Origin of the sequence: Acholeplasma laidlawii, from assembly GCF_015709225.1 — a bacterium.
Classification (GTDB): domain Bacteria; phylum Bacillota_I; class Bacilli_A; order Acholeplasmatales; family Acholeplasmataceae; genus Acholeplasma; species Acholeplasma laidlawii_A.
Genome location: NZ_JADNRS010000053.1, coordinates 1 through 57,671, shown reverse-complemented (window position 1 = coordinate 57,671; position 57,671 = coordinate 1). Strand labels below are relative to the sequence as shown.

Genomic DNA, 57,671 nt, shown 5'->3' with positions numbered 1-57,671 from the left:
GATACAAAACCAGATATTGTAGATGATGTTGATGCAATAAACTTGAAGAAGTTCGATGGACAAATTGAATTTAAAAACGTTTGGTTTAGCTATATTGAAGGTGAATGGATCTTAAAAGATGTTTCCTTTAAGGTAAACCCAAATGAAACGGTTGCATTTGTTGGTGCCACAGGTAGTGGTAAAACAACAATTCTACAATTAATTGTTAGAAACTACGACATTCAAAAGGGACAAATCCTTATTGATGGTATTGATATTAAAACCATTAAACGTTCATCCTTACGTAAATTTGTAGGACAAATGCTACAGGATGTCTTCTTATTTAGTGGAACCATTAGAGATAACATCACACTAGGTAACCCAGATATTACAGATGAAGATATCAAACGTGCAAGTAATTATGTCGGTCTAGATTACATATTAAATAAACTACCAGATGGGCTAGATCACGTTGTTAAAGAACGTGGTAATAACTTTAGTAGTGGTGAGAGACAATTAATTAGTTTTGCTAGAGCGGTTGTTTATAATCCAAGTCTTATGATTTTGGATGAGGCAACAGCAAATATCGACTCTGAAACAGAAACAATTATTCAGGAGTCCTTAAATAAAATGATGAATATATCTACAATGCTTATCGTTGCACATAGACTATCAACGATTCAACATAGTGATAGAATTATTGTCATGAGTAAAGGTGAAATTGTAGAATCAGGTAAACATCAAGAACTTTTAAAACAAAATGGGTTATACTATAACCTATATCAATTGCAATATGATAAAAAGGAAGGTGAAACACATGTTTAGTAAAAAAGAATTAGAAACATTATTAGGTTTAGGTCTAGAAACAGGTGCAGATTTTTCTGAAATATTTTTAGAAGATACTTATAGTGGTAGAATTACTGTAAACAATGGTGATGTTATTTCTGCAGGTGGTGGAAATACATATGGCGTGGGTGTTCGTTTATTAAAGGGCATCGATGAGGTATATGGTTATTCAAATGATACAAGTTATCGTTCTATTGAAAAATTAATGACTACCTTAAGAGGATCATTTAATGATAAACCAAATAAGGTAAAACCATTAGGTGAAAAACAACCTTACATAAATAATATTAAAATCCCACTGAGTTCAGTGACGCCAACAGAGAAATCTAAAAAGTTAATTGAATTATCACATATCATTAAAGATCATGATGATAAAATTATTCAAGCTGGTGCCACACTAGTTGAATGGGAACAAAAAGTACTCATTGCTAATTCAAATGGCATTTATCAGGATGATGTAAGAACGTATACCCGTGTTGTATTATCAGCAGTTGCTCAAGATGGTGAACTTATGCAAGACGCATATGAGGCACCAGGTAGAAACATGGGCTTTGAAATATTTGATGAAATAGATTTAAAAGCACTAGCAAAAGATGTAGGACATTCTGTAATGACTTACCTTTATGCTGATAATATGGAACCACAAGAAATGCCTGTTGTCATCCATAACGGTTTTGGTGGTGTGATTTTCCATGAAGCTGTTGGACATCCACTTGAAACGTCTGCAGTATCTAAAGGTTTATCACCGTTTGCAGGTAAACTTGGCCAAAAAGTAGCTAGTGAAGTGGTTACTGCATATGATGATGGTGATGAAGAGGGTCAATGGGGTCGTACAACATTTGATGATGAGGGTAACAAGACACGTAAAAACCTATTGATTGAAAAAGGTATTTTAAAAGGTTACTTATCTGACTATAGAAGTGGTAAACGTATGAACTATGAATCTACTGGTTCTGGTAGAAGACAAAGTTATAAGTTCCCACCAACTGCTAGAATGAATACTACATATATTGAAAATGGTACTGAAGATTATGAGGATATCATCAAAGATACAAAATATGGATTGTTTGCTAAAAAGTTAGGTGGTGGAACAGTAAACCCTGCAACCGGAGAATATAACTTTGCTGTTATGGAGGGTTTTATGATTGAAGATGGAAAATTAACAAAACCTGTAAGAGGTGCAATGTTAATTGGTCATGGCGCAGAAACGATTCAATTAATTGACCGTGTAGCAAACAATAAAACTTATGGCCAAGGTATGTGTGGTGCTGCATCAGGATCTATTCCTACTGACGTAGGTCAACCGACAATTCGTGTATCAAAAATGCTTGTTGGTGGACAAGGAGGTAACAACTAATGTTTAAAAATTGGATTGAAATAGGATTAAATAAAGGATTTAGTGATGTCGAAATATTTTCAACCAGATCTAAGAGTTTATCGATTGAAGTTTACCAAGGTAAAGTTGAAAATCTAACAACAGCTGATGTTGAAAAAGCTAAAATTCGTGCAGTATATGATGAAAAACTAGTCAGTTTTGTTTTAGAAGACTTATCAGATGAAGCAGTTCATAAAGCATTTGATTTACTTAAATTAAATGCAGAAGCTCTAACTGTAAAAGAGCCTGCAATTATTTTTGAAGGTTCACCAAGTTATCCTGTAGTTAAAGAAAACACATTTGATTTTGACAGTGTTCCAGTAAAAGATAAAATTGATTACTTAATCGCACTAGAAAAAAATGTTTTAGCAAATGAATTTGTCAAACAAGTAGATACTACAAGCTACTCTGAAAGTTATGGTGAAACAACAATTATTAACTCTAAGGGTTTAAATCTAACTAGAAAACATAATTTCTCTTACGCATATGCAGTGGGTATATTTGAGAAAAATGGTGATATAAAATCTGGTTATGATATCACGCTAGCTAAGAAATTTAGCGATTTTGATGCACAAAAAGACGCTCAAAAGACAATTGATAATGGTCTATCCAAATTAGATGGTAAATCGATTAAAACTAAAAAGTATGACACAGTTTTCTCAGCGAAAAGATTTGGTGATATGTTAGGTGTATTCTCTGGACTATTCTCAGGGGAGGCAGCTTATCGTAAAATGACACCACTTAAAGATAAGAAGGGTCAGCAAATTGCAGTAGAAGGCTTTAATCTATGGGATGATCCGTTAAATGAACTAGCACCATTCCAAAACTCATTCGATGATGAAGGGGTTGCATCAAATCCTAAAAAGATTATTGATAATGGTGTTTTCACAGGGTTCTTACATTCATTAAAGACTGCTAAGTTATTTAATGAAACACCAACTGGTAACGCATTTGGAGGCGGCATTGGACCTGCCGGATTGTACTTAGAACCAGGTAAAAAAGACTTTAATGCATTAATTAAAGATATTAAAGAAGGTTTCTATGTCACTGATCTTGTTGGATTACATGCAGGTGTTAACCATTCTAATGGAAGCTTTAGTTTACAAGCTGGTGGCGTATTCATCAAAGATGGTAAACTAGATCATCCAGTTAAAATGGTTGTCTTATCGGGAAACTGGTTTGATGTATTAAAGAATATTCAAGGTATTGGTTCAGACCTTACATTTGATGTTTCAGGCACTGGTTCTCCAACGGTACACGTTGGTGAACTTATGGTCTCAGGTGAAGAAAAATAATACTAGATACACAGACATACTTATAAGGGTATATCTGTGTATTTTTTGTTATGTTTAATGGCTTACTATAACGCATTTAGTATCAATTTAAAGATTAATAACATATTAGACAAATTATTTTAGATTAGGGCTGTTTTATGTTATAATTTAAATAAGAAATAACTATTTTTTATAAATAAGACTTAAACAAGTGGTGATAACATGAGAAGAGCAACCAAAGTTTATGTGTTAATAACCCAGTTTATATTCAACATGATACTGGGGGGCATATTAGGTGCCATGCTTGGTAAATATCAAGATCCAGAAGGTACTAGTGAAGCATTATATTCAGGTATCGGCTTAATTCTAGGCTTATTTGTTAGCATGTTATTGTTGTATCAATTTTTTAGGAATGAAAGGTTAACCAAGGTAGATAATGAAGAAAACGGACAAAGCGATTAATTTAAAAAAAACGTATGTTTACGCAGGCATGTTACTACTTATAGGTACAATTATTTATAGTACCTTATTTTTAGATTTACTCCTTTATTTCTTAATCGCGGGTGTGATTACTATTGGTAATTACTTTTTATTAGAGCGTATAGAGCGTTATAAAGAGATTAATCAAATTACTGTATTTAGTACCTTATTTCTTAGATATATGATTTATGTAATTGTTGCATTTTTAGTTATTTGGCTAAATAAAGATAGTGCTAATCTAGAGTTTATAGGTATTAGTTTAGTTACAGGATTTTCTATTATACAGATTGCAACAATCATTAATGCATTAACAAGTAAAAGTGGGGTGAAAAAGTGATGGAACAAGTCATTAGATATTTATTAACTATTCCCTACTATATATGGTCAAGTTTTATTATTGTCTTTGTTGTAATGATATGTTCACTAATTATCAGGCATAAAGTCAATAAATTAAAGATTGGTGATAACCCGGGCAAAGTTATGACAGGTATTATTACATTTGTTCAGTTTATGAATAATTATGCTAAGAATAACATTGGTAAACACTGGAAGATGCTGGCACCGATTATACTAAGTCTTGCTATCTTTATCTTTTTATCCAATATATCCGGATTATTCTTGCTTGATACACCAACCAAATATGCAACAGTAACCTTAGCATTTGCAATTGTAAGTGTTATAACAATTCAATCAGTTGGATTAAGATCAAAAGGAATTAAACACTTTAAGACTTTAATGGGACCCATGTGGTGGTTTTCACCAGTTATGATTCCTTTAAATATATTAAGTGACTTAACCCCGTTAATCTCCATGACGATGCGTCTATTTGGGAATATCGCATCCGGAGCAGCAGTACTTATGCTCATATATGCAGTATCTGGACCAGCAACTGTGATTGCAGGACCAGTTGCTCACGCAATATTCGATATAGGATTTGGACTCATTCAAACCATCGTATTTGTATTACTTACAACTGTATTTTCATCAAATAAAATAGAAGAAAGTGATTTAGAAATCAAAGGAGGCATATGACATGAATACATTTTTTCAAATAATGACACAAACAGAATTCTTTGCTAACGGTTTAGCATACTTAGGTGCTGGTATTTCCATTTTAGCTGCTGGTTTAGCAGGTATTGGACAAGGGCTAGCTGCTGCACGTGCGGTTGAGGCTGTAGGTCGCCAACCAGAAGCAAGTGGTAAAATTACAGTGACCATGATCTTAGGTCAAGCGATGGTAGAAACTTCTGGTATTTATGCATTAATTATTGCATTTATATTATCAAGTAAGTAAAAGGATAAATTATGGATATTTTCAAAGAAATATCTGATGCGATCCAAGAAGGTTTAAATTCTATCTTCGAGCGATGGGATTTAGTCTTATGGCAAATAGCTGCAACTGTTATTCTAATTATTGTTGTACGTATCTTTCTATGGAAACCTATTACAAGATACTTAGAACAACGTCAAGAAGCGCTTTCTAAAGAACTTTATGAAGCAGCTCATGAACGTGAACGTGTCGCACAAATCAGATATGAACTACAAACTGAATATGAAGATATGAGAAAAGAAGCTCGTCAAATGAAAGATACATTAATGAGTGAGGCGCAACTTGAAAAAGAGCGCATCATTAGTGAAGCACGTAATGAAGCAAAAAGACGTATTCAACAAGTGGATAGAGATGTTCAACAAGAGTTACGCCTTCAGAGTGAAAAAATACGTGAAAATATTAAAAATATTGCATTTGATGTAGCAGAAAAGATTGTATCCCACCAAGTTACCGATGATAACATCGATGAAGTTATCGATGAAATGCTTGATGAGAAATTATGACATCAACTATTTATTCTGATGCACTCTTTAAGCTTGCGCTTAAGGAAGATGCCATCGAATCTATTATTGAACAGTTTGAAACATTTGTTGCAGTCGCAAGAGATTACCCGGACTGGATCGTTTTATTAGACTCTCCAATGATTAGAAATAGAGTCAAAAATAAAATGTTAACGGAACTTGGCATATTTGATGATTTATTCATGAATTTTTTAATGCTACTTGTTCGTCATCATCAAGTGCGACTATACGAAGACATATACGAACAATGGATAGCTAAATCCAGACTAAACCAAAAAATTGCTTATGTACAATTATATTCAGCTAAGCCACTTAGCAAAAAAAGATTAAAACAATTAAAAGAAGAAATTCAAGACTACCTACCTGGTCTAGAAATCGAATTCAACCAACATATTGATTCAACATTAATAGAAGGTGTAAAGATGACTTACCAAGGACGTAGTATTGAGCGCTCACTAAAGAAAGCTTTAGATGATATGCGCTCAAATATCTAGGAAAGGATGATCACATGGCTAAAATTGATATTGACCAAATTGGTGCACTCATACAAAAACAAATTGAAGACTATAAAGCTGACGTCCGACTAGAAAGTATTGGTAAAGTTTTAAGTGTAGCAGATGGTATTGCAACAGTTTATGGTTTAAGCCAAGCCATACTTGGTGAACTCGTAGAACTACCTCATGATGTAAAAGGACTCGTGTTTAACTTAGAACAGTTTCATGTAGGTATTATCTTATTTGGACGTACTGATCTCATTAAAGAAGGAGATAATGTTCGTGCCACTAAAAAGATATTTGAAGTACCAGTAGGAGACGATTTACTTGGAAGAGTTGTAGATCCACTAGGCAGTCCACTGGACCTTAAAGGAACTATTAATGCTGATAAATACTATCCGATTGAACGCCCTGCAAAAGACTTAATGCACCGTGGATTTATTAATGAACCACTTCATACAGGCATCAAAGTAATCGATGCACTTGTTCCAATTGGAAAAGGACAAAGAGAATTAATTATTGGGGATAGACAAACTGGGAAATCTACGATTGCTGTAGACACTATCATTAATCAACGTGGTAAAGACGTGATTTGTGTGTATGTTGCTATTGGACAAAAAGACTCAACGATTGCCAATCTAGTCAAATTATTACAAATTAAAGATGCTTTAGATTATACAGTGATTGTAAATGCTGGTGCTTCAAAAGAAGCAACATTACTCTACATTGCGCCATATACAGGTTCATCAATTGCTGAATACTTCATGGAACAAGGTAAAGATGTATTAATCATTTATGATGATTTATCAAAACATGCAGTAGCCTATAGAGAATTATCATTATTAATGAAACGTCCAAGTGGACGTGAGGCATATCCTGGCGATATTTTCTATCTACACTCTAGATTACTAGAACGTGCAGGAAAATTAAATAAAGAACATGGTGGTGGTTCAATTACTGCACTACCAATTGTTGAAACACAAGCAGGAGATATTAGTGCCTACATTCCAACCAATATTATTAGTATTACAGATGGTCAGTTATACTTAGAACAAAAACTTTTCTACCAAGGCGTAAGACCTGCAATTAATGCAGGACTATCTGTTTCTCGTGTGGGCGGGAGTGCACAGTGGAAAGCAATGAAACAAGTAGCTGGAACCTTGCGTATTTCGCTTGCTAACTTTAGAGAATTAGAAAGTTTTGCACAATTTGGTTCAGACTTAGACCCAAGTTCTAAACGTCGCTTAGACCGTGGACGTAAAACGGTTGAAATATTAAAGCAAGATGTACATGAACTTATTGATATGCCAAGTCAAATAGTAACATTCTATGCACTTGAAAATGGCTTTATGGATGATTTAAACCTAAAACAAATCAGGTCTTTAATGGCTGAAATTGAACAAGGCTTATCTTTAAATGAAACCGGTAAAAAACTCAAGAAAGAATTAATTGAACATAAAGCAATTAAAGATAAGGCATTAATTGAAACATTTATAGATCACGTAAGGAGATTTATCTAATGGCTAACTTGCAAGTCTTAAAATCTAGAATTGACTCTATTGAAAAGACAGCATCCATTACAAAAGCAATGTATCAAATTGCATCGTCTAAATTAATGTCAGCCCAAAATCTATATGAACAATACTATAAATTTAAAAATGCATTTGATGAGGTTTTAAATGATGTATTAAATGTTGAAGAAAATACTTATTTTCTACAAACCGAAAAAAGATCAGATAAGAAATTATTTATTTTAATTTCAGGAGATCGTGGTTTGGTAGGGGGCTATCACCAACAACTTTTCAAACAATTTTTAGAACATATTAAAGATATGGATAGAGCAAATGTATATGTCATCACAATCGGTAGACGTGCACATGCTTTTGCTAGTAAACAAGGACTTCAACGTATTAATGAAGAAGTCATCTTGAACCATGATGACATTGACGAATCTATTTTAGTTGACTATATGGATCATTTAGTCCAACTTTATACATCAAATCACTATGGTGAGATTTCTGTATTTTCAAATAAGTTTATAAATAGTATGTCCCAAGTACCTGAAAATGAGATATTACTACCCATCAAAGTTAAAACTGTTAAAAAGAAAAAAGCACATGATCCTTACTTTTATGAAGGATCTAAAGTAAGTACAATTAATGATTTAATTATGATTTACATACAAAGTAGGATTTATGGTTTAATTTGCGATGCCAAATTAAGTGAATATGCATCAAGAATTATGGCCATGAAAAATGCAACAGATAATGCTTCTGAAGCATTACAAAAATTAAACTTGAAATATCATCAAGCAAGACAACACAAGATTACTAATGAACTCTTAGATATTTCAAATTCAAAATTATAAGGAGGTAAACATGAAAGGAAAAATTGTAGCGATCGTAGGACCTGTTGTGGATGTTTCTTTTATGGATGAACTTCCGAATATCAACGATGCTCTTGAAGTTAGATTAAGTGAAACTGAAACTAGAACACTAGAAGTGGCTTCCCACTTGGGAAATCACATGGTTCGAACAATTTCACTTGAAGCAACCGATGGGCTAGCGCGTGGTATGGAAGTTATCGGCACACTATCTCCAATTAAAGTACCAGTAGGTAAAAAAGTATTAGGCCGCATGTTAAACGTATTAGGTAAACCAATGGATGGCAAAGAAGAAGTAGATACAAAAAGATATATGCCAATCCATAAGTTACCACCTGATTTCCATGATTTAGGCGGAGAAACTGAAATATTAGAAACCGGTATTAAAGTTATTGACTTAATTGCACCATATATTAAAGGTGGTAAAATTGGTCTATTTGGTGGTGCCGGTGTTGGTAAAACCGTATTAATTCAAGAAATGATACATAACGTTGCCAAAAACCATGGTGGTATTTCTGTATTTACAGGGGTTGGTGAACGTGTACGTGAAGGTCATGAACTCTATCATGAAATGAAAGACTCAGGTGTTTTAGATAAAACTGCACTGGTCTTTGGTCAAATGAATGAACCACCTGGTGCACGATTAAGAGTTGCTTTAACGGGACTCACCCTTGCAGAGTATTTTAGAGATGGTGAGAAACAAAATGTTTTACTATTTATTGATAATATTTATAGATACATTCAAGCAGGTTCTGAAATATCAGCGCTACTTGGAAGAATGCCATCCGCAGTTGGTTATCAACCAACACTAGCAACTGAAATGGGTAAACTTCAAGAACGTATCACATCAACGCGTTATGGTTCAATTACATCGATTCAAGCAGTCTATGTACCCGCAGATGACTACACAGACCCTGCACCAGCAACAGTATTCTCACACCTTGATGCAACAACAGCATTAAGTAGAAAATTAACTGAGGATGGTATATACCCAGCAATCGATCCACTTCAATCCACATCTAGAGCACTAACACCATCAGTGGTTGGTCAAGAGCACTATGATATAGCACGTGAGGTGCAACGTATGCTACAAAGATATCATGAACTACTAGATATTATTGCAATCCTAGGTATGGATGAATTAAGTGATGAAGATAAGTTAGTTGTACACCGTGCAAGGCGTATTCAAAACTTCTTAAGTCAAAACATGCATGTGGCTGAAAGATTTACAGGTCAAACTGGTAGTTTTGTTCCAATTAGAGAAACCATACGTGGTTTTAAAGAAATCTTAGAAGGTAAACATGATGACTTACCTGAAGAAGCATTCTTACTTGTTGGTACCATTGATGATGCGATCGCTAAGGCTAAAAAACTATGAAATTAGAAGTGATTGGACAACAAGGTATTAAATACCAAGAAACCATTGATTATGCTGTTATATTAAAAAAAGAAGGCGAGTTTGCTATTTTAGATAAACATATTCAAACGCTGACTACACTACATAATGAATTCATCAAACTCGTCCAAAATGATCTTGAATTCTACTTATACATTCAAAGTGGTGCAGTTGTTTATAAAGACAAATTACTTAGGGTGTTTGCAATGAGTGCAGAACTTGCAAAATCTAAAGAAGATGCAATCAAACTAGTAGAACGTATTGAAAAAGAAGCAAGTGAAAAAGCTAAAAAACAAAATGTAGATTACTCACAATTGGAAAAAGAATTAAGAGAGCAAATCACTAAAGCAAAAGCTGGTCATATATAATAACAAAATACCCATTAAATATTGATAAGAACATCAGTTTTAAGGGTATTTTTTGTCGTTAATTACCTAAAAATATGTTAAAATAGTTATAGTGTATAAATAGGTGATATGAAATATATGCACTTGTAGATAACGAATGCAATTCACACAATCAACTAGTCAAGATAAAAGGGAAATAACTAACTTTTTAACGGTGAACAAGGATATGTGTAAATTATATTTGATATTTATGTAATTGCATTATAAAGATCATTTTATTAAACAAGTGGTACAATAATCTAAGCATCAACAATTCCAAAAACTTCATCTATAAATATAAATCATATGAGGCAATTTTTTAATATGTTAATAGTGATTGATCATATGCTATTTATTAAGTGTATTTTGATAAAAATATTTAGTTAAAATATATGTTATATGGACTTAAATAAAATATCTAATTAGACTTACTTATCAAATTATACATAGAACAGGTTTAAGGATATACATTAGAACAAAATATCTGCAATAATAATGGATTAAAATTGATATTTGATTTATTGCAGACATTTGAAGTGATTTTAAAATAATTAAAAAGAGAAACATACATAAAGGAGGACGGCATTTGAGCAAGTTAGAAGCGATTATTGCATTAGAAAATCAAGTGGAACAAAACATTGAAAATGCAAAAAAAGAAAAAGAAGCTATGCTAGAAAAAGCTAGATTAGAAGTAAAACAAGTAATTGATACACTTAAACAAGCACAACTTGAAAAGATAAATCACTTACAAAAAGAAGCTGATTTAGAAGTGGAGGCAATTACTAAAGAAAATGATGTAGCTAAAGAGAAACTACGTCAAAAAATTGAAACCGACTATAAAGATGTAACATCTAAATATTTGGAATTACTTAAAAAAGAGGTAATATCAAAATGATTGTTTCAATGCAAAAAGTAAAATTAATTTTTCTAGAAAGTGATAAAGAGCAAATTTTGAATGAACTTCAAATGCATGCCCTGTTTATGCCTGATAAGAAGCATTTTAAATCAGTTACACCTTCAGAAGATTTAATTCGTGTAGGTAAAGCTATTGAAATTATCGAAAGATATCTAAAAAAATCTACTGGTAATAACGCGATTGTTACTAAGTCTGAATTTGAACTCTTGGATCAACATAGCCTAGAACTTACAGCAAATATTTTAGATTTGCAAAATACATATTATAAATTACAAGAAACTCAAAAATCCTTAAAAGAAAAATATGAGGAACTTTTACCATATAAGAATTTAAGTGTGAGTCAATCAAGAATAGAAACCTTAAGATTTACACAAGTAGTGTTAGGGTTTATCCAAAAAGAAAAATATGATGCATTTAAAGGTCATATGGATACTTTAGGGGCATTTTTAGATGTTTTGAGTAATGATGATAATTATTATTATGTTTCTATCCTAATCGATAAAGACCAAAGTGACAAATTAGAAGCTTTACTCGAATCTATGGATTTTAATATAGAGCCTAATAGAAACTATGATAAGACAAATATTGAAGTGATAACTGACTTAAATTCCGAATTAGAATCGATTGAAAAAGAAATGAAAGAAACCGAACAATTCTTTATCGATTCTAGTAAAGATTTAGGAGCACTAAAACTCTTACATGATCAACTTTTAAGTAAAGAATCAAAATTACAGATTGATCTACTAAGTACAGAAACTACAGTTTATGTAGAAGGTTGGGTGCGACGTGATCAAGTAGATGGTATTAGCGAAATACTCAACCGTAAAAATTTAGTGTTTGAATTGGAAGCTCGAGATGCTCTTCCAGAAGAATCAGTGCCTACAGCATTAAAGAATAATAGATTTGTTAAACCTTATGAATATATTACAAATCAATTTTCTACACCGTCTGCCTCAGAAGTAGACCCGAACCCATCTATGAGTTTCTGGTACTGGTTAATCTTTGGTATCATGATGGGTGATATTGGTTATGGACTGGTGATGATTGTTGCATTTAGTTTACTACTTAAGTTTGGAAAATTGAGAGGTGCAACTAAAGATTTAGTTAAAGTATTTTGTTATTCAGGTGTCACTGCAATTGGTGCAGGTATATTATTTGGTTCTTTCTTTGGAGCAACCATCTTCACTCCGTTACTAGATCCTATTAATGATCCGGTACCAATGCTCATCATTTCACTTATTTTAGGTGTTGTCCATATAGTACATGGTTTATTATTAAAACTTGTTAACAGTTATAGACAAAAGGATATTTTAGGTGGTCTCAATGATGCTGGTTCGTGGATATTCATCTTGGTAGGATTAAGTCTATTTATAACAGCAACGTTTATCCCGCTAGAGAGCTTAATTCAAAATATTTTACTTTACACATCTTATGTACTCATGGGATTAGGTGTACTGATTATCATTTTATTAAATGGTAGAGAGCAAAAATCTATTGCTGGAAAAATGGTTTCAGCATTTACAGGTCTTTATAACTCAACTAGTTACTTATCTGATATCTTAAGTTATTCTAGAATCTTAGCATTATCTTTATCTACTGCAGTTATTGCTTATACAATGAACTTACTTGCAGAAATGGTATGGGGTTCTATACCGGTATTAGGTATATTACTTGGTATTGTAATTTACTTAATTGGGCATGTGTTTAACTTTATTATGGGTATGCTTTCTGCATACGTACATGCAGGGCGTTTACAATACCTAGAATTTTATGGAAAATTCTTTGAAGGCGGCGGTTACTTATTTGAACCATTTAGCCTACAATTAAAATATGTTTATCAAGTCAATTTAAAAGAAAATAAAGAAATTAATAAGGAGAATTAAAAATTATGCCATTCATTTTTATGTCATTTGACGGTTTAACTTGGGCACTTATGGGAGTTGCCTTAGCAGCAGGTTTAGCAGGTATTGGATCAGCAATGGGGGTTTCTATTGCTGGTAGAGCAGCAACAGGAGTATTAAGTGAAAAACCAGATCTATTCGGTAAAGTCTTAGTATTACAAGCACTTTCAGGTACACAAGGTATTTATGGATTCTTAGTTGCTGTATTATTATTAGTTAGAATGGGTTGGTTAACAGGATCACCAATCGCATTAACAGAAATGCAAGGTCAAATGTATTTTGCAGCAGCATTACCAATTGCACTTGTTGGTTTAGTATCAGCAATTTACCAAGGTAAAATGGCAGCTTCATCTATTTTAATGACAGGTAAAAGACCGGAGATCTCAACACGTGGGATTACAATGACAGCCTTAGTAGAAACTTATGCGATTTTAGCATTACTTGTATCCATCTTAATGTGGACACAATTACCTGCTTAAAGAGGCTATTATGTCAAAATTAGAAGAAAAAATTATACAAAAAGGACAGTCAATTATTGATGCTATTAATCTAAGCGCTAAAGAAGAATCTGAAGCACTTAAAAATAGATTAATTGAAGAAGCAAAAGCTGATTTAGAAGTTCAACTTCATAAAGCACAACAGAAAGCTAAGGCACAAGTTGAACAAGCTAAACAAGAAGGTATGCGTGCATTAAGAGATGAAGTCGCAATATCTAAGCAACAGCTAATTGAATCCATTTTTGTAGAGTTAAAAGCAGAATTAAAACACTTAAACAAAGAAGACTACTTTAATTATGTAGTGCGTTCTATCCAAAATCAAGCTATTGATAAAACGGAAGAAATTCAAGTAAGTAAAAAAGAATATGCAATGTATCAAAGTATTCTAACAACTAAGAAGGGTGACTTAGTCGAAGCAGATCTTTTAAATCAAAAATTAGGTAAAGACTATCAGTTAAAATTAAGTAATAAACCAGCCCAAATCGAATCTGGATTTATGCTTGTAGGTAAACTATATGACTTAAACTTTTCACTAGAAAATCTACTAGAGAGTCTAACTAAAAAGTATGAAAAAACTATATATGAGGCGTTAAATTAATAATGGATATTTCATTTGTTAGTGGTGTTATGAGTGGTTCAATTGATCGCTTATTATCACCAAGCCATTTAAAGAGTTTTGAAAACATATCTAGAAAAGATTTTTTAAGCTTGCTTAAAACACACCAATATGGTCGTGCAAGTGAATCTCATATTGACACCATCATGTTAGAAGAAGAATTAAAACATCGTCAATTCTTAGAGTCTTTAATCGATAAAAATCATCTCATCTTTAAGGTGTTATATTTAACATTTGATCACCTGTTTTTATCTAACCTCATGAAATCCTATCACCTAGGATTAACTTATAATAAGTTTACAAACAGTCTAAGCAACTTCAATGAAGAAAGATATGAAGATTATATTTTAAATGGAGTATCTGGTCTACTTGATTTAGAAGACATTTCTTTTTTAGATCACATACAATTAGAAACAAGTCAATTAGATGCACAAGGTATTTCTGATAGAGTGATTAAAATATTACATGATAGAATCATATCTTCATTCAACAAAAAAACAGATAGTTATATCAAAAAGTATATTGAACTAGAAACGACTATCTTAAATGTAATGTTACTTATAAGAAGCATCAAATACAATAAAAATCTAGAATATTTAGAAATGAATATCTTAAGTGGTGGTATGATTGATAAACATATTCTAATGGAATTGTTTGACAAATCACTTACTGAAATAGGAAATTACTTAAGTCTTCACTTTGATGTGACTTTAACTGATGCATTTAAATATGTAGGTAAGCCAAACTTCTTAGATATATTAAATGATGCATTTAATGAATATAGACAAAATCTTTTAGAAGATTTGAGTTTCCAAAGTTTAGGTTTTGCAACAGTACTTCACTTTACAATTTTAAAAAGAGATGAAATGCGTGTATTAAAAGAAAAGTATTATCAAATTAAGGAGTAGATGAATTATGCCGGAAATAGTTGCATGTAGTACGAATGAGTCATTCATTATTCTACGTAGTGTGGGCGTAACCGTCTATGTTGATAATGACTTGAAGAATGTAGAAGAACATATTGCCAAATATGCATCAAGTGATAGTAAAATTATTATCTATGATGCAGTTAGTGAAGCTTATGTTCAAACTTTATTAGAGAAATATGAAGAGTCTATGTATCCTATATTTTTAAAACTACCAAGTGGTTTAAAACATGAAGATACATTATCCGAATTGAAATTACTCGTTGAAAAATCAATTGGGATTTCAATTATATGAAGGAGCATGAAAAAATGACAAATAAAGGTATTATTACTAAAGTATCAGGTCCATTAATTGTTGCTAAAAACATGGGTTCAGCTCAAGTTTATGACGTTGTTAGAGTTTCTGACAAAAGATTAATCGGTGAAGTCCTAGAATTACGTGGTGATTTAGCATCGATTCAAGTTTATGAAGAAACTGCTGGTATTGGACCAGGTGAACCTGTATTTTTAACAAATGAACCATTAAGTGTTGAGCTTGGACCTGGTTTAATTGGTGGTATTTTTGATGGTATTCAAAGACCACTAGATGATATTTATCAAATCCATGGACAAGGTATTCCACTGGGTGTTGATATTCCAAAATTAAGTAGAGAAAAACTGTGGCAATTTATTCCACAAGTTGAAGTAGGCGATGTTGTAGAAGGTGGCGATATTATTGGTATCGTTCATGAATCAGAATCCGTTGTACATAAAGTTATGGTTCCACCAAATCTAAGTGGTACTGTTAAAACAATCAAATCTGGTGAATTTACAGTAGTAGATACAGTATGTGAACTAGATCATGATGGTGATATCATCCCACTTAAGATGATGCAATCATGGCCAGTACGTATTAAAAGACCATATAACAAAAAAATAGCACCAACCCAACCAATGGTTACAGGACAACGTGTTATTGATACATTGTTTCCGATTGCTATCGGTGGTATTGCAGCAATCCCTGGACCTTTTGGTAGTGGAAAAACTGTAGTTCAACACCAACTAGCTAAATGGGCTGATGCAGATATTATTGTTTATATTGGTTGTGGAGAACGTGGAAATGAGATGACTGACGTACTTATGGAATTCCCTGAATTAAAGGATCCTAGAACTGGTCAACCACTTATGAAACGTACCGTATTAATCGCAAACACCTCAAACATGCCAGTTGCCGCTAGAGAGGCTAGTATCTATACAGGTATTACAATTGCTGAATACTATCGAGATATGGGCTATAAAGTGGCGATTATGGCGGACTCTACATCGCGTTGGGCTGAAGCCTTACGTGAAATGTCCTCAAGATTAGAAGAAATGCCAGGTGAAGAAGGTTATCCTGCTTATTTAGGTTCAAGAATTGCAGAATTCTATGAACGTGCTGGTTTGGTTGAAACACTTGGTTCAAAGGCAAGAACTGGTGCAATTACCGCAATTGGAGCTGTTTCTCCTCCAGGTGGAGATACATCAGAACCGGTTTCACAAGCAACACTAAGAATTGTTAAAGTGTTCTGGGGCTTATCAGCATCACTTGCATATAGACGTCACTTCCCTGCGATAGATTGGTTAAAATCCTATTCACTATATGATGAACAAATTAGAGACTTCTTTAATACAAATGTAGATAAAAATTGGACACACCATGTAAGTTTTGTTTCAACGCTATTACAAGAAGAAGCTTCACTCCAAGAAATTGTAAGACTTGTTGGGGTAGATTCACTAGGTGCATCAGATCGTCTAAAATTATTAGTAGCTCAAATGATTCGTGAAGACTATTTACATCAAAATGCATTTGATCCAATTGATACGTATTCATCATTAGATAAACAATTTAGATTATTAGATATGATTATTTTATTTAACGACTTAGCAGTTCACGCAATTGAACATGAAATGTCTTTTAAAGATATTGAACGCTTAGCTGTGAAAGAACAAATTGGACGCTTTAAGTATGTTGAAGAAAAAGATATGTTAAGCACATATGAAGAAGTCGTTAAACAGATGCATCAACAATTTAGCGGTTTAAGAAAGGAGTAAAACGATGGCAATTAAAGAATATAAAACAATCAAAGAAGTCGTTGGACCTCTAATGCTTGTTACACATACTGAAAATGTTAAGTATGATGAAACAGTGCGTGTTAAACTTGCTAATGGCACAACCAGATATGGACGCGTTCTAGAAATTGATCAAGATAAAGCGTTAGTTCAATTATTCGAATCCAGTCAAGGACTAAAAATTGAAGATGCTAAAGCAGTATTCTTAGGTCATGGTTTAGAACTTGATTTATCTCCACTCATCTTAGGCCGTATCTTTAGTGGTATGGGTGAACCTAAGGATGGTAAAGGTAAAATCATTCCAGAAATGAAAATGGATATTAACGGTATACCACTAAACCCGGTAGCAAGAGACTATCCATCTGAGTTTATTCAAACAGGTGTTTCATCCATTGATGGATTAAATACACTTGTTCGTGGACAAAAATTACCAATCTTTTCAGGATCAGGTTTACCACATAATAAACTTGCTGCAATGATTGCTAGAAATGCAAAAGTTGTCGGTACAACGGATAATTTTGCGGTAGTATTTGCTGCAATTGGTATCACATTTGAAGAGTCAAACTTCTTTATTGAAGAATTTAAAAAGTCAGGTGCAATCGATAGAACTGTCATGTTTGTAAACCTTGCAAATGACCCAGCAGTTGAGCGTATTGCAACCCCTCGTATGGCAATTACAGCAGCGGAGTATTTAGCTTATGAATTAGATATGCACGTTTTAATTATCATGACTGATATTACAAACTATGCAGAATCTTTAAGAGAAATTTCAGCAGCGAGAAAAGAAGTGCCAGGACGTCGTGGTTACCCAGGATATATGTATACTGACCTTTCATCTTTATATGAGCGTGCAGGTCGTGTAAAGGGCAAAAAAGGCTCTATTACCCAATTGCCAATCCTTACCATGCCAGAAGATGATAAGACTCATCCAATTCCTGACTTAACAGGATATATTACAGAAGGTCAAGTGATTTTATCTAGAAGCCTACATCAAAAAGGTATACAACCACCAGTGGATGTCTTACCATCTTTATCTCGTCTAAAGGATAAAGGTATTGGTGAAGGTAAAACTAGAGATGATCACTCTGATACATTAAACCAATTGTTTGCAAGCTATGCGCGTGGTAAAGAAGCTAAAGAATTAGCAACTGTACTTGGTGAATCTGCATTATCGGATACTGATAAACTCTATGCAGTATTTGCAGATAAGTTTGAAAAAGAATACTTATCTCAAGGATATGATTCTAATAGAACGATCGAAGAAACACTTGATCTAGGTTGGAAGTTATTAAATATTCTACCGAGATCTGAATTAAAACGTATCTCTAATAAACGCTTAGATAAATACTACAAAGTTAAGGAGTAATTTCAATGCCAAATATCGCTAATGCAACAAGAATGGAGCTTACAAGATTAAAAAATCAACTAGCTACTACAAGAAAAGGACATCGTCTTTTAAAAGATAAACAAGATGAGATGATGCGCCAATTTTTAAGCATGGTTGAACAATATAAAGTCTTACGCACACTTGTTGAAGATAAATGGTTGGATGCCTTAGATAAGTATGATAGTGCTAAAGCGTTTCATTATGAATCTGAATTACGTGAAAAATTTCTAGTACCTGCAACAACGCTAGAACTGGAATATAAAAAAGAGTCCGTCATGAGTGTTACAGTACCTAAAATTGAGATTAAAGAAACTATAAAGCCTCAAATCACGTACTCATTTCATGGTACGCATCCGATATTAGATGATATTGTCCTAAATCTAGCAAGTAATTTAAATAAGTTTATTGAACTTGCTGCAATGGATAAAAGAGTTCGTATCTTGATTAGAGAAATAGAAAAGACTAAGCGCCGTGTAAACGCGATTGAACATATTTTAATTCCTGAAATTATGGCAGATATTAAAGTGGTTCGTATGAAAATCAATGAGGCAGAATTATCTAATACAATCCGTATTATGAAATCTAAAGATCTTATCTTAAAAAAACAATTAGATAGTCAAAAATGATTATAAAACTCACCATAATTTTGGTGAGTTTTTATTATGTTTAGTTGAAATAAAGAAAAAGGTGAGCAATAAGCTCACCTTTAAAATTAGAATTTATCGAAGTAGATATGTTCTTCAGGCATACCTTTTTCTCTTAATACTTTAATACATGCATCGATCATACCAGGAGATCCACAAAGATATGCTTCGTGACCACTTAGATCACCAGTGTGTCTTGCAACAACTTCAGTGATAAGCCCGATATCTAGATCCCACTCATCTTCTGGAAGTGGAGTAGATAAAGCTGGAATATATTTGAAGTTAGGGTACATTCTTTCAACATCTTTGAACTCTTTAGTATAATATAAATCTTTTTTAGTTCTTGCACCAAAGAAATATTGTGCTTTTCTTGGCATGTTTTGTTCAATTAATTTATAGATAATTGAACGAATTGGAGCTTTACCAGAACCACCAGCAATCATAATGATTGGACGAGTAGACTCTTCTTGTAAGAAGAAGTCACCAAATGGACCAGTAATTTTTAATGTATCTCCAATAACTAATGCTTTATGAATAAACTTAGTTGCGACACCGCCTGGTACTAAACGAATAATGACTTCTGGGTGTCTTAAATCATTTGGATTTGATGCAATAGAGTATGCTCTCGTTGTTTCAATACCAGGTACTTCGATTTGTAAGTATTGTCCTGGTTTGAAAACGAAATCTTCTTTCATTTCAAACTTGATTCGTCTAATATCATGGGTTAGTTGTTCAACTTCAACGACTTTACCATAGAATGGTTTAACGTTTAGTACGGACGGTGGGACTTCAACTTGCATATCCTCATTAACTACCACTTGGCAAGATAAACGAATACCTTCGCTAATTTCATCTTTAGATAAGAATGGTAATTCTGTAGGTTTTGGTGCTTCATGCCAATCGACTAGTCTAAATTTACATGTACCACAAGTAGCTTTACCACCACATGAAGATGGTAAGAAAATCTTGTTATTAGTTAGTGCATTTAATGCTGTTTCTCTACCAGAGATTGTAATGACATTATCTTTATTAACAGTGATTTTACGTTCACCACCACCACCGAGTAATTTATCAACTAAGATAACTACAAGTGTAACAACGATGAGTAAACCAATAAGAATTATAGGTGTATATAATGGGTTCATAGTTTCCTCCTAAAATGATACTCTACCGATACCGGTAAAGCCAATGAATGCTAATGCTAAGATCCCTAAAATTAAGAATGCAATCGCACGACCACGTAAACCTCTTGGAAGGTTAGATACGCGGTACATTTTTTGTCTAACACCTGCAAGTAAGATCATTGCAAATGTCCAACCAACTGAAGAACCGAATGCGAATACGGTTGTTTGTAAGAAATCGTAATTTCTTTGTTGGAAAAATAATGATACAGATAATACGATACAGTTTACAGTAATCAGAGGTAAGAAGATACCAAATGATTCGTAAATCTTTGGAAAATATTTAGCTAAGAACATTTCTAAGAATTGTACAAATGCTGCAATAACAATAATAAATACTAATAATGCTAATTGTTCTGTACCAGTTGCTTTAAGTAATTCATAGATTGGCCAGTTAATTACAGCCGTTATTGTAACAACAAAGATAACTGCAACACCCATGTTGACTGAGTTTTTAATGGATGTGGAGACAGCGATTAATGAACACATCCCTAAAATGAAGATTAAGGCGATGTTATTTGATAGTATTGATGCTAAGAATAATTCAATTAATTCCATGTTTTATCTCCTCCTACGCTTCTTCATATTTCTTGGTTAATGTACGCACTAACCATGCTAATAAGGTTAATACGAAGAAACCACCAGGTGCTAACGCCATAACGTTCCAGTTGATCCAGTTATCAAAACCAGGAATGCTCATACCAAGGAATGTACCAAATGCTAAAGGCTCACGAACTGCAGCGATTGCAATTAATACTAAGGTATAACCCATACCGTTAGCAAAACCGTCAATAATAGTATATTTAACAGGGTTTTTGATAGCGAATGCTTCTGCTCTACCCATAACAATACAGTTTGTAATTATTAAACCAGTATATGCACCAAGGTTTGCAGCAACTACAGGTAAGAATGCTTGTAAGAACATTTGAACTACGATAGTAAACATTGAAATAATAACCATGAAAGCTACCATACGTACCTTAGAAGGGATGAGATTACGCATCATAGAGACCATCATAGAAGAAGCCATAATAACGAATGTAACACCAATACCCATGACGATTGCATTTTCTACTCTATTTGTAACAGCAAGTGCTGAACAGATACCTAATACTGAGACAATAATTGGATTTTCTTCTGAAATACCATTTTTAAGTATTAGAAACCATTTTTTATATTGGAGTCTTAACCAACGACTTGGTTTAGGTAAGATTGATTGATTGTTTTCCATATTATGCCTCCTCCGCAAATGCTAATTTATATGCTGCTACAGTTTCATTTAAAATGTTTAACATAGAAGCCTTAGTTGTAGTAGCTCCACCATAACCATCAACAATTTCAGAATCTGTTGTTGGTGTTTCTACAAATGAGATTGTTGGTGAGAATTTCTTACCAACATAATCATCAAAGAATGTTAGGGTTGTTTGAATACGTGCACCCCATTTTTCATGTTGTTCATAAACACTGATACGAACAATTGTTTCAAAATCGCTAGCTAGTGTTATAACACCTTTAATGTCACCTACAAAACCTGTTGTTTCATATGTGAAACTTACATTTTGATTTGTTTTATTTGTATATAATGTTAAGTCACCAGAAGTTTCTACATTAAATGTTGTATCAAATAATGTTTCATAATTTAAGTCAGTAGATTCAACACCGTTATTTGCAAGCATTGCTTTTTTCCAAACCATGTTTGGATCGAAGAACGCAGTGTAATATGAATCACGTACTGAATTTAATATTTCAAGCATAGCGCCTTTAGTTGTAGTAGCACCACCATATCCATCAACGATTTCAGAATCAGTTGTTGGTGTTTCTACAAATGAGATTATTGGAGCAAACTTCTTACCGACATAAGCATCAAAGAATTCTGCATTATTTTGGATACGAGCTCCCCAAGTTTCTGATTGTTGGTAAATTGTAATATAAACAATCGTTGAAAAATCATTTTCAAGTGTTAGTACACCTTTAATAACTCCACCAAAACCATCTGTTTCAAATAACATACTGATATTTTGATCTGTGTTATTTCTGTAAAGTGTTAAATCACCTTGTGTTTCAACTGTAAATGTTTGATTAAATAATGTCTTATAATCTTCTTCAGTAGAAGGAATACCATTATTTGTCAGAAGTGCTTGTTTCCAAACCATGTTTGGATCTACACCATCAATAAAGATTGAATAATATAAATCTCTTGCGTCATTAAGTCCTAATACGAAATTCTTTCTAGTAGTAGTAGCACCACCGAAACCATCAAAATCATCAGATAATTCGAAGTCAGGTGCAAATTTCTTACCAACAAAGTACTCTAATACTTCTGGGTGAGTTTGAATAACTGCGCCCCAACCTTCAGATTGAGAAAGTACTTTGATACCTAAAATTGTTTCAAATAGTGGATCAAGTGTCACAACTGCATCAATTGGACCATTGAATCCGCCAGCAGTAAATGTGAAACTTGCGTTGCCATTTACTTTGTGAGTATATAGTGTTAATTCATCGATTGTAGTTGTTTCGAAGTTTTGAGCAAATACATCTTCAAAGTTTTCGCCAGTAAACTCGACATCATTATGAGTCATAATAGCTTTCATTGCAACGGATAATGGATTCACATCTCCGAATAAACCTAACATAGTGCGGTATTCAACACTTAGTAGACCAACAAAAGCATTAGAAGTACCAGTAGCACCGGTAATTGCATCTACTTCATAATCTGTAGTAGGCTCTGTCTTAACAGCAACTAAACCAAGGGATTCATCAAATTTCTTACCTGCATAATTATCTAGATAAGGTTTTTCTGCGACAATACCACCTAAACCTGGAGTTTCTCCTTGTTTAGTAACGGTAATTTGAACAATTGTTTGGAAATCACTTTCTAATGTAATAACACCCGCAATGGTATCCCATAAGCCACCACCGCTGAACTGATAACTCACTGCACCAGTTTGATTGTGTACATATAAGTATCTAGTATTACCATTCGTATCTTCAGCAGTTCTTTCTTCAAAAGTCTCTAGAAATACTTCGTCGAAGTTCGCATCAGTATAATCAACATTATGATGCGTTAATATAGCTGTTTTCCAAGCATATTCTGCATTTTTAGCAATTCTATCACGTGTGATCATATCTGCACCCATTAAAATGACAGAAGATAAAATACCCATGATAAGAACAAAGCTTAACATACTAATATATTTTTTCATATAGCAACCTCCTCGAGGTTAGGAATATCTTTTACTTTAGGTACAGTCCATACATCAATTAAGCCTACAACAGCATTCATGAACGTTACGGAATAGATAATACCTTCAGTATTAGGTGCAAGTGGATTGAAAACCCAAATATTTTGAATAATCCAAGTTATAAATCCTAATCCAATGCCATAGATGAATTTACCTTTATTGTATAATGGTGCAGTTTGTGGGTCTGTAGAAACAAACATAACAGCAAACATCAAGTGCCCCATTAAAATAGAGTAGGTTGCATACATAAATGGATTAACACCAGTTTTAGTGAAACCATTTATGAGAGATAATACAAAATATGTACCTACAAAGGTTAGTGGAATACGCCAATCAGAAATTCTAATAATCATCATGAGTAAACCTAATATAATGATACCTAACTTAAATGTAGTACCAATTGCTCCAGCATAGTTTCCTAGTAAGACATCCCATAAGGAATAGGTAGTCATGATTTGTCCTGGACTATTTTTAAAGATTGTAGCTAAAGTCTGAGGAGAAGCCAAACCAGATACTGGTTCTAGAAAATTATTAACATAAATTGGAAATGCAAGTGCAATGAAGATTAATCCAACCATTGCCGGATTAAATACGTTCTTGTCTTGCCCACCCCATATGGATTTTGCAAAGAATACCCCAAATGCTGTTGCAATACTTACCATCCAAACTTGATCAATGATCGTTGGTGTTGTAAGTAGTGTAATAACAAGTGGTGTAATCCAGAAACTTGTCCAATCAAAAGTTTCTTTTCTAGCTTTTGAGCTAAGTATTTCTACCACGAAAGACGTGAGTATTGCCGCTGCGCCCACAATAAAAACAGTTGCTCCAAAAATAAACGAAGCAGCTATCAATAATATGAACAATGCGCTGGCAACAAAAATTCTACTTTGTTGTGATTTATTCATTTTAATTTCCTCTCAAGTATTGTTATATTTATTTTAACATGATAAGACGAAAAAATATGTAAATTTACACTCGATTTATTAAACCTTTGTATAACAAAGAAGAACCGAACTAGATGTAACAATAAAAAAATAACATCAGACAGCATAATGGACAAAAGGTGCTTAAAAATGATATCATTAATAATAGAAGACTTTACCAAATTTTAGTAATAAAAATAACGGATGAAGAATTAAAGGGTGGTGTAAATATGGATATTAAAGATATGCTTTTAAATGATGCTTCTGATAAGGATATCCTTCAAGCATTAGAAGAAATGCACAGTTTTGATATTGTAGAAATCTTCAAAGAACTAAAGCCTGAATATCAAGAAAGATTGAAGCAAATTCTACCTACAGAGCAGTTTGCTGATGTTTTGTCATACCTTGAACCAGAACATGCAGCAGAACTACTCCAAACCCAGAGTTTAGATGAACAAGTATTAGTTGTTCAAAATCTTGAGCCTGATGATGCTGCTGATATTATTAACGAGTTTGGTAAATCAGAGAGATTAGAACTTATTAACGAACTAGACGCCAGTGATCCTGTAATAAACTTAATCCAATATAAGGAATATACAGCTGGTGCTTATATGAATAATGACATATTGTTTGTAGAAGGTACAAATGATGTCAAAGATATTACTAAAAAGCTCATTAAAAGCGCAGCGGACTTAAAGAGTGTTAAAACGATATTTGTAACAGATAATGAATCGAAATATTTAGGTCAAATTTCATTAAAGACTTTAGTTAGATCGAAAAGTCCTTTAACTGCCCAAGATATTCTCAAAAAAGAACCAGTACTCAATGTATTTGATGATGTAGATGTCATCATCAAACATATGAAGTATTATGGTGCTTATGATGTTGCCGTATTAAATGATGAACAAAAGATCATTGGAGCAATTACAACCGATGACTTACTTGATATCTACCGTGATGAAGCAGTAGAAGATATTGAAAAACTATCACTTCTTCCTGATACAGATGTTAAGACCAATGTATTTAATAGTGCACTTAGAAGATTACCTTGGTTAATTATTATGATGATTTTAAGTATTCCACTTGCACTAATTACTTCAAATTACGAAGAGATTTTAACAAGTGTCGTGATACTTGCTTTATTCCAACCACTACTATTAGATTCTGGTGGTAATGTTGCCCACCAAACACTTGCTGTTACACTAGTTGGACTAACAAGTAAAGAAGGTGTATCGATTAAAGATGGCCTAAAAGAAGCATTATCAGGAATGATTATTGGTTTTGCACTAGGTATTTTAGCATTTATTGCAGCTTACATTTTAAGTGATTTAATGAAGGTGGATTCCCCTTTATTAGTAAGTATTGTTGTAAGTTTAACTATTTGGATTATTGTCATACTCGCACCTATTATAGGGTTTTTAGTTCCTTTTATACTAAGCAAACTTAACTTTGACCCTGCTTCCTCATCTGGTCCTTTTATTACTACAATTATTGATGTTTTATGCCTAGTCATTTATTTTGGTTTAGCTACTTTACTACTAGGAGGGATAATCCATGCGTAATATTGACTTAAATGCATCTGTACAAAAGTTAAAAGTACAGCTTCAAAAGTATCATGCTTCTGATATTGCTACAGTATTTGAAGATCATGAAGACCACCGTATGAAAATCTTCCAAGCGCTCGGTGTTAAGATGTTTAAACATGTATTTGTATTACTAGATGAAGCGGTACAAATAGAGTTTTTTGAAGAACTCTCAAAAGAACAGAAACAATCCATGTTAAAGTTTTTGGATACTGAAGATATTAAAGCATTTATTGATTTACATGAGGTTCAAAAACAGATATTTATCATCTCATTATTGCAAGAAAAAACTAAGAATGAAATTATGCAGTTATTTACTTATGAAGTAGATTCATCAGGTGCCTTATCATCTCCTCACTTTGTAAATCTACCAAGTACATTCACTGTAAAAGAAGCAACGCATTATGTGACAACAGAAGTCACCGAAAAAGATGAACTTGATGTTATATTTTTCCATGATCAAGATGATTTATATAAGGGTGCAATTCCTCTACAAGAACTCATTATTGCAAGAGCAAATCAAAGTCTAGAAAAACTCATCAATGATCAATATCCTTTTGTATATTCAGATGACCCAATTGAACTTGCTATTAAAAAGATTAGAGACTATGATATAGAAATCATTCCAGTACTAGATCATGACCATAAACAAATTGGTATTATCTTATTAGATGATGCCTTAACAATTATGGATGAATTACATACAGAAACCATTACGAGTTTAGTTAAAGCGCATACAGTAAGTGATACTGATTCTGCTTTAAAGCGCTCTATGAACCGCTTACCTTGGCTAGTGATATGTGCTTTACTAAATATAGTGATAGTAAGTGCTCTTTCTGGATTTAGTAATGTTCTAGAAATGAATGTTGCATTAATTCTATTCCAACCACTCATACTTGGGATGGCTGGTAATATTGGTACACAAAGTATTGCAGTATCCATTTTAAAACTACAGAATCAACCCCAATTATTTAAAAAAGATGTCTTATTTGAACTTGGGATTGGCTTCTTAAATGGTTTGATTTCAGGTGTTTTAGGTGGTGGATTTGTCTATGCATTTTTAAACATCCTACCTAATACCTATACAGATATGAACTTGGTTGCACTGGTTGTATCATTATCTATATTTATATCTATGGTTTTATCTGCATTATTTGGTGTACTTACTCCGATGGTACTGCGCAAGTTTAATCTGGATGAAAAAGCAGCAAGTGGTCCACTAATTACCACAATCAATGACTTTTTTGCACTTGGAAGTTACTTCGTCATTGCAGCAATCATTTTACTGTCATAAAGAGTTTATATAAAATATAAAGATACATCATGTGTTAAAATAGCATATAGAATAAAAATAAAAAGGAGTCAAATATGAGAATTCATTTAATTGGTTTAGGAAAAATGGGTGCAAATTTGGCATTAAACTTAAAAGATAAGAAACATGAAGTGATTGGGTTTGATTTAAACGATCAAGCTAGAGCACAATTAAATAAGGCTGGTATTGAAACGCATGATGAACTATCTAGTTTTTTAGTTAGAAAAGATCATGCAAGATTTGTTGTTTGGCTTATGATACCAAACGGCTTGGTTGATCAAGTCATTGAACAAGTGATTCCTTATTTAAATGAAAAAGACATTATTATTGATGGTGGAAACTCTAACTTTAATAAATCTATTGAACGTTATAACAGACTTAAAGAGTTAGACATCGATTTTGTGGATGTTGGTACCTCAGGTGGTACTGAAGGTGCTAGACATGGTGCTTGTTTAATGGTTGGTGGAACTAAAGAAGTATTTGAATATTTAAAACCGGTATATCATGATGTATCTGCTAAAGACGGTTATGGCTATATGGGTGGTCCAGGTAGTGGTCACTTTGTTAAGATGGTTCATAATGGTATAGAATACGGTATGATGCAAGCTATTGGTGAAGGTTTTGAATTAATTGAAGCCTCTAATTTTGATGTGGATTATGAACGTCTAACTCAAGTATGGAATAGTGGATCTATCATTGAATCTGCACTTGTAGGTTATATTGGCAGTGCATTTAGTAAAGATGCTAAATTAAGTGAAATACAAGGTCGTATTGATGATAGTGGTGAAGGTAAATGGATGGTTGAAGAAGCACTTAATTTAGAAGTAGCTATTCCAGTCATTGCACAATCCTTATTTACAAGATACAAATCAAGAGATGAGCACAAATTTAGCGAGAAAGTGGTAGCTGCAATGCGTAATGAATTTGGTGGGCATGCAGTATATAAGAAGAAAAAATGAAAAAAGATTTAATTATTGTTATATTTGGTTCTACAGGTGATTTAACTGCAAGAAAGTTATTGCCTGCAATTACTTCACTATATAAATCAAATAATATTACACAAAATGTACAAGTCATAGCATTAGGTCGTCGTGATTTTGATACAAAGGCTTATTTAGAATATATTCAAAAGCATACAACTAAGAAATTAGATATAGTGACTTTAAATAAGATTTTAACGTATTATGAAATTCAAATTACAGAACCTCAAGACTATGTAAACCTTCAAAAATTTATTGAACCGATGTTAAAACCAGATACTAAAGAAATTTATTACATGGCTATAGGGCCGGAAATATTAAAAACTGTTTCTAAAAACGTATCTCAATCTAAACTGATAGAATATAAAAATCCAAACCAAGTCTTAGTGTTTGAAAAACCATTTGGTCATGATCTGGATTCGGCGATGGCAGTTAACGATATGCTATGGAACTACTTTGATGAATCTCAAATATTTAGAATTGATCATTACTTAGGTAAAGAGATGATTCAAAATCTAATGACAGTCAGGTTTGCTAATAGAATATTAAAAGATACTTGGGATTCTAAATCTATTCAGTCAGTTAAAATTCATGTAAAAGAAGAAGAAGGTATTTTATCAAGAGCTGGATATTATGATACATCTGGTGCCTTAAAAGATATGGTTCAATCTCACCTTCTACAAATATTATCTTTAGTTGCTATGGATGCACCTAAAAAATATCAATCAGATTACATCAAAGATGAAAAAGTGAAAGTATTAAGAAGTCTTGAAATAGATCAAGAAAGTGTCGTATTTGGTCAATACAAAGGCTATTTAGATGAAGAAAATATACCAAGTGACTCGAATACTGAAACATTTGTCTACTTTAAAACGTATGTGAATACACCACGTTTTAGAGGTATTCCGTTTGAAATATTAACTGGTAAGAAGTTGGCTAAAAAAGAATCTTATATTGAAATACTTTATTACCCAACCGATGAACAAGAAAACTGGCATTTAGATATTTTACCAAATAAACTAACAATTCATATTCAACCAAATGATGGTGTAGCACTTAATATAAACTCTAAAAAACCTGGATTAAAAGAAAATTTAGAAGAAGTTACACTATCCTTTAACACCTCAGAATCCGTTGAGGGGAATATTCCGGAAGCCTATGAAAAACTCATTTTAGATATTGTTACCGGACATAAGACACTATTTACGAGATGGGATGAAATTGATGCAAGTTGGCATTTCATTGATCAAATCAAAAAGTGTACGAACTGTGTAATCGTCTATGAAGATGAAAAAGAAATCATGAGTCATATTCATAAAAAATAAAAATATAAAACACTTATTCAATATAAGTGTTTTATATTTGTCCATTTGGAAACGCTTTCTATAGCGTTTTAGTAGAATATATGTACAAAAAGACGATATAACAACATATTAATGCTATAATAGAAAAGAATTAAATACCTAAAGGAGTACACTATGCAAACGTATATAGATACCTACAAAAACATGCGTAAACGCCTCAATGCATATGGCTATGCGATGTGGGTTTTAGAGTGGGATTTAGAAACGGATCACCCCACGGGCGCTGTAGATTATAGAGCCGAACAAATTGAAGTCTTAAGTAATGAAATCTATGCTTTAGAAACTGATAAAAAATACAATAAAGCAATTGATTATTTATATGAAAATATTGATAAACTTGATGATTTGCTAAAAAGAGAAATAAAAAAGGTTGAAAAAGAACATCGTTTAATCAAGAAGATGCCGAAAGATGAATATATAGATTATCAAGTATTACTATCTAAATCTACTTCTATTTGGTCAAAAGCTAGAGAAAATGATGATTTTGAAATGTTTTTACCGGTACTAGAAAAAATAGTTGCATACCAAAGAAAAATTGTACGTTACCTACAAACTCCTGAACTTAAAGGTTATGATGTCTTACTTGATTTATTTGAAGAAGGTATGACAACAAAGGAATATGATGTATTTTTTGAAGATTTAAGAAATGAACTTGTACCATTTGTCTTAACTGCAACCAGTGGTAAAAAGCCCTTATCTAGAAAATTAACTAAAAATTTATTTCCTTTATACAAACAAAAACAATTCAACATGTATTTAACAGATGTATTTAAATTTGATTTAACACATGGTGTACTTCGAACAAGTGCACATCCGTTTACATCAAATTTTTCAAGTTTTGATGTAAGAATTACAACAAGATACATCGAAAACTCCATTGAATCAGCTATCTTTTCAACAATTCACGAAATGGGACATGGAATCTATGAACAAAATATTAGTCCGGAATTAAAAGATACAAATCTTGCAACAGGTAGTTCTATGGGGATTCATGAATCTCAATCAAGAATGTATGAAAATATGATTGGTCGTTCCTATGCATTTTGGGAAGCACATTTTGATCACTTAAAAGAAATATTTGATAAGGAACTTAAGAATGTAACACTACTAGAGTTCTATCAATATATTAACCGTGCTGAAAGATCACTTGTACGAACAGAAGCTGATGAACTTACCTATCCACTTCACATTATGGTTCGTTATGAAATAGAAAAATTACTAATTAGCGGTAAACTCAAAGCAAAAGATGTTGCTAAAAGATGGAAGAGACTTTACCAACAATACGTTGGTGTACGTCCTAAAGATGATAAAGATGGTGTTTTACAAGACATCCATTGGGCAGCAGGATCATTTGGTTATTTCCCAACCTATGCGCTAGGTAGTGCGTATGCAGCACAAATTTACTATGCAATGAACAAAGATTTTAATGTTGAAAATGCGATTTCTGACAATAAAATTGAAAAAATTAATGCATGGTTAAAAGAACATATACATCAATATGGTCAAAGCAAGTCACCAAAAGAGTTGATGTTGATGGCAACAGGTGAGCCTTTTAATTCAAAATATTACATTGAATACTTAAAAAGAAAGTTTTCAAGTTAAAAAAAACAGATGCTATTCAAGCATCTGTTTTTCATTTTAGGAAGGGATTATTTTCTTTTTCATATCCAATTGTAGTTGGTTTACCATGTCCTGGATAAACAACAGTTTTATCAGGTAATGTTAGTAGTTTAGTTCTAATGGTATCCATTAAAACTTTCTCATCGCCAAAAGGTTTATCTGTACGGCCGATAGATTCGAAAAATAACGTGTCACCACAAAATAGAAATGGTTCATTATATAAAGCAGTAGAACCTTCTGAGTGACCAGGTGTTTCGATAACTTTAAAAACGTGGCGACCAAAATCTATTTTATCGCCTTCAACTACATATTGATCCACAGGTACATCGTATGCAAAATAGTTATAGACAGTATCTGTCATCCAAACTTTATCCTTTAGTGGCGCATACACTGGGATATGATAATGTTCCTTTAATTGTTTTACACCGCCGGTATGATCATGATGGCCATGTGTAATGTAAATAAATTGTGGATCAAGCTTTCTTGACTTGATGTATTCGATAATTTCAGAACCCTCATAACCAGGGTCAATAATAAAGCATTGTTTATTTTCTGAAACTACATACGCATTCGATCGAGCTTCTCCCAATTTTAATCCAATGATTTCCATAATTTCACCTGTAGAGATTATACACTAGTTTTATGATTTTAACAAATACTTCGATTATATTTACATATTGTAGTATTTATAAAGATTATAAATAAAAACGATTGATTCAATTAATGATTTATTATATACTTAAATAAGAACACTTGTAGAACGAAAGGAAATTGAATATTATGTATGTAGTTGTACGTACCATGAAGGTGAAAAAAGGTCACCAGGAAGATGTCGTTGAGCGCTTTTCAAAACGAACCCTAATGTCTAAGTCGGAAGGTTATGTGAAATCTTATTTATTGTTAGATAGTAAACATAAGGATTATGACTTTTTTAGACAAGAGATTTATTGGAAAGATAAACGCGCTTTTTTTGTTTGGGAGGGTTCTCCAGAACATATAGCGATGCATAAAGCTAAAAAAGAATCAGGTCATGAAAGACCAGAAGAGATACTTGAAGTAACTCGTGAAACCTACGAGGTTGTAGGGGAAATATGATTAAACTAAGACGTACAGTAAGTGTATTTGTCTTAATTATATTGATTGTATTATCTTTAAGTATTGATGCAAGGAAAGATGTGAACTTATGGACTTTGTTTAAGTTCACACCCGAAACAATTGAAATTTTACTTATTTCTAGAATACCTAGAACTTTAACGATTATTTTAAGTGCATCAGCATTAAGTGTTGCAGGTTTAATCATGCAATCTGTTGCAAAAAATAAGTTTGTTTCCCCTGGAGTTATTGGAACAACCCAAGCAGCTACTTTAGGTGTATTAGTAGCATACCTGTTTTTCCCTGGTTTAGCACTTTGGGTACAGTTTATTTTTTCATTTCTAACATCACTTATTGCAAGTTTAATATTTATTACATTCTTAAGCAAAATACAGTTTAAAAACGAAGTTTATGTGCCTTTAATAGGGATGATGTTTGGTGCTTTAATCAGTTCCTTTTCTATTGTTGTAGCACAGTCTACGGGCACACTTCAATTCTTAAATAGTATTGGGGTGGGTAGTTTTACGAATAAAACCATTGGCACATATGAGATGGTTTATTTTGTTGTACCAGCACTTGTTGTTGCTATTGTTTATGCGAGTGAGTTTAATATTGTCTCTTTAGGTAAAGATTTTGCGAATAACTTAGGTGTTAACTATAATAAAGTGATAACTTTAGGGATCGTTATTGTAGCAGTAATTACAGCATCTACATTTATTGTAGTAGGTCCATTACCTTTCTTAGGTTTGATTATTCCTAATTTAGTATCTTTATATTATGGTGATCACTTAAAGAAAAGTGTTTTTGATTTAATGATTTTTGGAAGTATCTTTGTCTTAGTTTGTGATATCTTAGCCCGTGTTGTGTTATTTATACTTACTGGATACAACTTTGAAGTTGCTGTAGGTTTTGTGATGGGCATTGTTGGCTCTGTGATTTTCCTATATCTACTATTAAGGAAGACAAAACATGCTTAAAACATATAAATTTTGGGTTATGGTAACCCTTGTAGCTATCTTGATATATTTAAGTGTTTGGATGGTTTCTCAATATGATGTGATTGTCTTTAGTTTAAATGATCCAGATAGAGCACCCTTATTTTTAAAAACAATGCTCACTATCTTTCAAAGAAGAACAGTTCAAGTTGTTGCACTTTTAATTGCAGCAATACTTATTTCTTTATCGACTACTGTATTTCAAACACTTACACAAAATAGAATTATTACACCAAGTTTATTGGGGTTTGATAGTATTTTTGTGGTCACACAAACAACCCTTGTATATTTTGCAAGTATGTCGAAATTTGTAGTAAACCCTATACTTAACTTTCTAATTACAGTTTTACTCATGGTTGGTATAACACTTTTAATGTACAAAACGATTTTAAGAAAACACAGAAATAATATTTTACTATTATTATTAGTGGGGATGGTAATTTCAACACTTGCATCAAACTATGCATCATTCTTACAAATACTTATGAATCCAACAGAGTTTCAAGTTATTACAAGTTTAACCAATGTATCAGTTGTCAATATTAATTCAACCCTGACGCTCATCGCACTACCGGTTGCAGTAGTAACAACAATTTATTTTTATCGTAAGGCACATGTATATGATGTCATGGCACTGGGTATGAGTCATGCGATGAATTTAGGTATTGATTATAAAAGACAAACCCACATCGATTTAATATTTATCTCTATTGCGATTGCACTTACAACAGCACTTGTCGGTCCACTATCTTTTCTAGGACTCATCGCTGTAAATATAGCAAAAGAACTTTATGATAAATATCACCATAAACACATATTTATCTTATCTAGTTTAATTGCAGTCGTAGTATTAATCCTAGGTCAATCGATTGTAGAATTAATTGGCTTTAAAACAGTGGTCACCACCTTTATTAGTTTATTTGGTGGTATCTACATGATTTATCTCATCGTAAAGGAGCACAAAATATGATTATATTAGAAAATATTCACCAAAGCTATGGTAATAAAGAAGTCTTAAAAAATATCAGTCTCACCATTCCTGAAGGTAAAATAACAGGTATTATTGGACCAAATGGTGCTGGTAAAACAACGCTTTTTAATGTTATTAGTAGGGTTATTCAATCTAAATCTGGAAAAATACAAATAGATGGTGTAGATATCTTAGACAGTAAAATGAATTTATCTAAACAAATAGCCGTACTTAAACAAGCGAATCACTTTAATCTAAAACTTACAAGTTATGAACTCATCTCTTTTGGTAGATATCCACATTCTAAAGGTAAAATTACTAAAGAAGATAAGAAGATTATTGATCAAATGATTTCTTACTTAAGTTTAGAAGAGATAAAATATCAACATATTGATACCTTAAGTGGTGGTCAACTACAACGTGTATTACTAGCTATGGTATTGGTACAAGATACTAAATATATCATGTTAGATGAGCCGCTGAATAACCTAGATATGAAACATGGCGTTGAGATGATGTTATTACTACAAAAGTTTGTTGATGAATTAGGTAAAACAATTGTTGTAGTGATGCATGACATTAATATTGCATCTACATTTTGTGAACACGTAGTAGCAATCAAAGATGGTGAAATCTATTTTGAAGGACCATCAGAAAATCTAATGGTAGAAAAAACTTTAAACAGTATTTATGATTCTAATTTTTGTATTAGAGAAGTTGATGGTAAACGTATATGTATCTACCATAAGAATGAACTAATATTTAGTGAAGAAGAAGGCGAATAATAATGAAAAAAATAATAAATATCACATTACTTATTGTAATGATTACTACACTTACTGCTTGCAACCCGTTATCTGAGGGCAGTGGTATCAAAACTATTGAGTTTATCGATAGTGGAGATACGCCTGTTGAATCTTATACAGTAGAATATGGTAGTAAACTAGAAGCACCTGAAACACCTACATACTTAGATTATGAGTTTGATGGATGGTATGAAGATTCAAGATATTCAAAACCGTGGAACTTTGAAACGAATACAGTTAAAAAGGATACAAAACTCTATGCTAAGTGGTTAACTACAATCACACAAACAGTCTCTATTCAAATAGGCTTTGATAGTTCAAATGAACCAGTTTATGAAAAACAAGTCACTTTATCCAAAGTAAATGTGAATCCCAAAGTGGTTGTAACATTTGCATTAGAAGTTGTAGATATTTTTCAATCTGTAGGGTTTGATAAGACTGGGATTACATTCTTTGGTCTACCTAAATCTAACCTACCAGCATCAATTAGCGCATTTGAATCTAATAAATATCCAAATACAGGCACATTATTTGAACCTAATTATGATACATTAGATCTTATGATGCCTGACTTAATTATACTTGGTGGAAGAAGTGCTAATCTTTATACGTCACTTAAAGAAAAGTATCCTAATACAGATATCATCGATGTATCCAACTCAACATTCAGTTTTGAAAAACTAACTGAAGTAATAAACACACTTAAATTAATTTTCCCAAATATTAGTGAAGAGCTTACAACCAAACAGATTTTAATTGATGCTAGGTTAAGCACGCTACAATCTAAGGTCAATGGACAAAATGTATTATTTCTTCAAATAAATGGTGATCAAATATCTGTCTTCGGTAGTGGTTCTAGATATGGTGTTTTATATAACGAATTTAAATTTATACCAAGTGATCCAGGCTTACAAACACTTGAAACACATGGAAATGTAGTAAGTTTTGAATATGTTTCACAAGTCAATCCTCAAGTTATATTTTTAATGGATAGATCTGCTGCAATTGGTTCAACTGGAGCACTTGACCAAATCATGAATAATGCACTTATAAAAAATACAACTGCTGGTAAAAACAGTGATATTTATGTATTAGATCCGATGAGTTGGTATATCCTACCAGGTGGTGTAGAATCTACGCTAAAGATGATAGAGGATATTGAACAAATGTTTAATGAATAGGTTTGTTTTTGTATGAATTGTGTTATAATTATAGAACAAAAGCTTATTGACATATGTGCTCTAAGTTTGTTATAATAATTAGGGTTTATTAAAAGGAGTATGTAATATGCAATTTCCAGACTGGGTAATATTTATAGCAAGTATACTAATGATTGGTATATCTGCACTACAAAGTTCAAAAGACGATGTAATGAGTGCTTTTACAGGTAATAATTCTGAATTATTCAGAAATAAAAAAGTACAAGGTCCTGATGTGTTCTTCAATAGAGCAATGTTAATTATAAGTATATTATTTTTTGCTATGATTCTTTGGAGTAACAATATCGATAGATTCTTTATGTAATTATAAATTAGGTATTCCAAACGGAATACCTATTTTTATTTAAGAGGGTAGTTTATGCAAAGATATTTTTTAGATCATGAAAATAAAATAGATAAAGACGATGTGCATCATATATTAAATGTGATGCGTTTTAAATCTGGCACAGTTGTTGAAGTTTGTGGGACAACAGGATGTTACTTAGCTACTCTAGAAATTCAACATAAAGAAGTAGGTTTTTCTACAACGGAAAAGTTAGAAGATAACCCACCACTTAACGTAACCATTGTTCAAGGTCTACCTAAGGGTGATAAGATGGATACTGTTACAAAGTATGCTACACTCTTTCAAGCAAAGTCGATTATATTTGTTGCTATGAAAAGAAGTATTGCTAAACTCTCTAACGTTGATCATAAACTATCAAGGTTGAATAAGATTGCAAAAGAGGCAGCAGAACTATCCAAAAGAAGTACCTTACCTCATATTCAATTACTTGAAAGTTTAAAAGATATAAACACTGATGGTAAACAACTTGTTTTACTAGATGAATTAGAAAGAGTTTATAATATAAAAGATTTCACCAAAGACCATGGTACTAAAGACTTAATTGTCATTATAGGACCTGAAGGTGGTATTGATGAAATGGAAAGAAATGCATTAGTTGAGTGTGGAGCAATCACTGTAAGTTTAGGACAGTCCATCTTACCTACTGAATTAGCACATATTCCAATATTAAATGCATGTTTATTAACAAAATTATAAAAACCTTTTGACATCTATAGAGAAATGAATTATAATAATAAAGGTTTGATGAATCAAACATAACGGGAGGAGGGCAGATTATGTCTAAAACAGAAGTACGTAAAGGTGAGACGATAGAAGATACACTACGTCGTTTTAAGCGCACCGTAAGTAAAGAAGGAACTCTCGTAGAGGCTCGTAAACGCGAATATTATATTAAACCAGGCGTTGATCGTCGTATGAAAGCTAAAGCAGCTAAAACAAAGAAGAAAAAAAGATAAGCTAAAATTCCTTTAAAAACACCTTAAATCGAGGTGTTTTTTTGACCCCTAGACCCAAATAAGGATATTTCACTATAAATTTATGTTTATTTAACTTAAAAGAGATGTTTTTTATGGTATTTGGCTACTTGTAAGTGCAATTTATGCACATTTAAGGTAAAATATATATAGACAAAAATGGAGGATTATGCATGAAATTAAACCTGAATGTCCATCACGTTGAAACTCTACAACTTTTAGTTGGAATTGAAGATAAAAACTTAAAAGTTTTTAAATCTCATTATGGTTTCGATGTATCCATTCATGATGGTCAAATTGTCGTAGACGCTAAAGCGTCTGACCGTGTATTACTAGAAAATATATTTAGAACGCTTATTTTACTTGCTGAGCATAAAATTATCTTAACTGAAAGAGATGTCTTATATATTATTAAGATGGCTGAACAAGACAGATTAGAAAACATCTTAGATCTTTATAAGTCTCAAAAGAAAATATTAATTTCTGATCAAGGTAAATCCATTGTTCCTAAAACATTTAACCAAAGAGCTTATAGTGATGCACTTTTAAAATATCCACTGGTATTTGGCGTGGGACCTGCTGGTACTGGTAAAACGTATTTAGCGGTTGCTCATGCTGTTGCTGCACTCAAAAAAGGTTTGGTTAAAAAGTTAGTATTAACAAGACCAGCAGTTGAAGCAGGTGAATCTCTCGGATTTTTACCAGGTGATTTAAAAGAAAAGGTCGATCCTTATTTAATACCACTATATGATGCATTATATGACTTTTTAGGTATAGCGACTACCAATAGTTTAATGGAGCGAGGTATCATTGAAGTTGCACCACTTGCATATATGCGAGGGCGTACACTTGAAAATGCATTTGTTATACTAGACGAGGCGCAAAACACTACGGAAACTCAAATGAAAATGTTTCTAACAAGATTAGGGTTTTCAAGCTATATGGTTGTAACAGGAGATCCATCGCAAGTCGATTTAGGGTATAGAAACAAATCTGGCCTTAAACAAGCATTGGAAATACTAAATGATATAGATGATGCAAAAATCATTCAATTTGAAAAGGTTGACGTCATACGTCACCCATTAGTACAAAAAATACTAGAAAGATATGAACAAAATGGAAGTTAATTATTTTAACCAATATAAAGAAGAAACAACACAATTTGAAGCTATATTAGAAACTGTTTTTAAAGACATCAAAGAAGAAAAATCAATGCAAGTTATTTTTGTTGATAACAAACAAATTACAGATATCAATAAAACTTATAGAAATATCGATAAACCAACTGATGTTATTTCATTTCCAAATGATGATGAAAAAGATGACTCATTAGGAGATATCTTCATAAGTATTGATCAAGCTAAAATTCAAGCACTTGATTATGGTCACACATTAGAACGTGAAATCGGATTTTTAGCAGTTCATGGTTACCTACATCTACTTGGATATGATCATCATACCGAAGCAGATGAAAAAGAAATGTTCACGCTTCAAGAAGAAATACTGAATAAAGCAAATTTGAAAAGATAAATAATAGAAAGAAGGCCAATTTATGAACTTAGAAGCAGCAAAACAAGCTAGACTTAAAGCCTATGTACCATACTCAAAATTTAAAGTAGGTGCAGCAATCGTCTTAAACGATGGCACAATCATCCACGGAGCAAACATTGAAAACAGTAGTTTTGGATTAACTTCCTGTGCTGAAAGAAATGCATTATTTTCATTAATCTCACAAGGTTATGATCCAAAAGAAATTAAAGAAATTACAATTATTGGTGGATCCAAGGGACCAATCTCCCCTTGTGGCGCATGCAGACAAGTCATGAGTGAACTTGTTCCTAAAAATACAAAAATCTATTTAGCAAACTTAGAAGAAGAAATTTATGAAACATCAGTAAGTGAATTATTACCTTTCGGGTTTGATTTAGATAAAGACCGCGTCTAATGGCATCAAAATCTGGATTTGTTGCCATTATAGGCAAACCTAATGTTGGTAAATCAACATTAATCAACGCACTTATTGGCGAAAAAATAGCCATTACATCACCTAAGGTTCAAACTACTCGTTTTAGAATTACAGGTATTTTAAATGAGGGTGAAAATCAATTTGTTTTTATTGATACACCAGGCATGCATAAACCTTATCACGGTTTAGGGAAATCTATGGATAAGTCTGCAACGGATGCATTAATGGATGCAGATGCCATTATGTGGGTTGTTGATCAAACATATAGAAGAACTGATGAGGTTATTCTAGAGCGCATCAAATATAGCCATTTACCTGTTATCTTAGTAATCAATAAGATTGATACATTAGAAAACAAAGCAGAGATTGATAAAATTATTATTTCATTTTTAAAAGTACATGAATTTAAGCATATCGTACCTATTTCAGCGAAAGACCAAACCCATTTAACACAGTTAAAAGAAACATTAGTTGAGTACTTAGTTGAAGGTCCACATTACTATCCAGATGATTATGTCACAGACCAAACTGATGAATCTCGTATGACGGAAATCATAAGAGAACGTATCTTATACTATACTGAACAAGAAGTACCACATAGTGTTGCTGTTATGCTTGAATCATTTAAGTTTAATGAAGAACTTAACACGATGGATATTGATGCTTTAATCATTGTAGAACGTGATAGTCAAAAAGGTATTTTAATCGGTAAAAATGGTGAAAAATTAAAACGTATTGGTACAGAAGCTAGAAAAGAAATTAATAAAATCTTTGACATGAAGATACATCTTTCTTTATGGGTTAAGGTTAAAAAAGATTGGCGTAATGACCCGACTACTGTATCACGTTATGGTTATGGTAAATAAGTATGGAAGGCATCGTATACAAACAACAAAGTTATTTAGAAAATGACAGGTTATTATTTGTATATACGAAACTTGGACGTATAACATTAGTAGCAAAAGGAAGTCAAAAAATGACTTCAAATATACGTAATGTTGCACAATATTTAAATCTTATTTATTTTAAAGAAGTACCCCAAAAAAACATGTATGCACTCATTGAAGGTAAAACCTTAAATGATTTTCAAAACATCAAATCAAACTTTGATTTGATGACTCAAGCAAGCATCTTATTTGATTTAATAGGGTTTGTTGCCGACAATGATGATCATGAATCGATTTATACATTATTAGAAGGTGCTTTATTGCATTTTTCAAAAGAATCTATACTTTCATTTGGATTTAAACTACTTAGTTATCTGGGGTACCAAATATCTTTAAAACCTGATGGTAGAAGAGTTAAAGGTGTCAACATAAAAACAGCTTCAATTGTTTATGAAAAAGAACCGTATGTTGCAAATATTGATGTTCATCAAACAACATTATTAGTTCGATTAACTTATCTGGAATATGATAAAATAGATGCAATTGATGAAATAAATTATAGAGAATTAAAAGAATTTATGTATGCGTATTATGAATACCATACAGATCACAAATTAACGCGCAAATAAGGAGTATGTCATATGGTTACATTAGAGTATTTAGTACAATACGCAAAACAAACAGGTTACATCTTTCAAGGCTCTGAAATCTATGGTGGGCTAGCAAATACTTGGGATTACGGTCCACTAGGTTCATTATTAAAGAAAAACATTAAAGAAGCTTGGACACAAAAGTTTATCCGTCAAGCGCCTAATGTGGTTCAACTAGATTCTTCTATTCTATTAAACCCATTAGTATGGCAAGCTAGTGGTCACTTAAGTGGTTTTTCAGATCCATTAATAGAAAATAAAACATCGAACCAAAGATATCGTGCTGATAAATTAATTTTAGAGCATGATCCTACTCAAAATCCAGATGGCTGGAGTGATGAGAAAATGTATCAATATATTATCGATCATAAAATTAAAGACCCAGTGTCTAAAACAAGTGATTGGTTACCAATTAGAAAGTTTAATATGATGTTTAAAACTTTCCAAGGGGTGGTGGAAGAAACTGCAAATGAAGTGTATCTGCGCCCAGAAACAGCTCAAGGCATCTTTATTAACTTTAAAAATATTCAACGTGCACAACGCCTTAAGGTGCCATTTGGTGTTGCTCAAATTGGTAAGAGTTTTAGAAATGAAATTACACCAGGTAACTTCACATTTAGAACGAGAGAATTTGAACAAATGGAATTAGAGTTTTTCTGTAAACCGGGTACTGAAATCCAGTGGTTTGATTACTGGTTAGACAGAATGCTTAAATTCTTAACATCTCTTGGTGTAAAAGAAGAAAATCTGCGTGCTGAACCACACGCTAAAGAAGCATTAAGTCACTATTCAAATGCTACCACAGATATTGAATTTAAATATCCATGGGGTTACGATGAATTATGGGGTATTGCAAGTCGTACAAACTTTGACCTTAAGAGCCATCAAGATTTAAGTAAAGAAGATATGTCTTACTTAGATCCTGAAACGAATGAAAGATACATTCCTTATGTTGTAGAACCATCTGTTGGTGTTGAAAGACTATTATTAGTATTCTTATTAAATGGCTTAGAAGAAGAGACATTAGAAAATGGTGATGTAAGACAAGTTTTAAAACTTCATCCAAAACTTGCACCATATAAAGCAGCAATTTTACCACTTGTACGTAAAGAACATAGTAATAAAGCTAGAGAAATTCATGAAATGCTAAGTGAAAATCTAGATGTTGTTTATGATGAAACACAAAATATAGGTAAAAGATATCGTCGTCAAGACGCGATTGGTACGCCATTTTGTATTACAGTAGATCATCAAACAATGGATGATGATACTGTTACAATTAGACACCGTGATTCTATGGAACAATCTCGTATTGCAATTAAAGATATTGAAGCGTTTATTTTAAAAGCAACTAAATTTTAATTCGTAAACTGAAAGGACATCCATATGCAAGATAATATCTTTCAAAAAATTAATGAACAAACAGATATCGTTGCATTAGTCTCTAAATATGTAGATTTAACCAAACGTGGTAAAAACTATATGGGACTTTGTCCTTTTCATGATGAAAAAACACCTTCATTTTCTGTAACACCAGAAAAAAATATAGCTTTTTGTTTTGGCTGTAAAAAAGGTGGTGCACCGATTACATTCTTAGCTCAAATTAAAAACATAAGTAATGTAGATGCTGCAAAGGAATTAGCCCAAGAACTTGGCATTGAATTTGGTGAAACTAAACAACAGCACAATCCGTTTAAACATTTACACGATGTCATGAATGATGCTGCTAGTTTTTATCAGTTTGCACTTAAGAACTCTGAATCTGGTAAATTAGCCTATGACTATTTAACAAATAGAGCGTTAAGTGATGAGTTAATTCATCACTTTGAAGTAGGTTATGCACCAGATCAAATAGATAGTTTATATAAAATGCTAAGATCTAAAAATCATAGCGTTAGTGACATGATGAGTTTAGGTTTAGTGAAACAAAATGAAGAAGGTCACTATTATGATGTATTTAGAAATCGTATTACTTTTCCGATTAAAGATGAACATGGTCAAATTATTGCCTTTTCAGGAAGAACTTTAAATAAAAACGAGAAAGCTAAATACATTAACTCGACTGAAACACCGATCTTTAAAAAAGGGTTAACACTCTATCACTATTTTGAAAGTATTCGACCAGCAGTTAAGCAAAAGCATGTGATTTTGCATGAAGGGTTCTTTGATGTTTTTGCATCCTATAAAGCAGGTTTTGAAGCAAGTGTTGCAACTATGGGGACTGCAATTACAAGTGATCAAGCAAAACTGATTCGACGTATAACAGATCATGTAGTGATTGCGTATGATGGTGATAATCCTGGTATTAAAGCAACACTACATGCAATACCAATATTAAAACGCCATGGATTAAGTATTTCTATATTAAGTTTACCAAATAAAATGGACCCTGATGACTTTGTTTTAAAACATGGTGTAGATAAATATCAAGCACTGTTTAATAAACTTCTTGACCCATTCCAATTTGGATATATATATTATCAAAAAGATAAAGACTTTAAAAAGTCGGATGATATTACAAAGTTTAAACAAGAAATGAAACAGTTGTTAGTTGGAAGTGATCCAACAATTATTGATTTATACGAACGTAGATCATTTGATGAGTTAGGCATACAACTACTTATTAATGAGCACACTTCATCACTTCCAATCAAACAAAAACCAATTGATAGGACAGTAGTAAGCCGTGCTGAACGTTCTATTGATATCATTATTATGGACTTACTTAAGCAACGTACATATCTAGATAAGATAAGAGAGAGTATCTTACTAACAGATATTACAGACCCTAAAAAACGTGAACTTTATAGAGATTTATTGAATTATTATGAGATAAATTCAGATACTACATTGAATCTAGAAGCATTTAAAATGGGTTATACAAAAGAACTAGAATTAGTTGATGCATATTGCAAAACGACAGATTATTGTAACAATTTACTAATTCAAAATGACAACACGTTACATGAGATGTTAAAGCATTTTGATCTTTACAAAAAGCAATTAGAAATTCAAACCTTAATAAAGAAAACTGAATCTATAACAGACGATGTTGAGATGAATCGCACATTAAAAGCGATCGATGAACTCAGAAAGCAGGTAAAAACAAATGAGTCAAAAAGATATAATAAAAAAATTAGTTAAAAAAGCAGGTAAGAAAAAATCACTGGTGCAATCCGATTTAATTGAGTTTGCTGATTTAAATTCCCCTGAATATTATGAAATAGAAAAAGAATTATCAGATTTAGAAATTGATGTATTACTGGATGATGAAGAAGAAGAGGTTGATGTTCAAGAAAATCCCCTTTTTGATGATGAAGACATTGAAGTGGAATTAGAAGTTGAAGATGAACCGGACGAGTTTTCACTATCTAGTTTAGAAGTTGAGGAAGTTGAAGAAGAAGAACTATTAAACATTGACACGATTCCTTCAAGTATTAAAGTGGATGATCCTGTACGTATGTACTTAAAAGAAATTGGTCAAATTCCATTACTAAATATTGATGATGAAAGAAAATATGCAATCATGGTATACCAAGGTCGTGTAGCTTTAGAACAACTTGAGGCAGTAAGAAATGGTGAAGTAGATTTATCTGATGAAGATGTGCAATCATTAGAAGATACAATTAGAAAAGGTCATTATGCTAAAGAAAAATTAGTTGAAGCTAACTACCGTTTAGTTGTAAGTATTGCTAAAAAATATACACAACGTGGTTTACTATTTCTAGACCTTATTCAAGAAGGTAATATGGGTCTTATGCGTGCTGTGGATAAATTTGATTATGAAAAAGGATTTAAATTCTCAACATACGCTACTTGGTGGATTCGCCAAGCGATTACTAGAGCAGTTGCCGATCAGGCAAGAACAATCCGTATTCCTGTACATATGGTTGAAACAATTAATAAAATGATTCGTATTCAACGTCAATTAGTTCAAGAATTAGGACGGGATGCAACGATTGAAGAAATCGCTGAAAAGATGGACATCACGCCTGAAAAAGTTCAAAACATCCAAAGAATTGCAAAAGAACCAATCTCACTTGAAGCACCAGTTGGTGAAGAAGAAGATTCTTCATTAGGGGATTTTATTAGCGATCCAAATGCATTAAATCCTCATGATTATATGATGCAAGAAATGGTTAAGAAAACCTTAGATGAAGTTTTAGAAACATTAACTGATAGAGAAGAAAAGGTCCTAAGATTACGTTATGGGCTACTAGATGGTAAAACACACACACTTGAAGAAGTAGGGCGTGAGTTTGGTGTTACACGTGAACGTATTCGTCAAATTGAAGCTAAAGCATTAAGAAAATTACGTAGTCCTCAACGTCAAAATAAATTAAAAGAATTTTATATTACAAGAAAATGAATCGTATAGCATTTATTGGTGAGCTTACAAAAGGTTATGAAACTGTTATTGATATAGGTAGTGACCATGGTCTTGTCTTAAAGTATGCTCTAGATCATAAATATATAAAACATGCAGTAGCCTCTGATATTAATAAGGGTCCACTTAATCACGCAAAAAAAAATCTAGCAGGTTATCCTGTTAGGTTTTATTTATCTGACGGATTTAAAAGTGTAGATAAAGACTATAATCTTGCTGTGATAACCGGTATGGGTCCACATTTAATTATCGATATACTAAAAGAAGTTATGCACTTAGAGGACAAAACCTATATTCTAGGCGCCAATGAAAAAATTGAGGTGCTTCGAAATTGGTTAAGTCATAACGGATTTATTATTGTAGATGAGTATGTAATTTTTGATGGTTTTTACTACGTCTTCTTAAAGGTTGTTAAAGGTAATATGTCGTTAACTGAAGAAGACATATACCTAGGACCTAAACTTAAAACAAAAAAGGAAGCACAGGCTTATTTTAAGCATAAATACAACCATTATTTAGATTTATCGAAAAAAGCTAAGGGTGAAAAGTTAGTTGAGATTGAAAAAACACTACAACTTTTTTCTAACGTTATAAAATAAAAGTCTTATAAGGTATAACCTTATAGATTTTTGGTATAATGTTCTTCAAGACATATAGAAAGTAGATGCATAATTTATGATTAAATCTTTTCGATTTTTAAAACCCTATTTTGGATGGGTCATATTAATCTTTATATTAGTAGCTTTAAGAGCAGTTATGACTTTAGCACTACCTGCACTTTTGGGTGAACTAATTAATGATATTACAAGTTCTAGCTTAACTGAAACAGAAAAATACCAAAGTCTAATGACCAATGGTCTTTTAATGTTAGGATCAACGATCATTGGGATTGTAGCTATTTTATTTTCTGGCTACCTAGAATCCAGAGTATCTAGTGCATATGGTAGAGATTTGAGAAATGCTTTATATAGTAAGGTTCAAACATTTTCTTTAAATGAGATGGATAGGTTTACAACCTCATCACTAATTACTCGTACAACTAATGATATTCAATCACTACAAATGATGCTAGCACAGCTCATGCGTAGTGTGATTATGGCGCCCATTATGGCACTGGGCGGGATTATCATGGCGTTTGTGTTAAGTCCGAATTTAACCGTATTCTTATTTATATCGGTTGCAGTTATTATATTATTCTTAACAATACTTTTATTAGTTGTAATGCCTAAATTTAAAATTATTCAAAGACTAATTGATAAAATGAACTTAGTTACACGTGAAAACTTGAGTGGATTACGTGTCGTACGTGCTTATAATACACAAAAACTACAAGCGCAAAAATCAAAAGACGTAGCCAGAGATTCAATGAAAAGAAACATATTTGTACAACGTATTTTCAATACAATTTGGCCGGTTTTAGGACTTTTGATGCAATTAACGACTGCAATGTTATATTATGTTGCAGTATCTAATGGAGTGATTAGCCAAGGTTCAGCATTTGAACCGGGCGATATATCCGCTATTGTACAGTATGCATCACAAGCACTCATGAACTTTATGTTTATTACAATGATTTTAACAATGATTCCACGTGCTGCAATATCAGCAAGACGTATCATGGATGTCATAGATTCAGATGTTTTAATTAAAGATCCAGTGAATCCAGATCAGATAGATAATGTATTAGGTGAAATTGAATTTGAAAATGTTAGTTTTCAATATCCTGGAGCTGATGAACCAGTATTAAGTCATATCTCACTTACTGCAAATCCAGGTCAAGTGACCGCATTTATTGGTTCAACAGGTAGTGGTAAATCTACCTTAATCAATTTAATTCCTAGATTTTATGATCCTACTGAAGGACGTATTTTATTAGATGGTAAAGATATAAAGACCTTTAATCAAAATGAATTCTTAAAATATATTGGTTATGTACCTCAAAAAGGTAATTTATTTAAAGGTACCATTGCATCAAATATTTCTTTTGGTCAAGAAGAGATCAACATGGATGTTGTTAAAAAGTCGGCTGAAATTGCTCAAGCATCTAATTTCATTGATCAAATGGATGGTAAATATGATGCACCAATTACTCAAGGTGGAACCAATGTTAGTGGTGGCCAACGCCAAAGATTATCGATTGCTAGAGCACTAGCAAAAGAGCCCCAAATTTATATATTTGATGATTCTTTTTCTGCACTTGATTATAAAACAGACATTAATTTAAGAAATGCACTTAAAAAGCATGTAGATGCAACCATTATCATCGTCGCGCAACGTATTAATAGTATTAAAAATGCTGATAAGATTGTAGTACTTGATAAAGGTAAAATAGTTGGAATGGGAACACATGAGGAGTTAATTAAAACTTCGAAGGTATATCTTGAAATTGCCGAATCTCAATTAAGTCAGGAGGAGCTTTCACGATGAATAGAAGACATAGTGCACATGAACCCGTTAAAGCCAATGACTTTTGGGGTACTTTAGGGCGTTTATTAAAATATTTGAGTAAAGATAAGTGGATAGTATTATCTGCAGCTTTATTTTCAGTTATTACAGCATTAATTACAGTATTTACTCCGATTTTATCGGGTAAATTATTAACTTCAATTGAATTAATTTGGTCTGGTACAGATGCTCAAGGCATCATCGATTTATTTGGAATATCACTTAATTTTAATGAAGTACTTATTGGTCTTATACTCACAGCATCTTTATCATTTGTTTTTGGTTTAACACAAGGATACATGTTAATTGGTGTGACACAGCGTCTAACATATAAGATGCGTGCAGATTTAGCCGATAAAATTAATACATTACCACTAAACTTTTTTGATAAACATAAAACTGGTGATGTGTTATCCAGAGTAACAAATGATGTGGATATTATTAACCAAACACTTACTCAAAGTATTTCAGAAATATTTAGATCCTTTACACTTGTTATAAGTATTTTAATTATTATGTATATCATGCGTTGGGATTTAGCAGTTATTACAACTGTAGCAGTTATATTATCTTTATTTGTAGCATCTAAGTTTGTCAAACTATCTCAAAAGTACTTTAGACAAGCAGCTAAAAATACAGGAGATATGAATGGACATATTGAAGAAATCTACCATGGTCATTTAGTTGTTAAAGTATTTAATCACCAAACTCAAGCTAAGCATGAGTTTGATGAAATTAATGATCGAATTTTTGAAACCTCATGGAAATCACAATTTGTATCATCTATTATGATTCCTATTCAATTTTTCTTTACAAATCTTTCATTTATTGCTATAGCAATTATTGGAGGTTATTTACTTATCACAGACCCTTCTTTCGAAGTTGGGTTTATTATGACATTTATCATGTATTCTAGACAGGTATCGATGCCTATTCAATCAATCGGTCAAACTGCATCCGTATTACAACAAACAGCTGCATCAGCAGAACGTATTTTCTTTATGATGGATGCAACTTCAGAACCAGACGAATCTGATAAACCTAATGTTTTAACTAAAGTAAAGGGTCACGTTGAATTTAAAAATGTTCATTTTAGGTATGTAGAAGATACTCCTGTAATACAAGGTTTATCTGCAGAAATAAAGCCAGGTCAAATGGTTGCAATTGTAGGACCTACTGGTGCTGGTAAAACTACACTTGTTAATCTTCTGATGCGTTTTTATGAGATAGATAGTGGTTCCATCTTAATTGATGGTGTAGATATTAAAGACATGAAACGAGAAGAAGTTAGAAGTTATTTTGGAATGGTTTTGCAAGATTCATGGATATTTGAAGGTACTGTACTAGATAACATTAAGTATGGTAATGAAGATGCAACATTTGAAGCTGTTGAACAAGCTGCAAAGGCTGCACAAACAGATCATTTTATTCATTCTTTGGCAGATAATTATAATTTTAGATTATCAGAAGATGGATTAAATATCAGTCAAGGCCAACGTCAACTCATAACCATCTCAAGAGCAATGTTAGCAGATAAACCAATGCTTATCTTAGATGAGGCAACCTCATCTGTTGATACTCGAACTGAAGTTCTAATTCAAAAGGCAATGGATCATCTTATGAAGGGGAGAACTGCGTTTGTTATTGCACACAGATTATCGACGATTCGTAACGCGGATATTATTTTTGTGGTAAAAAATGGTAACATAATTGAACAGGGAAATCATGAAGAACTTATAAAAAAAGACGGTTTTTACGCTCAATTATATAATTCACAATTTGAGTCATAAAAGGCTTTACATTCAGCAGTGAATAGGTTATAATAGTCATTGCTGAATAAGTGTGTCCGAATAGCTCAGCTGGATAGAGCAATAGCCTTCTAAGCTATCGGTCGGGGGTTCGAATCCCTCTTCGGACGCCATTTTGATATTTATTAATGCTACCGTAATGGGTAGCATTTTTTTATATCTTTTAAGTATTGTTGAAGTATGTTTGAAGTAGTGTTGAAGCGATATGGTGTTTTTCTATATAAATTAATATTTTTGAATGAAATGATGTTTTTATTATTGATTTTAATCCTAAAATACTAGGGTTGATTAAAGGCTATTCGAGATTTCAGTCTATTTTTAGGTAGGTTGATTAAAGGCTATTCGAGATTTTATGACTTTTTAACCCGAGATGTTTAAAGGCTATTCGAGATTTCGTGCCTTTTTTGAAAACAAGTATAAAGGCTATTCGAGTTATATGATGATAATTGTCCAGTTAACCTCTATTTGAAGCCTTGTTTGAATGAATTTAAAGTTTCCAGATTTAAAAGGTATATTATCTATTTCACCATTTAAGTCGATTTCATTTATGTTTCTATTTGATAAATGAATGCATAAAATAAGATTATCTCTATCGACTGCTATTACAAAATTAAATATTTCTTTTAAATCAACATCCCTTTTGTTTTTGAGATCCTTAAGCTTTCTCATGAATAAGGGGATGTTTTTTTTATATGTATAGTTCATTAATTTTTTATATCTTAAAGTTAGAAACTGCTCATTTACTTCACTCAGCTCAACCTTGATTTTTTCTTTGATTTGATTTCTAGCAGAAGTATCTATCTTTAGACTATTTAGATTAGATAGCTCATTGCTTAATGATTCAGCTTCTAAGGTTAATTCATTAATCTTATCATCTACACCAGATGCTTTGATTGTCTTTTCTAATAAATCATTTATCTCATCTTTGATAAATTTGGACTTAAGTAATGCATTTGCACCTTCATCTAATAATTTATCAATTTGTGCATAGTAGATGTTTTTAGCATCTAGTACTCTATTTCTATTATTATCAAGCACTTCAAGTAGTTTAATCTCATGCTTGGTATTACGGTGATTGATTTTACTCTTGTAAAACTTCTCTCCGATTATAGAATAAACATAATTAGCGTATTCAAAGTCTGTTTTCACTTTGGGTGGTGTATAAAATCTGTTCGCTCTATTTTTTATTATCTCTTGAACTGCATTAAATGTTTCTTTAGATACAATGGGTTCATGATTATCTGAAACATAATATTTTGGTTTAGTTAAATTTGGTTTCGAGTCTCTTGATCCAATTTTACTTACGGTTGTTTTTTGAAGTAACATATCACCGGCATACTTTTCATTTCTTAAGATACCATTAAGTGTACCAATAGAAAATCTATCTTTACCATTTAAAGTTTTAAATCCCTCTTTATGCAGTGTCTCAATTATTTCATTTAGTGTCTTACCTTCGATGTATAAATCAAAGATTAATTTTACAGCTGGTCCTTGTTTAGGGTTAATTATAAAGTTACCTTCTTTATCAAATGTATAACCGTAGATTCTAGGTGTTGTGTTTCCACCATTTTCCATTTTCTTTTTATATGTCCATAAGACATTGGAACTATTAATTTTGGATTCCTCTTCGGCGACAGATGTGAATATAGTTAAGAAGAAGTCAAAAGATGTATCATTGGTTGTAATGTTTTCCTTTTCAAATCGAACCTCAACGCCTAGTTTTCTTAGTTCTTGAATAGCCTTTAAACCACTTATAGTATCTCTGGTAAACCTTGATATTGATTTGGTAAGAATGATATCTATTTCACCAAGTCTAGCAAGTTCAACCATTTTATTGAACTCAGTTCTTTGGGTGATATTAGTTCCGCTTTTTCCATAATCTGCAAATACACCAGCGAACTCCCATAACGGATTGGAAGTAACCTGTTTATAATAAGTTGATACTTGTAATTCAAATGAAGTTTTTTGTAGATCCTTCATGGTTGAAACTCTAGCATAAACTGCCACTTTTTGTTTTTTAAGTGAACCATCTATATTAATTAGGCAAGTATCATTAGCAGCTATTTTAACTATATCTCTATTGGTCATTTAATTGCACCACCTTATAACTAATATTTTTATTTAAGTCTTTATCGTATAGTGTCTTATCAATTAAGCATTCAGTATCATTGAGTATTGTAAAATCATTAATAATTTCACTTGGGCTATACTTATTATCATTTAGAATAATTACTAGATCATTAGTTGGAGTAACTATAATTAATTTAAAAACAGCTCTTATCAAAATTCCTTCAGCAATGGATGAATTATTCTTAATGAAGTTATTAATAATCTCTTTACGGGATTCACTAATTATACTATTAGATATTTCTAAGTTTATCCTTGATATATCAAGGTTGTTTTTTTCTATTTTGTCTTTGTATTTAGAATAAGTCATGTTAAAACTCTTAGGGTCCTCTTTGGCCAGTGCTAGGTTTTCATTTACAAAGCTATCCAATTCGGTCATAATATATTCGTTGTCCTTGGTTAACTCCTTTAATTTGGCGCTTAATTCGGCCCTGTTTGGGTTTTCTTTTAAAGTCTTAATAACTTTAGCATGAGCTCTATCCTTTGAAATAAAGCCGGATATTACGTCATTTAATACAGACATTATAAGTTCGTTATCGATTGGTTTTTCTACACATTTAATATTTGGATTTTTAGGTGCATGATTGCAGTTTAGAACAATCTTTTCACTTTTACGATTATGATTGTGGACATGTCGTTTCATTGGTCTTTTACAAGTAGAGCAATAAACTAAGTTGGTTAGTGGATATTTTGAATTCTTTGGTGTATTAATAGTATCTTCAGTTTCTTTTTTAATCATTTCTTGAACCATATTGAAATCTTCTTTACTTATGATGCCTGGATGAGAATTCTCTACATAATATTTATCAACGATATTATCATTAGGGACACTTTTATGAGTTAGGTAATCAACTGTATAGGTCTTTTGCAAGATGGCATCTCCAGCATACTTTTCATTTTGTAGTATCCTTAAAACAGCAGAAGTCTGCCACTTATCTTTACCGGTAGCAGTTTTAATTTTTTCTTTCATTAATATTTTTGATATATCATAGGCAGAATGCCCTTTTAAGTATAGGTCAAAAATAGTTTCAATAATCTTTGCTTCCTCTGGAATAATCACTAGATTACCTTTTTCATCTTTTGTGTAACCTAAGAAGTTTTTGGTATTTAAAATAATTTTGCCTTCTTTAAACCTTTTTGTAACACTCCACCTAATATTTTCTGATATACTTCTAGATTCTTCTTGAGCTACACTGCTCATTATTGTTAGAACAAAATCAAGTTTTGTATCACTTGAATTAAGGTTTTCTTTTTCAAAGAAGATTTCAACTCCTAATTCACGAAGCTCTCTAACTGTTTGCAATACTTCAACGGTGTTTCTGCCAAATCTTGATATCGATTTAGTTAATATTAAATCAATTTTGCCGTTTTTAGCATCACTTATCATTTGCATGAATTGTTCACGCCTTTTCATTTGAGTTCCTGTTATGCCCCTATCTGCATACATACCAGAAAACTCCCATGCTTCATTATTATTTATTAGGGTTTGGTAAGCCTCAATTTGATTTTCAAAGCTATTTGCTTGATCCTCTTCATCTGTTGAAACTCTAGCATAAGCACATACTCTTAACTTTCTAGCTTCTGGATTATCAAAGGATACAACAAAAGGGTTTATTGCCTCTATAACTTTAATTTTCTTTACTCTATTATTCATCGGTTTATACCTCCTTTTTATTTAGTAGCATATTACAATTACTTCAACCTTATAGCAAGTTATAAAATGGCTTTGTTATGATGTTTGTTTGATACTAAGTAGTTAGTAGCATTTTGCCATTCTTCAAATGAAATCAAATCATTTTTATATAATTCATTTAATATATGTTTAATATAAATACATTCAATATCTAGCATATTTACCCTTTCTTTCAAGATGTATCAAAATAAAAAACGACCTTTATGTATTAACTACATAAAAGCCGTTTTTACGTGCTCTTTTAAAAGACTATATAAAAGTCCCTTATACAACCCTTAACAATTTCACTTGCTATTATACTAAATTAAAAACTATTTGTAGATAGACCAGCAGCGTACAAATTAAAAGAAATAATTATTATCGTATTCCTTTTCTATTTTGGCAAGTAGCATGCCAATAAAAATCAATGATTTACTTTGTTCCTTTGAAAAGTAAATGGGTTTATCATTATAATAGAAAAAGCCATCACCTTTATCAAAGAAGTGAACTTTAGATATGTAAAGCTTATGATGATACTCAAATAACATTTCATGATCATTCACATGACTCATGTTGGTTTCAAACACTTTAGTTAAATTATCCCTAAGCTTAACCACAATAAAAGTAGAACTAATGTTTGCTATATTTGTTGGATGAGAAATGAATTCTAAATTACCATCTATATTCGTGACAGTCTGGAAACTAACTACTGGTTGCACCGCATCAATTAAATTGGATGAGGTAATTAAATCAAGTGTTGTTCCATAAAAACTAGCAAGTATTTTTAGTGACTCGGCACTAATTTCTCTAGTGCCATTTTCATAGTTTGAATAAGCTTGTCTAGATAGATTTAAAACACTTGCTACCTTTTCAGAGGATAAATTCTTTTGTTTTCTTAAATATTGTAAATTTTTCATGACTATTTCTTTAAATTCCATAACAGAACCTCCTTAGACTAAGTTTTATTGCCTGCTTCAAAATGTTGCGGGCATTTTTCTGTTTATGATTATTATAGCGTAATTATAGCAAAATATGGTAAGAATTGCTACTATTTGTTGCTTGCCTAACAATGATTACTAAAGTCATTTATTTAAAGTTCGATATTATATACAATTAAGGGGCTTTAATGATAGGGCTTTTTAATTTAGAAGGGAGTAGATAGGTTGGCAATAAAAGATTCAAGACATAAAGAACCTAGTTATCCACGAGTTTATCTAACAATGGCAAGAATGAAAAAAGGCATATCAGGTGAGGAGTTATCTAGAAGACTAGATGTAACCAAAGGTTATTATTACGCTTTAGAAAATGGTAGTAGGGGAAATAAATTAACCGTATTATTATTTGCAAAGATAATTGCTTGCTTAGATGTCGATGCAAAAGAAATGCTAGAAAACGAAGTTAGATATCTAAAAGAACGGAAACTGTTCTTAAAAGACAAACGAAAAATCAAATATTAAAGGAAGATTAAATGCAACAAAGAGATCTGAAAACCATGATTGATGAGTATATCGATTATATGGATAGGAAGCAAATTACAAAGGACTCTTATAAAAGAATACTCTATAAATATGATGACTACATTACAACCTTAGCAATTTCAAATCCAAGGCGTAATGATGTATTAAAATATAAAGAATATCTTTTAAAAAATCTTGGCTCAGCGTCAGTACAAAAGCACATAGTTGTGCTTCGTGGCTTTTATAGATACTGCAAACTAAATAATTATTATGATGATATTACATATGAAGTAAGAGGGATGAAGATTCAACCAACATTTAAAAGACAAGCCCTATCGATTGAAGATTCAAAAAGATTACTTCAAAAAGCCAAACAAAGAGCTAAAGATGTCTTAGGTAAGCGTAACTATGCCATAGTCGCATTACTTTTAACTACAGGACTTAGATCAATTGAAATTGAAAGAGCAGACGTGTTCGATCTAGATATTATCGATGGAGACCATGTCTTATTTATAATGGGGAAGGGTCGTGATTCAAAGGATGCATTTGTCAAACTATCAAATGAAGTATATGAAATTATACAAGACTACTTAATCGCAAGAAATGATGAGAATGAAGCTTTATTCTTGACGCATCATTCAAAAAATCAGAGTAGAAGACTAAGTACTAAAGTAATCAGGAGTGCTGTAAAAGAACTTTTGATTAGTATTGGTTATGATTCTAAAGCATATTCGGTTCATAGCTTAAGACATACATTTGCAACAACTGCATTAATTGAAGGTGCATCACTACTAGAAACAAAAGAAGCACTAAGACATAGTGATGTATCTACTACACAAATTTACGCACATTTAGTTGAAAAGTTAAAATCTAATACATATCAAAAGGTAAGCGATGCACTCTTTAAATCAAAGAAATAACAGGAGATAATTTATGCAAAGCACTTTTAAAGTTAAAGAAGTTAAAAAAGCAAATTTTGGGAAAATAAAAATTGCATCCACGATGGGAAAAGAGTTTTTATATTGCTTAAAAGATATTTGTAAGTTATTTAGTATAAATCTTCAAACAGCTAGAGTTAAGATTGGTAATAAGAATATCTATGAAATACCTATAATCAAAAAAGATAGTGAGTCCAAAACATTATTTACTAATAAGATTGGGTTAACTGAATGTTTAACACTAAGTCAAGATGAGAAGGCAGATATGATTTATGAATGGTTATTAGATGTAAAAGAAAAGATGTCAATAACATTTAATAACTATACAGTTGATGATTTAAAAAATAAGGATACAGCGAGTTTTATATTAAATAAGTTAAACGAGTTGTCAACGCTTGTATCCGTTCAAAATGTCAAGATAGAAGAAAATATGGAAAAGGTACATTTATATGATGGTATCTTTGGAAAGAAAGGGCCAATTGATTTGACACTTGTTCCAACTAGGATTAAATACCGAAATATTTCATTACTTACTATGCTTGAAATACTTAGAACATCCGGAGTGTTTAATGAAAGAAATCTACCTCATCAATCATACATTGATAGCCTTCACTTTCGCTTAGTGACAGTTACTACAAATGTAAAAACAACAGAAGTAATTGCTACAAAAGTCTTAGTTTATAAAAAAGGTATTACCTTAATAGAAGATTTAATAAGAAAGAAAGTTGGTAGAAAATGAATGGCACAAAAAAAATCATTTACACTGTAACAGATGTAATGGAGATGCTAAACGTTAAAAGAACAACGATCCACAAATGGATTGATAAAGGCTTAATCAAAGCTGTAAGAATAGGTAGAGAGTTTAGAATTCCTAAAGAGTTCTTTGATGAATTTCTATCTAAAAACATAGTTGATAACTCAACTATAAAATAATCAAACTTATTGGGCGATAATGTATGTGAATGGCTACTTCTATAAGAAATTCAATGCAAGCTATTACATTAATTTTTTATATTAATAATATAATGTTGTAGTTTTTGGTAATAAAATGCTATAATTTTATTATAGAAATAACATTTTTATTATTTATAACGAAATGGGGAAAAATTATGAAAATAAGAAAAAGGATATTAAACTTAATTATATTAAGTATTTTTGCATTGGTGTTGGTTGCCTGCAATAATACAACCACAAACAAATATGAAATAACATTTAAAGATGAAGATGGAACTGTACTAAAGGTAGAGGAATTTTCATATGGAGAGATGCCGGTATATACTGGTTCAA

The 57,671-nt window shown here is 32.1% G+C and carries 60 protein-coding genes and 1 tRNA gene (1 of these 61 running past the window's edge); 51 read left to right on the top strand and 10 right to left on the bottom strand.

All coding sequences use genetic code 11. The features are described from left to right. The 22 genes from IY230_RS05985 to IY230_RS05880 form a co-directional block, all read left to right on the top strand. A protein-coding gene (locus IY230_RS05985; RefSeq protein WP_196370665.1) for an ABC transporter ATP-binding protein crosses the window boundary here: on the top strand, positions 1-804 show its end. 993 nt of this gene lie to the left of the window's left edge; only the last 804 of its 1,797 coding nucleotides appear in the window; its start codon lies off the left edge, out of view; the stop codon is at positions 802-804. Next, positions 797-2,182: a TldD/PmbA family protein gene (locus tag IY230_RS05980; protein WP_196370663.1), complete on the top strand. Its 1,386-nt coding sequence runs from the start codon at positions 797-799 to the stop codon at positions 2,180-2,182. Before IY230_RS05985 ends, IY230_RS05980 begins: the two co-directional genes overlap by 8 nt. Next, the gene (locus tag IY230_RS05975; protein WP_196370661.1) at positions 2,182-3,495 is read left to right on the top strand and encodes a TldD/PmbA family protein; all 1,314 of its coding nucleotides are present in this window, start codon (positions 2,182-2,184) and stop codon (positions 3,493-3,495) included. Before IY230_RS05980 ends, IY230_RS05975 begins: the two co-directional genes overlap by 1 nt. A gap of 201 nt (positions 3,496-3,696) precedes the next feature. Further along, the gene (locus IY230_RS05970) at positions 3,697-3,936 is read left to right on the top strand and encodes a hypothetical protein (RefSeq protein WP_196370659.1); all 240 of its coding nucleotides are present in this window, start codon (positions 3,697-3,699) and stop codon (positions 3,934-3,936) included. Then, positions 3,911-4,291 carry a hypothetical protein gene (locus tag IY230_RS05965; protein WP_196370657.1) on the top strand — a complete coding sequence of 127 codons (381 nt, stop codon included), beginning with the start codon at positions 3,911-3,913 and terminating at the stop codon, positions 4,289-4,291. Before IY230_RS05970 ends, IY230_RS05965 begins: the two co-directional genes overlap by 26 nt. Further along, complete coding sequence (locus IY230_RS05960; RefSeq protein WP_196370655.1) at positions 4,291-4,986, top strand: F0F1 ATP synthase subunit A; 696 nt, start codon at positions 4,291-4,293, stop codon at positions 4,984-4,986. The genes IY230_RS05965 and IY230_RS05960 overlap by 1 nt, the downstream gene beginning before the upstream one ends. Before the next feature lies 1 nt (position 4,987). Next, a complete protein-coding gene (gene atpE, locus IY230_RS05955; RefSeq protein WP_196370654.1) occupies positions 4,988-5,248 on the top strand; it encodes an ATP synthase F0 subunit C in 261 nt (86 codons plus the stop codon). An 11-nt stretch (positions 5,249-5,259) separates the two neighbouring features. Next, positions 5,260-5,787 (top strand): F0F1 ATP synthase subunit B family protein, encoded by a 528-nt coding sequence (locus IY230_RS05950; RefSeq protein WP_196370653.1) that lies wholly within the window; start codon positions 5,260-5,262, stop codon positions 5,785-5,787. Next, a complete protein-coding gene (atpH, locus tag IY230_RS05945) occupies positions 5,784-6,299 on the top strand; it encodes an ATP synthase F1 subunit delta (protein WP_196370652.1) in 516 nt (171 codons plus the stop codon). The genes IY230_RS05950 and atpH overlap by 4 nt, the downstream gene beginning before the upstream one ends. A 14-nt stretch (positions 6,300-6,313) precedes the next feature. After that, positions 6,314-7,819, top strand: coding sequence for a F0F1 ATP synthase subunit alpha (gene atpA / locus IY230_RS05940; protein ID WP_196370651.1), 1,506 nt, complete (start codon positions 6,314-6,316; stop codon positions 7,817-7,819). Then, complete coding sequence (gene atpG, locus IY230_RS05935) at positions 7,819-8,667, top strand: ATP synthase F1 subunit gamma (RefSeq protein WP_196370650.1); 849 nt, start codon at positions 7,819-7,821, stop codon at positions 8,665-8,667. Before atpA ends, atpG begins: the two co-directional genes overlap by 1 nt. Positions 8,668-8,677: 10 nt before the next feature. Continuing rightward, on the top strand, positions 8,678-10,060 hold the full coding sequence (gene atpD / locus IY230_RS05930) for a F0F1 ATP synthase subunit beta (protein WP_196370649.1): 1,383 nt from the start codon (positions 8,678-8,680) through the stop codon (positions 10,058-10,060). Further along, the gene (locus tag IY230_RS05925) at positions 10,057-10,446 is read left to right on the top strand and encodes a F0F1 ATP synthase subunit epsilon (protein WP_196370648.1); all 390 of its coding nucleotides are present in this window, start codon (positions 10,057-10,059) and stop codon (positions 10,444-10,446) included. The genes atpD and IY230_RS05925 overlap by 4 nt, the downstream gene beginning before the upstream one ends. 604 nt (positions 10,447-11,050) lie before the next feature. Further along, positions 11,051-11,359, top strand: a complete 309-nt coding sequence (locus IY230_RS05920) for a hypothetical protein (protein ID WP_196370646.1) — start codon at positions 11,051-11,053, stop codon at positions 11,357-11,359. Beyond that, the gene (locus IY230_RS05915) at positions 11,356-13,263 is read left to right on the top strand and encodes a V-type ATP synthase subunit I (RefSeq protein ID WP_196370644.1); all 1,908 of its coding nucleotides are present in this window, start codon (positions 11,356-11,358) and stop codon (positions 13,261-13,263) included. The genes IY230_RS05920 and IY230_RS05915 overlap by 4 nt, the downstream gene beginning before the upstream one ends. A gap of 5 nt (positions 13,264-13,268) precedes the next feature. Continuing rightward, a complete protein-coding gene (locus IY230_RS05910; RefSeq protein ID WP_230852615.1) occupies positions 13,269-13,760 on the top strand; it encodes a V-type ATP synthase subunit K in 492 nt (163 codons plus the stop codon). Positions 13,761-13,770: 10 nt separating this feature from the next. Further along, a complete protein-coding gene (locus IY230_RS05905; protein ID WP_196370642.1) occupies positions 13,771-14,376 on the top strand; it encodes a hypothetical protein in 606 nt (201 codons plus the stop codon). A 2-nt stretch (positions 14,377-14,378) separates the two neighbouring features. Beyond that, positions 14,379-15,302 carry a V-type ATPase subunit gene (locus IY230_RS05900; RefSeq protein WP_196370640.1) on the top strand — a complete coding sequence of 308 codons (924 nt, stop codon included), beginning with the start codon at positions 14,379-14,381 and terminating at the stop codon, positions 15,300-15,302. Positions 15,303-15,309: 7 nt separating this feature from the next. Then, positions 15,310-15,615: a V-type ATP synthase subunit F gene (locus tag IY230_RS05895; protein WP_012242915.1), complete on the top strand. Its 306-nt coding sequence runs from the start codon at positions 15,310-15,312 to the stop codon at positions 15,613-15,615. A 14-nt stretch (positions 15,616-15,629) separates the two neighbouring features. Further along, the gene (locus tag IY230_RS05890) at positions 15,630-17,390 is read left to right on the top strand and encodes a V-type ATP synthase subunit A (RefSeq protein WP_230852614.1); all 1,761 of its coding nucleotides are present in this window, start codon (positions 15,630-15,632) and stop codon (positions 17,388-17,390) included. Positions 17,391-17,394: 4 nt separating this feature from the next. Further along, entirely contained in the window at positions 17,395-18,774 is a 1,380-nt protein-coding gene (locus IY230_RS05885; RefSeq protein ID WP_196370636.1) for a V-type ATP synthase subunit B, read from the top strand. Positions 18,775-18,779: 5 nt separating this feature from the next. Continuing rightward, positions 18,780-19,421 carry a V-type ATP synthase subunit D gene (locus IY230_RS05880; RefSeq protein WP_196370635.1) on the top strand — a complete coding sequence of 214 codons (642 nt, stop codon included), beginning with the start codon at positions 18,780-18,782 and terminating at the stop codon, positions 19,419-19,421. An 86-nt stretch (positions 19,422-19,507) separates the two neighbouring features. Here the strand turns inward: IY230_RS05880 and IY230_RS05875 are convergent, their stop codons facing one another. From IY230_RS05875 to IY230_RS05855, 5 genes are read right to left on the bottom strand one after another with little or no spacing between them, the layout of a single operon-like run. Continuing rightward, positions 19,508-20,584 (bottom strand): NADH:ubiquinone reductase (Na(+)-transporting) subunit F, encoded by a 1,077-nt coding sequence (locus tag IY230_RS05875; RefSeq protein ID WP_196370634.1) that lies wholly within the window; start codon positions 20,582-20,584, stop codon positions 19,508-19,510. A 9-nt stretch (positions 20,585-20,593) separates the two neighbouring features. Further along, a complete protein-coding gene (locus IY230_RS05870) occupies positions 20,594-21,178 on the bottom strand; it encodes an Rnf-Nqr domain containing protein (RefSeq protein WP_196370633.1) in 585 nt (194 codons plus the stop codon). Between the two features lie 13 nt (positions 21,179-21,191). Next, on the bottom strand, positions 21,192-21,851 hold the full coding sequence (locus IY230_RS05865; RefSeq protein ID WP_012242909.1) for an Rnf-Nqr domain containing protein: 660 nt from the start codon (positions 21,849-21,851) through the stop codon (positions 21,192-21,194). Between the two features lies 1 nt (position 21,852). Then, complete coding sequence (locus IY230_RS05860; RefSeq protein WP_196370632.1) at positions 21,853-23,823, bottom strand: FMN-binding protein; 1,971 nt, start codon at positions 23,821-23,823, stop codon at positions 21,853-21,855. Further along, positions 23,820-24,767, bottom strand: coding sequence for an RnfABCDGE type electron transport complex subunit D (locus IY230_RS05855; protein ID WP_196370631.1), 948 nt, complete (start codon positions 24,765-24,767; stop codon positions 23,820-23,822). The genes IY230_RS05860 and IY230_RS05855 overlap by 4 nt, the downstream gene beginning before the upstream one ends. Positions 24,768-25,015: 248 nt before the next feature. Here IY230_RS05855 and mgtE point away from each other — a divergent pair, with 248 nt between their 5' ends. The 5 genes from mgtE to IY230_RS05830 all read left to right on the top strand — a co-directional run bounded on the left by mgtE (position 25,016) and on the right by IY230_RS05830 (position 31,626). Beyond that, positions 25,016-26,347, top strand: a complete 1,332-nt coding sequence (gene mgtE / locus IY230_RS05850; RefSeq protein WP_196370630.1) for a magnesium transporter — start codon at positions 25,016-25,018, stop codon at positions 26,345-26,347. Then, positions 26,340-27,662 carry a magnesium transporter gene (locus IY230_RS05845; protein ID WP_196370628.1) on the top strand — a complete coding sequence of 441 codons (1,323 nt, stop codon included), beginning with the start codon at positions 26,340-26,342 and terminating at the stop codon, positions 27,660-27,662. The genes mgtE and IY230_RS05845 overlap by 8 nt, the downstream gene beginning before the upstream one ends. 74 nt (positions 27,663-27,736) lie before the next feature. Beyond that, positions 27,737-28,639: a phosphogluconate dehydrogenase (NAD(+)-dependent, decarboxylating) gene (gene gnd, locus IY230_RS05840; RefSeq protein WP_196370626.1), complete on the top strand. Its 903-nt coding sequence runs from the start codon at positions 27,737-27,739 to the stop codon at positions 28,637-28,639. After that, the gene (gene zwf, locus IY230_RS05835; protein ID WP_196370624.1) at positions 28,636-29,985 is read left to right on the top strand and encodes a glucose-6-phosphate dehydrogenase; all 1,350 of its coding nucleotides are present in this window, start codon (positions 28,636-28,638) and stop codon (positions 29,983-29,985) included. The genes gnd and zwf overlap by 4 nt, the downstream gene beginning before the upstream one ends. 153 nt (positions 29,986-30,138) lie before the next feature. After that, complete coding sequence (locus tag IY230_RS05830) at positions 30,139-31,626, top strand: carboxypeptidase M32 (RefSeq protein ID WP_196370622.1); 1,488 nt, start codon at positions 30,139-30,141, stop codon at positions 31,624-31,626. 31 nt (positions 31,627-31,657) lie between these two features. Here the strand turns inward: IY230_RS05830 and IY230_RS05825 are convergent, their stop codons facing one another. Then, on the bottom strand, positions 31,658-32,254 hold the full coding sequence (locus IY230_RS05825) for an MBL fold metallo-hydrolase (RefSeq protein WP_196370620.1): 597 nt from the start codon (positions 32,252-32,254) through the stop codon (positions 31,658-31,660). A 170-nt stretch (positions 32,255-32,424) separates the two neighbouring features. Here IY230_RS05825 and IY230_RS05820 point away from each other — a divergent pair, with 170 nt between their 5' ends. The 20 genes from IY230_RS05820 (at position 32,425) to IY230_RS05725 (ending at position 50,303) form a co-directional block, all read left to right on the top strand. Continuing rightward, positions 32,425-32,739, top strand: coding sequence for an antibiotic biosynthesis monooxygenase family protein (locus IY230_RS05820; protein ID WP_196370618.1), 315 nt, complete (start codon positions 32,425-32,427; stop codon positions 32,737-32,739). Continuing rightward, positions 32,736-33,713 carry an ABC transporter permease gene (locus IY230_RS05815; RefSeq protein ID WP_196370616.1) on the top strand — a complete coding sequence of 326 codons (978 nt, stop codon included), beginning with the start codon at positions 32,736-32,738 and terminating at the stop codon, positions 33,711-33,713. The genes IY230_RS05820 and IY230_RS05815 overlap by 4 nt, the downstream gene beginning before the upstream one ends. Beyond that, positions 33,706-34,701, top strand: coding sequence for an iron chelate uptake ABC transporter family permease subunit (locus tag IY230_RS05810; protein ID WP_196370614.1), 996 nt, complete (start codon positions 33,706-33,708; stop codon positions 34,699-34,701). The genes IY230_RS05815 and IY230_RS05810 overlap by 8 nt, the downstream gene beginning before the upstream one ends. Continuing rightward, positions 34,698-35,486, top strand: a complete 789-nt coding sequence (locus tag IY230_RS05805; protein ID WP_196370611.1) for an iron ABC transporter ATP-binding protein — start codon at positions 34,698-34,700, stop codon at positions 35,484-35,486. Before IY230_RS05810 ends, IY230_RS05805 begins: the two co-directional genes overlap by 4 nt. Positions 35,487-35,488: 2 nt before the next feature. After that, the gene (locus IY230_RS05800) at positions 35,489-36,688 is read left to right on the top strand and encodes an InlB B-repeat-containing protein (RefSeq protein ID WP_196370609.1); all 1,200 of its coding nucleotides are present in this window, start codon (positions 35,489-35,491) and stop codon (positions 36,686-36,688) included. A gap of 106 nt (positions 36,689-36,794) precedes the next feature. Continuing rightward, positions 36,795-37,031: a preprotein translocase subunit SecG gene (gene secG, locus IY230_RS05795; protein ID WP_012242895.1), complete on the top strand. Its 237-nt coding sequence runs from the start codon at positions 36,795-36,797 to the stop codon at positions 37,029-37,031. A 54-nt stretch (positions 37,032-37,085) separates the two neighbouring features. Then, positions 37,086-37,769, top strand: coding sequence for an RsmE family RNA methyltransferase (locus tag IY230_RS05790; protein WP_196370607.1), 684 nt, complete (start codon positions 37,086-37,088; stop codon positions 37,767-37,769). 80 nt (positions 37,770-37,849) lie between these two features. Further along, complete coding sequence (rpsU, locus tag IY230_RS05785; RefSeq protein WP_196370605.1) at positions 37,850-38,029, top strand: 30S ribosomal protein S21; 180 nt, start codon at positions 37,850-37,852, stop codon at positions 38,027-38,029. 191 nt (positions 38,030-38,220) lie between these two features. Further along, positions 38,221-39,174, top strand: a complete 954-nt coding sequence (locus IY230_RS05780) for a PhoH family protein (protein WP_196370603.1) — start codon at positions 38,221-38,223, stop codon at positions 39,172-39,174. Next, entirely contained in the window at positions 39,164-39,577 is a 414-nt protein-coding gene (ybeY, locus tag IY230_RS05775) for an rRNA maturation RNase YbeY (RefSeq protein WP_196370601.1), read from the top strand. Before IY230_RS05780 ends, ybeY begins: the two co-directional genes overlap by 11 nt. A gap of 22 nt (positions 39,578-39,599) precedes the next feature. Then, on the top strand, positions 39,600-39,992 hold the full coding sequence (gene cdd / locus IY230_RS05770; protein ID WP_196370599.1) for a cytidine deaminase: 393 nt from the start codon (positions 39,600-39,602) through the stop codon (positions 39,990-39,992). Further along, on the top strand, positions 39,992-40,879 hold the full coding sequence (gene era, locus IY230_RS05765) for a GTPase Era (RefSeq protein ID WP_196370597.1): 888 nt from the start codon (positions 39,992-39,994) through the stop codon (positions 40,877-40,879). The genes cdd and era overlap by 1 nt, the downstream gene beginning before the upstream one ends. Before the next feature lie 2 nt (positions 40,880-40,881). After that, positions 40,882-41,529 carry a DNA repair protein RecO gene (recO, locus tag IY230_RS05760; RefSeq protein ID WP_196370595.1) on the top strand — a complete coding sequence of 216 codons (648 nt, stop codon included), beginning with the start codon at positions 40,882-40,884 and terminating at the stop codon, positions 41,527-41,529. Between the two features lie 12 nt (positions 41,530-41,541). After that, entirely contained in the window at positions 41,542-42,912 is a 1,371-nt protein-coding gene (locus IY230_RS05755; RefSeq protein ID WP_196370593.1) for a glycine--tRNA ligase, read from the top strand. 24 nt (positions 42,913-42,936) lie between these two features. Beyond that, a complete protein-coding gene (gene dnaG / locus IY230_RS05750) occupies positions 42,937-44,694 on the top strand; it encodes a DNA primase (RefSeq protein WP_196370591.1) in 1,758 nt (585 codons plus the stop codon). Continuing rightward, the gene (gene rpoD / locus IY230_RS05745; RefSeq protein ID WP_196370589.1) at positions 44,660-45,919 is read left to right on the top strand and encodes an RNA polymerase sigma factor RpoD; all 1,260 of its coding nucleotides are present in this window, start codon (positions 44,660-44,662) and stop codon (positions 45,917-45,919) included. The genes dnaG and rpoD overlap by 35 nt, the downstream gene beginning before the upstream one ends. Further along, entirely contained in the window at positions 45,916-46,536 is a 621-nt protein-coding gene (locus IY230_RS05740; RefSeq protein ID WP_196370587.1) for a tRNA (adenine(22)-N(1))-methyltransferase, read from the top strand. The genes rpoD and IY230_RS05740 overlap by 4 nt, the downstream gene beginning before the upstream one ends. A 76-nt stretch (positions 46,537-46,612) precedes the next feature. Beyond that, positions 46,613-48,364 (top strand): ABC transporter ATP-binding protein, encoded by a 1,752-nt coding sequence (locus tag IY230_RS05735; RefSeq protein WP_196370585.1) that lies wholly within the window; start codon positions 46,613-46,615, stop codon positions 48,362-48,364. Beyond that, positions 48,361-50,172 (top strand): ABC transporter ATP-binding protein, encoded by a 1,812-nt coding sequence (locus tag IY230_RS05730; protein ID WP_196370583.1) that lies wholly within the window; start codon positions 48,361-48,363, stop codon positions 50,170-50,172. Before IY230_RS05735 ends, IY230_RS05730 begins: the two co-directional genes overlap by 4 nt. Positions 50,173-50,226: 54 nt before the next feature. Next, positions 50,227-50,303 (top strand) — tRNA-Arg (locus IY230_RS05725). A gap of 319 nt (positions 50,304-50,622) precedes the next feature. Here IY230_RS05725 and IY230_RS05720 read toward each other — a convergent pair. The 4 genes from IY230_RS05720 to IY230_RS05705 form a co-directional block, all read right to left on the bottom strand. Then, positions 50,623-52,278, bottom strand: a complete 1,656-nt coding sequence (locus IY230_RS05720; protein ID WP_196370581.1) for a recombinase family protein — start codon at positions 52,276-52,278, stop codon at positions 50,623-50,625. After that, positions 52,268-53,971, bottom strand: coding sequence for a recombinase family protein (locus tag IY230_RS05715; protein ID WP_196370579.1), 1,704 nt, complete (start codon positions 53,969-53,971; stop codon positions 52,268-52,270). Before IY230_RS05715 ends, IY230_RS05720 begins: the two co-directional genes overlap by 11 nt. Before the next feature lie 59 nt (positions 53,972-54,030). Further along, positions 54,031-54,168 carry a hypothetical protein gene (locus IY230_RS05710; protein WP_196370577.1) on the bottom strand — a complete coding sequence of 46 codons (138 nt, stop codon included), beginning with the start codon at positions 54,166-54,168 and terminating at the stop codon, positions 54,031-54,033. 183 nt (positions 54,169-54,351) lie between these two features. Further along, positions 54,352-54,927 (bottom strand): helix-turn-helix domain-containing protein, encoded by a 576-nt coding sequence (locus IY230_RS05705; RefSeq protein WP_196370575.1) that lies wholly within the window; start codon positions 54,925-54,927, stop codon positions 54,352-54,354. A 225-nt stretch (positions 54,928-55,152) separates the two neighbouring features. Between IY230_RS05705 and IY230_RS05700 the strand changes: the two genes are divergently transcribed. Genes IY230_RS05700 through IY230_RS05685 form a run of 4 tightly spaced genes read left to right on the top strand, consistent with a single transcriptional unit; the run spans position 55,153 to position 57,317 of the window. Next, on the top strand, positions 55,153-55,446 hold the full coding sequence (locus IY230_RS05700; RefSeq protein ID WP_196370573.1) for a helix-turn-helix domain-containing protein: 294 nt from the start codon (positions 55,153-55,155) through the stop codon (positions 55,444-55,446). Positions 55,447-55,457: 11 nt separating this feature from the next. Beyond that, a complete protein-coding gene (locus IY230_RS05695) occupies positions 55,458-56,366 on the top strand; it encodes a tyrosine-type recombinase/integrase (RefSeq protein ID WP_196370571.1) in 909 nt (302 codons plus the stop codon). 13 nt (positions 56,367-56,379) lie between these two features. Further along, positions 56,380-57,123 carry a phage antirepressor KilAC domain-containing protein gene (locus IY230_RS05690; RefSeq protein ID WP_196370569.1) on the top strand — a complete coding sequence of 248 codons (744 nt, stop codon included), beginning with the start codon at positions 56,380-56,382 and terminating at the stop codon, positions 57,121-57,123. Continuing rightward, positions 57,120-57,317 carry a helix-turn-helix domain-containing protein gene (locus tag IY230_RS05685; RefSeq protein WP_196370567.1) on the top strand — a complete coding sequence of 66 codons (198 nt, stop codon included), beginning with the start codon at positions 57,120-57,122 and terminating at the stop codon, positions 57,315-57,317. Before IY230_RS05690 ends, IY230_RS05685 begins: the two co-directional genes overlap by 4 nt. Positions 57,318-57,671 lie beyond the last annotated feature (354 nt).

Excerpts from the sequence above, each read along its gene's own strand:
- IY230_RS05980 (WP_196370663.1), top strand. The coding sequence starts at position 797 with ATGTTTAGTAAAAAAGAATTAGAAACATTATTAGGTTTAGGTCTAGAA.
- IY230_RS05975 (WP_196370661.1), top strand. The coding sequence starts at position 2,182 with ATGTTTAAAAATTGGATTGAAATAGGATTAAATAAAGGATTTAGTGAT.
- IY230_RS05970 (WP_196370659.1), top strand. The coding sequence starts at position 3,697 with ATGAGAAGAGCAACCAAAGTTTATGTGTTAATAACCCAGTTTATATTC.
- IY230_RS05965 (WP_196370657.1), top strand. The coding sequence starts at position 3,911 with ATGAAGAAAACGGACAAAGCGATTAATTTAAAAAAAACGTATGTTTAC.
- IY230_RS05960 (WP_196370655.1), top strand. The coding sequence starts at position 4,291 with ATGGAACAAGTCATTAGATATTTATTAACTATTCCCTACTATATATGG.
- atpE (WP_196370654.1), top strand. The coding sequence starts at position 4,988 with ATGAATACATTTTTTCAAATAATGACACAAACAGAATTCTTTGCTAAC.
- IY230_RS05950 (WP_196370653.1), top strand. The coding sequence starts at position 5,260 with ATGGATATTTTCAAAGAAATATCTGATGCGATCCAAGAAGGTTTAAAT.
- atpH (WP_196370652.1), top strand. The coding sequence starts at position 5,784 with ATGACATCAACTATTTATTCTGATGCACTCTTTAAGCTTGCGCTTAAG.
- atpA (WP_196370651.1), top strand. The coding sequence starts at position 6,314 with ATGGCTAAAATTGATATTGACCAAATTGGTGCACTCATACAAAAACAA.
- atpG (WP_196370650.1), top strand. The coding sequence starts at position 7,819 with ATGGCTAACTTGCAAGTCTTAAAATCTAGAATTGACTCTATTGAAAAG.
- atpD (WP_196370649.1), top strand. The coding sequence starts at position 8,678 with ATGAAAGGAAAAATTGTAGCGATCGTAGGACCTGTTGTGGATGTTTCT.
- IY230_RS05925 (WP_196370648.1), top strand. The coding sequence starts at position 10,057 with ATGAAATTAGAAGTGATTGGACAACAAGGTATTAAATACCAAGAAACC.
- IY230_RS05915 (WP_196370644.1), top strand. The coding sequence starts at position 11,356 with ATGATTGTTTCAATGCAAAAAGTAAAATTAATTTTTCTAGAAAGTGAT.
- IY230_RS05910 (WP_230852615.1), top strand. The coding sequence starts at position 13,269 with ATGCCATTCATTTTTATGTCATTTGACGGTTTAACTTGGGCACTTATG.
- IY230_RS05905 (WP_196370642.1), top strand. The coding sequence starts at position 13,771 with ATGTCAAAATTAGAAGAAAAAATTATACAAAAAGGACAGTCAATTATT.
- IY230_RS05900 (WP_196370640.1), top strand. The coding sequence starts at position 14,379 with ATGGATATTTCATTTGTTAGTGGTGTTATGAGTGGTTCAATTGATCGC.
- IY230_RS05895 (WP_012242915.1), top strand. The coding sequence starts at position 15,310 with ATGCCGGAAATAGTTGCATGTAGTACGAATGAGTCATTCATTATTCTA.
- IY230_RS05890 (WP_230852614.1), top strand. The coding sequence starts at position 15,630 with ATGACAAATAAAGGTATTATTACTAAAGTATCAGGTCCATTAATTGTT.
- IY230_RS05885 (WP_196370636.1), top strand. The coding sequence starts at position 17,395 with ATGGCAATTAAAGAATATAAAACAATCAAAGAAGTCGTTGGACCTCTA.
- IY230_RS05880 (WP_196370635.1), top strand. The coding sequence starts at position 18,780 with ATGCCAAATATCGCTAATGCAACAAGAATGGAGCTTACAAGATTAAAA.
- IY230_RS05875 (WP_196370634.1), bottom strand. The coding sequence starts at position 20,584 with ATGAACCCATTATATACACCTATAATTCTTATTGGTTTACTCATCGTT.
- IY230_RS05870 (WP_196370633.1), bottom strand. The coding sequence starts at position 21,178 with ATGGAATTAATTGAATTATTCTTAGCATCAATACTATCAAATAACATC.
- IY230_RS05865 (WP_012242909.1), bottom strand. The coding sequence starts at position 21,851 with ATGGAAAACAATCAATCAATCTTACCTAAACCAAGTCGTTGGTTAAGA.
- IY230_RS05860 (WP_196370632.1), bottom strand. The coding sequence starts at position 23,823 with ATGAAAAAATATATTAGTATGTTAAGCTTTGTTCTTATCATGGGTATT.
- IY230_RS05855 (WP_196370631.1), bottom strand. The coding sequence starts at position 24,767 with ATGAATAAATCACAACAAAGTAGAATTTTTGTTGCCAGCGCATTGTTC.
- mgtE (WP_196370630.1), top strand. The coding sequence starts at position 25,016 with ATGGATATTAAAGATATGCTTTTAAATGATGCTTCTGATAAGGATATC.
- IY230_RS05845 (WP_196370628.1), top strand. The coding sequence starts at position 26,340 with ATGCGTAATATTGACTTAAATGCATCTGTACAAAAGTTAAAAGTACAG.
- gnd (WP_196370626.1), top strand. The coding sequence starts at position 27,737 with ATGAGAATTCATTTAATTGGTTTAGGAAAAATGGGTGCAAATTTGGCA.
- zwf (WP_196370624.1), top strand. The coding sequence starts at position 28,636 with ATGAAAAAAGATTTAATTATTGTTATATTTGGTTCTACAGGTGATTTA.
- IY230_RS05830 (WP_196370622.1), top strand. The coding sequence starts at position 30,139 with ATGCAAACGTATATAGATACCTACAAAAACATGCGTAAACGCCTCAAT.
- IY230_RS05825 (WP_196370620.1), bottom strand. The coding sequence starts at position 32,254 with ATGGAAATCATTGGATTAAAATTGGGAGAAGCTCGATCGAATGCGTAT.
- IY230_RS05820 (WP_196370618.1), top strand. The coding sequence starts at position 32,425 with ATGTATGTAGTTGTACGTACCATGAAGGTGAAAAAAGGTCACCAGGAA.
- IY230_RS05815 (WP_196370616.1), top strand. The coding sequence starts at position 32,736 with ATGATTAAACTAAGACGTACAGTAAGTGTATTTGTCTTAATTATATTG.
- IY230_RS05810 (WP_196370614.1), top strand. The coding sequence starts at position 33,706 with ATGCTTAAAACATATAAATTTTGGGTTATGGTAACCCTTGTAGCTATC.
- IY230_RS05805 (WP_196370611.1), top strand. The coding sequence starts at position 34,698 with ATGATTATATTAGAAAATATTCACCAAAGCTATGGTAATAAAGAAGTC.
- IY230_RS05800 (WP_196370609.1), top strand. The coding sequence starts at position 35,489 with ATGAAAAAAATAATAAATATCACATTACTTATTGTAATGATTACTACA.
- secG (WP_012242895.1), top strand. The coding sequence starts at position 36,795 with ATGCAATTTCCAGACTGGGTAATATTTATAGCAAGTATACTAATGATT.
- IY230_RS05790 (WP_196370607.1), top strand. The coding sequence starts at position 37,086 with ATGCAAAGATATTTTTTAGATCATGAAAATAAAATAGATAAAGACGAT.
- rpsU (WP_196370605.1), top strand. The coding sequence starts at position 37,850 with ATGTCTAAAACAGAAGTACGTAAAGGTGAGACGATAGAAGATACACTA.
- IY230_RS05780 (WP_196370603.1), top strand. The coding sequence starts at position 38,221 with ATGAAATTAAACCTGAATGTCCATCACGTTGAAACTCTACAACTTTTA.
- ybeY (WP_196370601.1), top strand. The coding sequence starts at position 39,164 with ATGGAAGTTAATTATTTTAACCAATATAAAGAAGAAACAACACAATTT.
- cdd (WP_196370599.1), top strand. The coding sequence starts at position 39,600 with ATGAACTTAGAAGCAGCAAAACAAGCTAGACTTAAAGCCTATGTACCA.
- era (WP_196370597.1), top strand. The coding sequence starts at position 39,992 with ATGGCATCAAAATCTGGATTTGTTGCCATTATAGGCAAACCTAATGTT.
- recO (WP_196370595.1), top strand. The coding sequence starts at position 40,882 with ATGGAAGGCATCGTATACAAACAACAAAGTTATTTAGAAAATGACAGG.
- IY230_RS05755 (WP_196370593.1), top strand. The coding sequence starts at position 41,542 with ATGGTTACATTAGAGTATTTAGTACAATACGCAAAACAAACAGGTTAC.
- dnaG (WP_196370591.1), top strand. The coding sequence starts at position 42,937 with ATGCAAGATAATATCTTTCAAAAAATTAATGAACAAACAGATATCGTT.
- rpoD (WP_196370589.1), top strand. The coding sequence starts at position 44,660 with ATGAGTCAAAAAGATATAATAAAAAAATTAGTTAAAAAAGCAGGTAAG.
- IY230_RS05740 (WP_196370587.1), top strand. The coding sequence starts at position 45,916 with ATGAATCGTATAGCATTTATTGGTGAGCTTACAAAAGGTTATGAAACT.
- IY230_RS05735 (WP_196370585.1), top strand. The coding sequence starts at position 46,613 with ATGATTAAATCTTTTCGATTTTTAAAACCCTATTTTGGATGGGTCATA.
- IY230_RS05730 (WP_196370583.1), top strand. The coding sequence starts at position 48,361 with ATGAATAGAAGACATAGTGCACATGAACCCGTTAAAGCCAATGACTTT.
- IY230_RS05720 (WP_196370581.1), bottom strand. The coding sequence starts at position 52,278 with ATGACCAATAGAGATATAGTTAAAATAGCTGCTAATGATACTTGCCTA.
- IY230_RS05715 (WP_196370579.1), bottom strand. The coding sequence starts at position 53,971 with ATGAATAATAGAGTAAAGAAAATTAAAGTTATAGAGGCAATAAACCCT.
- IY230_RS05710 (WP_196370577.1), bottom strand. The coding sequence starts at position 54,168 with ATGCTAGATATTGAATGTATTTATATTAAACATATATTAAATGAATTA.
- IY230_RS05705 (WP_196370575.1), bottom strand. The coding sequence starts at position 54,927 with ATGGAATTTAAAGAAATAGTCATGAAAAATTTACAATATTTAAGAAAA.
- IY230_RS05695 (WP_196370571.1), top strand. The coding sequence starts at position 55,458 with ATGCAACAAAGAGATCTGAAAACCATGATTGATGAGTATATCGATTAT.
- IY230_RS05690 (WP_196370569.1), top strand. The coding sequence starts at position 56,380 with ATGCAAAGCACTTTTAAAGTTAAAGAAGTTAAAAAAGCAAATTTTGGG.
- IY230_RS05685 (WP_196370567.1), top strand. The coding sequence starts at position 57,120 with ATGAATGGCACAAAAAAAATCATTTACACTGTAACAGATGTAATGGAG.